Annotated in this window: 53 protein-coding genes, 1 CRISPR repeat array and 2 riboswitches (2 of these 56 cut by a window edge); of the genes, 25 read left to right on the forward strand and 28 right to left on the reverse strand. The window is 59.5% G+C overall.

Going from position 1 to position 56243, the window contains the following annotated elements; all coding sequences use genetic code 11:
• A CRISPR array of direct repeats spans nt 1-280; the repeat unit is 29 nt; unit sequence CGGTTCATCCCCACGCCTGTGGGGAACGG (it extends 1275 nt beyond the left edge of the window).
• 174 nt (nt 281-454) lie between these two features.
• On the reverse strand, nt 455-1888 hold the full coding sequence (locus MHM85_RS08310; protein ID WP_219862005.1) for a PLP-dependent aminotransferase family protein: 1434 nt from the start codon (nt 1886-1888) through the stop codon (nt 455-457).
• A gap of 174 nt (nt 1889-2062) precedes the next feature.
• On the opposite strand from MHM85_RS08310, the gene MHM85_RS08315 reads away from it, so the two are divergent.
• Nucleotides 2063-2275, forward strand: a complete 213-nt coding sequence (locus tag MHM85_RS08315) for a DUF1127 domain-containing protein (protein WP_219862007.1) — start codon at nt 2063-2065, stop codon at nt 2273-2275.
• Nucleotides 2262-3131, forward strand: a complete 870-nt coding sequence (locus MHM85_RS08320) for a PhzF family phenazine biosynthesis protein (protein ID WP_219862009.1) — start codon at nt 2262-2264, stop codon at nt 3129-3131. Before MHM85_RS08315 ends, MHM85_RS08320 begins: the two co-directional genes overlap by 14 nt.
• Nucleotides 3132-3201: 70 nt before the next feature.
• Here MHM85_RS08320 and MHM85_RS08325 read toward each other — a convergent pair whose 3' ends face one another.
• Entirely contained in the window at nt 3202-3612 is a 411-nt protein-coding gene (locus tag MHM85_RS08325; RefSeq protein ID WP_239285695.1) for an Hsp20/alpha crystallin family protein, read from the reverse strand.
• Between the two features lie 35 nt (nt 3613-3647).
• Nucleotides 3648-4109, reverse strand: a complete 462-nt coding sequence (locus tag MHM85_RS08330) for an Hsp20/alpha crystallin family protein (RefSeq protein WP_239285697.1) — start codon at nt 4107-4109, stop codon at nt 3648-3650.
• 185 nt (nt 4110-4294) lie between these two features.
• Between MHM85_RS08330 and MHM85_RS08335 the strand changes: the two genes are divergently transcribed.
• Nucleotides 4295-4447 carry a hypothetical protein gene (locus tag MHM85_RS08335; RefSeq protein WP_239285699.1) on the forward strand — a complete coding sequence of 51 codons (153 nt, stop codon included), beginning with the start codon at nt 4295-4297 and terminating at the stop codon, nt 4445-4447.
• A gap of 6 nt (nt 4448-4453) precedes the next feature.
• Here MHM85_RS08335 and MHM85_RS08340 read toward each other — a convergent pair whose 3' ends face one another.
• The 4 genes from MHM85_RS08340 to MHM85_RS08355 all read right to left on the reverse strand — a co-directional run bounded on the left by MHM85_RS08340 (nt 4454) and on the right by MHM85_RS08355 (nt 8539).
• Nucleotides 4454-4909 carry an NUDIX domain-containing protein gene (locus tag MHM85_RS08340; protein WP_239285702.1) on the reverse strand — a complete coding sequence of 152 codons (456 nt, stop codon included), beginning with the start codon at nt 4907-4909 and terminating at the stop codon, nt 4454-4456.
• Between the two features lie 40 nt (nt 4910-4949).
• Nucleotides 4950-5570, reverse strand: coding sequence for a TetR/AcrR family transcriptional regulator (locus MHM85_RS08345; protein WP_219862016.1), 621 nt, complete (start codon nt 5568-5570; stop codon nt 4950-4952).
• 113 nt (nt 5571-5683) lie between these two features.
• Entirely contained in the window at nt 5684-7180 is a 1497-nt protein-coding gene (locus MHM85_RS08350) for a CoA-acylating methylmalonate-semialdehyde dehydrogenase (RefSeq protein ID WP_219863951.1), read from the reverse strand.
• A gap of 30 nt (nt 7181-7210) precedes the next feature.
• The gene (locus tag MHM85_RS08355; protein WP_239285704.1) at nt 7211-8539 is read right to left on the reverse strand and encodes an aspartate aminotransferase family protein; all 1329 of its coding nucleotides are present in this window, start codon (nt 8537-8539) and stop codon (nt 7211-7213) included.
• A 351-nt stretch (nt 8540-8890) separates the two neighbouring features.
• Between MHM85_RS08355 and MHM85_RS08360 the strand changes: the two genes are divergently transcribed.
• Genes MHM85_RS08360 through MHM85_RS08380 form a run of 5 tightly spaced genes read left to right on the forward strand, consistent with a single transcriptional unit; the run spans nt 8891 to nt 14225 of the window.
• Nucleotides 8891-9133: a hypothetical protein gene (locus MHM85_RS08360; protein WP_239285706.1), complete on the forward strand. Its 243-nt coding sequence runs from the start codon at nt 8891-8893 to the stop codon at nt 9131-9133.
• Nucleotides 9134-9148: 15 nt separating this feature from the next.
• Nucleotides 9149-10672 (forward strand): sodium:solute symporter family protein, encoded by a 1524-nt coding sequence (locus MHM85_RS08365; protein ID WP_239285708.1) that lies wholly within the window; start codon nt 9149-9151, stop codon nt 10670-10672.
• An 11-nt stretch (nt 10673-10683) separates the two neighbouring features.
• Nucleotides 10684-11514 (forward strand): FCD domain-containing protein, encoded by an 831-nt coding sequence (locus MHM85_RS08370; RefSeq protein WP_219862022.1) that lies wholly within the window; start codon nt 10684-10686, stop codon nt 11512-11514.
• A gap of 18 nt (nt 11515-11532) precedes the next feature.
• Nucleotides 11533-12804, forward strand: a complete 1272-nt coding sequence (locus MHM85_RS08375; RefSeq protein WP_219862024.1) for a Zn-dependent hydrolase — start codon at nt 11533-11535, stop codon at nt 12802-12804.
• Between the two features lie 2 nt (nt 12805-12806).
• On the forward strand, nt 12807-14225 hold the full coding sequence (locus tag MHM85_RS08380; protein WP_219862026.1) for an amidase: 1419 nt from the start codon (nt 12807-12809) through the stop codon (nt 14223-14225).
• Here MHM85_RS08380 and MHM85_RS08385 read toward each other — a convergent pair.
• Complete coding sequence (locus tag MHM85_RS08385; RefSeq protein ID WP_219862028.1) at nt 14194-14496, reverse strand: antibiotic biosynthesis monooxygenase; 303 nt, start codon at nt 14494-14496, stop codon at nt 14194-14196. The genes MHM85_RS08380 and MHM85_RS08385 overlap by 32 nt on opposite strands.
• 111 nt (nt 14497-14607) lie before the next feature.
• Here MHM85_RS08385 and MHM85_RS08390 point away from each other — a divergent pair, with 111 nt between their 5' ends.
• Both MHM85_RS08390 and MHM85_RS08395 read left to right on the forward strand, forming a co-directional pair.
• Nucleotides 14608-16188, forward strand: coding sequence for an FAD-binding domain-containing protein (locus MHM85_RS08390; RefSeq protein ID WP_219862031.1), 1581 nt, complete (start codon nt 14608-14610; stop codon nt 16186-16188).
• A gap of 170 nt (nt 16189-16358) precedes the next feature.
• The gene (locus tag MHM85_RS08395; protein ID WP_219862034.1) at nt 16359-16751 is read left to right on the forward strand and encodes a hypothetical protein; all 393 of its coding nucleotides are present in this window, start codon (nt 16359-16361) and stop codon (nt 16749-16751) included.
• 140 nt (nt 16752-16891) lie between these two features.
• Here MHM85_RS08395 and MHM85_RS08400 read toward each other — a convergent pair whose 3' ends face one another.
• The 4 genes from MHM85_RS08400 to MHM85_RS08415 all read right to left on the reverse strand — a co-directional run bounded on the left by MHM85_RS08400 (nt 16892) and on the right by MHM85_RS08415 (nt 22118).
• On the reverse strand, nt 16892-17578 hold the full coding sequence (locus MHM85_RS08400; protein ID WP_239285710.1) for a hypothetical protein: 687 nt from the start codon (nt 17576-17578) through the stop codon (nt 16892-16894).
• Between the two features lie 359 nt (nt 17579-17937).
• Complete coding sequence (gene gabT, locus MHM85_RS08405; RefSeq protein ID WP_219863953.1) at nt 17938-19209, reverse strand: 4-aminobutyrate--2-oxoglutarate transaminase; 1272 nt, start codon at nt 19207-19209, stop codon at nt 17938-17940.
• Nucleotides 19210-19220: 11 nt separating this feature from the next.
• Nucleotides 19221-20672 carry an NAD-dependent succinate-semialdehyde dehydrogenase gene (locus MHM85_RS08410; protein WP_219862038.1) on the reverse strand — a complete coding sequence of 484 codons (1452 nt, stop codon included), beginning with the start codon at nt 20670-20672 and terminating at the stop codon, nt 19221-19223.
• Nucleotides 20673-20702: 30 nt separating this feature from the next.
• A complete protein-coding gene (locus MHM85_RS08415; protein ID WP_219862040.1) occupies nt 20703-22118 on the reverse strand; it encodes an APC family permease in 1416 nt (471 codons plus the stop codon).
• A gap of 234 nt (nt 22119-22352) precedes the next feature.
• Here MHM85_RS08415 and MHM85_RS08420 point away from each other — a divergent pair, with 234 nt between their 5' ends.
• The 8 genes from MHM85_RS08420 (at nt 22353) to MHM85_RS08455 (ending at nt 29599) form a co-directional block, all read left to right on the forward strand.
• Nucleotides 22353-23771 carry a PLP-dependent aminotransferase family protein gene (locus MHM85_RS08420; protein ID WP_219862042.1) on the forward strand — a complete coding sequence of 473 codons (1419 nt, stop codon included), beginning with the start codon at nt 22353-22355 and terminating at the stop codon, nt 23769-23771.
• A 71-nt stretch (nt 23772-23842) separates the two neighbouring features.
• Nucleotides 23843-24532, forward strand: a complete 690-nt coding sequence (locus tag MHM85_RS08425) for a lysozyme-like domain containing protein (RefSeq protein WP_219862044.1) — start codon at nt 23843-23845, stop codon at nt 24530-24532.
• An 11-nt stretch (nt 24533-24543) separates the two neighbouring features.
• Nucleotides 24544-25284: a sulfite exporter TauE/SafE family protein gene (locus MHM85_RS08430; protein WP_219862046.1), complete on the forward strand. Its 741-nt coding sequence runs from the start codon at nt 24544-24546 to the stop codon at nt 25282-25284.
• Nucleotides 25285-25354: 70 nt separating this feature from the next.
• The gene (locus MHM85_RS08435) at nt 25355-26557 is read left to right on the forward strand and encodes a Xaa-Pro peptidase family protein (RefSeq protein WP_219862049.1); all 1203 of its coding nucleotides are present in this window, start codon (nt 25355-25357) and stop codon (nt 26555-26557) included.
• A gap of 119 nt (nt 26558-26676) precedes the next feature.
• Complete coding sequence (locus MHM85_RS08440; RefSeq protein ID WP_219862051.1) at nt 26677-27048, forward strand: hypothetical protein; 372 nt, start codon at nt 26677-26679, stop codon at nt 27046-27048.
• Nucleotides 27049-27219: 171 nt separating this feature from the next.
• Nucleotides 27220-28338, forward strand: a complete 1119-nt coding sequence (locus tag MHM85_RS08445) for an alkene reductase (RefSeq protein WP_239285712.1) — start codon at nt 27220-27222, stop codon at nt 28336-28338.
• Nucleotides 28339-28512: 174 nt separating this feature from the next.
• Nucleotides 28513-28980, forward strand: coding sequence for a TspO/MBR family protein (locus tag MHM85_RS08450; RefSeq protein WP_139525860.1), 468 nt, complete (start codon nt 28513-28515; stop codon nt 28978-28980).
• A gap of 28 nt (nt 28981-29008) precedes the next feature.
• Nucleotides 29009-29599 (forward strand): cell division protein ZipA C-terminal FtsZ-binding domain-containing protein, encoded by a 591-nt coding sequence (locus tag MHM85_RS08455; RefSeq protein WP_219862055.1) that lies wholly within the window; start codon nt 29009-29011, stop codon nt 29597-29599.
• A gap of 1 nt (nt 29600) precedes the next feature.
• On the opposite strand, the gene MHM85_RS08460 is transcribed toward MHM85_RS08455, so the two are convergent.
• The 3 genes from MHM85_RS08460 to MHM85_RS08470 form a co-directional block, all read right to left on the reverse strand.
• Nucleotides 29601-31187 (reverse strand): ABC-F family ATPase, encoded by a 1587-nt coding sequence (locus MHM85_RS08460; protein WP_219862057.1) that lies wholly within the window; start codon nt 31185-31187, stop codon nt 29601-29603.
• Between the two features lie 98 nt (nt 31188-31285).
• Nucleotides 31286-32164: a CbiX/SirB N-terminal domain-containing protein gene (locus tag MHM85_RS08465; RefSeq protein ID WP_219862059.1), complete on the reverse strand. Its 879-nt coding sequence runs from the start codon at nt 32162-32164 to the stop codon at nt 31286-31288.
• A 14-nt stretch (nt 32165-32178) separates the two neighbouring features.
• Nucleotides 32179-33102 carry a histone deacetylase gene (locus tag MHM85_RS08470; RefSeq protein ID WP_219862061.1) on the reverse strand — a complete coding sequence of 308 codons (924 nt, stop codon included), beginning with the start codon at nt 33100-33102 and terminating at the stop codon, nt 32179-32181.
• A gap of 38 nt (nt 33103-33140) precedes the next feature.
• On the opposite strand from MHM85_RS08470, the gene MHM85_RS08475 reads away from it, so the two are divergent.
• A complete protein-coding gene (locus MHM85_RS08475; RefSeq protein WP_219862063.1) occupies nt 33141-33728 on the forward strand; it encodes a gamma-glutamylcyclotransferase in 588 nt (195 codons plus the stop codon).
• On the opposite strand, the gene MHM85_RS08480 is transcribed toward MHM85_RS08475, so the two are convergent.
• Together MHM85_RS08480 and MHM85_RS08485 are read right to left on the reverse strand one after the other, a co-directional pair.
• Complete coding sequence (locus MHM85_RS08480; protein ID WP_153842974.1) at nt 33719-34246, reverse strand: HPP family protein; 528 nt, start codon at nt 34244-34246, stop codon at nt 33719-33721. The two genes, MHM85_RS08475 and MHM85_RS08480, sit on opposite strands and share 10 nt — an antisense overlap.
• A 157-nt stretch (nt 34247-34403) precedes the next feature.
• Complete coding sequence (locus MHM85_RS08485) at nt 34404-34697, reverse strand: hypothetical protein (protein WP_153842973.1); 294 nt, start codon at nt 34695-34697, stop codon at nt 34404-34406.
• Nucleotides 34698-34898: 201 nt separating this feature from the next.
• Nucleotides 34899-34989, forward strand: a riboswitch (glycine riboswitch).
• Between the two features lie 8 nt (nt 34990-34997).
• Nucleotides 34998-35105: riboswitch (glycine riboswitch) on the forward strand.
• A gap of 60 nt (nt 35106-35165) precedes the next feature.
• Between MHM85_RS08485 and MHM85_RS08490 the strand changes: the two genes are divergently transcribed.
• The gene (locus MHM85_RS08490; protein WP_239285714.1) at nt 35166-36407 is read left to right on the forward strand and encodes a D-amino acid dehydrogenase; all 1242 of its coding nucleotides are present in this window, start codon (nt 35166-35168) and stop codon (nt 36405-36407) included.
• Between the two features lie 60 nt (nt 36408-36467).
• Here the strand turns inward: MHM85_RS08490 and MHM85_RS08495 are convergent, their stop codons facing one another.
• The 3 genes from MHM85_RS08495 to MHM85_RS08505 form a co-directional block, all read right to left on the reverse strand.
• Nucleotides 36468-37385, reverse strand: a complete 918-nt coding sequence (locus MHM85_RS08495; protein WP_219862068.1) for a GGDEF domain-containing protein — start codon at nt 37383-37385, stop codon at nt 36468-36470.
• Between the two features lie 189 nt (nt 37386-37574).
• The gene (locus MHM85_RS08500) at nt 37575-40628 is read right to left on the reverse strand and encodes an efflux RND transporter permease subunit (protein WP_219862070.1); all 3054 of its coding nucleotides are present in this window, start codon (nt 40626-40628) and stop codon (nt 37575-37577) included.
• Nucleotides 40618-41772 carry an efflux RND transporter periplasmic adaptor subunit gene (locus MHM85_RS08505; RefSeq protein WP_219862072.1) on the reverse strand — a complete coding sequence of 385 codons (1155 nt, stop codon included), beginning with the start codon at nt 41770-41772 and terminating at the stop codon, nt 40618-40620. The genes MHM85_RS08500 and MHM85_RS08505 overlap by 11 nt, the downstream gene beginning before the upstream one ends.
• A gap of 99 nt (nt 41773-41871) precedes the next feature.
• Between MHM85_RS08505 and MHM85_RS08510 the strand changes: the two genes are divergently transcribed.
• The gene (locus tag MHM85_RS08510; RefSeq protein ID WP_219862074.1) at nt 41872-42522 is read left to right on the forward strand and encodes a TetR/AcrR family transcriptional regulator; all 651 of its coding nucleotides are present in this window, start codon (nt 41872-41874) and stop codon (nt 42520-42522) included.
• 70 nt (nt 42523-42592) lie between these two features.
• On the opposite strand, the gene MHM85_RS08515 is transcribed toward MHM85_RS08510, so the two are convergent.
• Entirely contained in the window at nt 42593-44722 is a 2130-nt protein-coding gene (locus tag MHM85_RS08515; protein WP_239285716.1) for a PhoX family phosphatase, read from the reverse strand.
• Nucleotides 44723-44856: 134 nt separating this feature from the next.
• Complete coding sequence (locus MHM85_RS08520) at nt 44857-45336, reverse strand: Lrp/AsnC family transcriptional regulator (protein ID WP_231125584.1); 480 nt, start codon at nt 45334-45336, stop codon at nt 44857-44859.
• A gap of 234 nt (nt 45337-45570) precedes the next feature.
• On the opposite strand from MHM85_RS08520, the gene MHM85_RS08525 reads away from it, so the two are divergent.
• Complete coding sequence (locus MHM85_RS08525) at nt 45571-46587, forward strand: 1-aminocyclopropane-1-carboxylate deaminase (RefSeq protein ID WP_219862078.1); 1017 nt, start codon at nt 45571-45573, stop codon at nt 46585-46587.
• A 100-nt stretch (nt 46588-46687) separates the two neighbouring features.
• Here MHM85_RS08525 and MHM85_RS08530 read toward each other — a convergent pair whose 3' ends face one another.
• A complete protein-coding gene (locus tag MHM85_RS08530; protein WP_219862081.1) occupies nt 46688-47581 on the reverse strand; it encodes a LysR substrate-binding domain-containing protein in 894 nt (297 codons plus the stop codon).
• Nucleotides 47582-47766: 185 nt separating this feature from the next.
• Here MHM85_RS08530 and MHM85_RS08535 point away from each other — a divergent pair, with 185 nt between their 5' ends.
• From MHM85_RS08535 to mgtE, 3 genes are all read left to right on the forward strand, one after another.
• Complete coding sequence (locus MHM85_RS08535) at nt 47767-48102, forward strand: hypothetical protein (RefSeq protein ID WP_219862083.1); 336 nt, start codon at nt 47767-47769, stop codon at nt 48100-48102.
• 117 nt (nt 48103-48219) lie between these two features.
• Nucleotides 48220-48561 (forward strand): DUF6482 family protein, encoded by a 342-nt coding sequence (locus MHM85_RS08540; protein WP_239285718.1) that lies wholly within the window; start codon nt 48220-48222, stop codon nt 48559-48561.
• A 156-nt stretch (nt 48562-48717) separates the two neighbouring features.
• A complete protein-coding gene (gene mgtE / locus MHM85_RS08545; RefSeq protein ID WP_139525878.1) occupies nt 48718-50076 on the forward strand; it encodes a magnesium transporter in 1359 nt (452 codons plus the stop codon).
• Between the two features lie 78 nt (nt 50077-50154).
• Here the strand turns inward: mgtE and MHM85_RS08550 are convergent, their stop codons facing one another.
• The 5 genes from MHM85_RS08550 to iolC all read right to left on the reverse strand — a co-directional run.
• Nucleotides 50155-51297: a Gfo/Idh/MocA family oxidoreductase gene (locus tag MHM85_RS08550; protein WP_219862085.1), complete on the reverse strand. Its 1143-nt coding sequence runs from the start codon at nt 51295-51297 to the stop codon at nt 50155-50157.
• Between the two features lie 75 nt (nt 51298-51372).
• Entirely contained in the window at nt 51373-52875 is a 1503-nt protein-coding gene (locus MHM85_RS08555) for a CoA-acylating methylmalonate-semialdehyde dehydrogenase (RefSeq protein ID WP_219862087.1), read from the reverse strand.
• A gap of 27 nt (nt 52876-52902) precedes the next feature.
• A complete protein-coding gene (iolE, locus tag MHM85_RS08560; RefSeq protein WP_219862089.1) occupies nt 52903-53805 on the reverse strand; it encodes a myo-inosose-2 dehydratase in 903 nt (300 codons plus the stop codon).
• A gap of 83 nt (nt 53806-53888) precedes the next feature.
• The gene (gene iolD / locus MHM85_RS08565; protein WP_219862092.1) at nt 53889-55736 is read right to left on the reverse strand and encodes a 3D-(3,5/4)-trihydroxycyclohexane-1,2-dione acylhydrolase (decyclizing); all 1848 of its coding nucleotides are present in this window, start codon (nt 55734-55736) and stop codon (nt 53889-53891) included.
• A gap of 1 nt (nt 55737) precedes the next feature.
• Nucleotides 55738-56243: the 3' portion of a 5-dehydro-2-deoxygluconokinase gene (gene iolC / locus MHM85_RS08570; protein ID WP_219862094.1), read on the reverse strand. The gene runs 1453 nt beyond the window's last position; only the last 506 of its 1959 coding nucleotides appear in the window; the start codon falls outside the window, past its right edge; the stop codon is at nt 55738-55740.

Consider the following 56243-nt stretch of genomic DNA (forward strand, 5'->3'; position numbering starts at 1 on the left):
TGAGCAGCGGTTCATCCCCACGCCTGTGGGGAACGGCCGGCTGTCAGTGACAGGCTGGTGATTCTACGCGGTTCATCCCCACGCCTGTGGGGAACGGACGCCTGAGTAGCGAACCACGGCATAACCGCGCGGTTCATCCCCACGCCTGTGGGGAACGGATGAGCCTCACCCCGTTCCTGTGGATCATTGCCGGTTCATCCCCACGCCTGTGGGGAACGGTTACGACATGACTCCCATTGACGACGCTTTGCCGGTTCATCCCCACGCCTGTGGGGAACGGACTAATTGTAGATGACTGTTCTGCAAGATAAAAACAGGCAGCAGAATATCCACCAGCGGTTCAGGTCGATTTTTGATCAGAAGAGCATTATTAAAGAACAATAAAATCAGCAGGTTGCTAAAAACTATAAAAATCGCACCAAGCCTCGTTCGATGGTAGGAGTATGTATCGTTTTTAGACGAGCGACGCCTGCGCTTCCTCCACCATCTCGGTGGCCAGCTCACCTACCGTTCGCACGGCGGCTTCGATACTAGGCGTGAGCGTAAACGCGTAGTTCAGCCGCAGGCACTGGCGGAACTTGCCGGAGGCGGAGAACAGCGAGCCCGGTGCCACGTGGATGGCGTGCTGTGCCAGACGCTGATTGAGCTTCACGCAATCTATGGCGGCGGGTAACTCTACCCAGAGCAAAAAGCTGCCCTGGGGGTAGCTAATGCCCGTCCCTTCGGGAAAGGAGCGCTGCACCCAGCTGATCATGATGTCCCGCTGGCGCTGATATTGGCGGGCAGCGTAATGGATGTGGCGCTCGTAGTAGCCTTTGGCGACGAACTCCGCGATGGCCAACTGCGGCAGCGTCGCCGAGGCACCGGTGGAGACGTACTTCATATGCAGCGCCTGGTCGCGATAGCGCCCCGGTGCCAGCCAGCCGACTCTAAGCCCGGGGCCCACCGTTTTGGAGAAGCCGCTGCACAGCATCACGCGCCCGTCGTCGTCGAAGGATTTCACGGTGCGCGGCCTTGGCTGGCTAAAGGATAGGTCGCCGTAAATATCGTCTTCGATAATCGCCACATCGAAGCGCTGGGCAAGCTGAAACAGCGCGCGTTTACGCGCCTCCGGCATGGTGTAGCCCAACGGGTTGTTGTAAGTGGGCGTGACCTGTATCGCGCGGATCGGCCACTGCTCCAGCGCCAGCTCCAGGGCTTCCAGACTGATACCGGTTTGCGGGTCGGTGGGTATCTCCAGCGCTTTCAAGCCGTTGGCCTTGAGTATCTGCATAGTGCCATAAAAGCTGGGCGAATCCACGGCCACCACATCACCCGGCTGGGTGAGCGTGCGCAGCGCAATCGATAGCGCCTCCTGGCAGCCGGTGGTCACCATGATGTCGTCTGGGTGCAGCAAGCAGCCCGACGCAACCGCCAGCCGCGCCACCTGTTGACGAAGTTCAGGGCTACCGCTCAACTTGTCATAGTTGAACCCGTGCAGATCATTACGACGATGCAGGCCAGCCAGGATTTTAGACAGCGGTCGCAGCGTCTCATACTCAAAATTCGGTACGCCTCGCCCCAGTAACAGGCGCACATCATCACGCTGGGTCGCAACCAGCTCCAGCACTTGATCCCACTGGGAAACATCCAGCGGCCGTTGGGCAGGTCGTGAGACCGACGGCAGCACTGAAGGCACACGGCTGGGCAGCACGAAGTAGCCCGACTTGGGCCGCGACTCGATCAACGCCACATCCATCAGTTGCCGGTAGGCTTCCTGAGCCGTCGAAATACTGACCTCCATTTCCTGGCACACCGCTCGAATGGAGGGCAGGCGATCACCCACACGGTAGATGCCGTGCTCGATACGCTCGCGCAGAATAGCGGCCACTTCTTCATAGCGCGTCATGACACCCACTCCCTATAGCCCAACCCACCATACAGATGACACTTCCAGCTGCCATACAGAGGTATAGCACGACCATCTGTATCTTAAAAATAAAAAAACCTATATCTGTATCAAAGAATCGTCACCACATAATCTAATCCTACCGCCCGCTGTGATCTCTTCGGAGGATTTGCCATGCCACGCTTCAGTCTTAACCAGCTCCGCTGCCAACTACGTCTCCAACTGAATCAGTACCGCCACTACCGGCGTAGCCGCCGCCAGTTGCTCGCCCTGGATGACCGGCTACTCGACGATATTGGTATCACCCGCACTCAGGCAGCCAAAGAGGGGCATAAAGCATTCTGGAAACATACGCCCCTCAAGGAGACTCCCCATGAAAAGCGCTGACTACTACCTGCTGGACGTCTTTACCGAACAGCCGTTTACCGGTAATCCCCTCGCGGTGTTTATGGCGTCCGATGAGCTGGACACCTCCACCATGCAGGCCTTGGCCAATGAACTGAATCTGGCAGAAACGGTTTTTTTGAGTGCCGCCACGCAACCGAACCACTATCCAATGCGGATTTTCACGCCGACGAGAGAACTCCCGTTTGCAGGCCACCCGACAGTGGGTACCGCACACTTGCTGGCAGCATTGGAACTCGCCAACCCGACGCAACCGCTGGTACTTCATCCACCTATCGGGGAGCTGGCCATTACATCGACCAGCGGCAGAACGGAGTTCACAACGTCGCACGCCGTTATGCTGGCAGACAGCACGCTCGATCACCCCACTGCCGTGGCGCTGTTGGGATTGGATAGCCACCAAATAGTCGGCGACCCGATTATCGCGTCTTTCGGGCTGCCCTATCACTTGATCGAGCTATCGGATACCTCGGCCTTGGAGAGCGTCACTATTTCAGCCGCCCTCTGGGCCAGTACCGTGATGCCCAGCCGCGCGGCTCAAATCTACCTGTACGTTAGGGAGCCATCAGCAGGGCAAGCGACCGTGATTCGCAGCCGCATGTTCTGTATGCACGACAGCCTCTGCGAAGACCCCGCAACCGGCAGCGCTGCCGCAGCGTTAACCGGCTATCTAGCCTCCCTCCAGACCGAAGCGTTGCGCTGCGAGATACATCAAGGCATTGAAATGGGGCGGCCCAGCGTTATTTATACGGCGGCCAATGGTGATATGACGCCGGGGTTCGTGACGGTGGGAGGGCACGCCATCGTGGTGGGTAAGGGGACGCTTTACCTACCGTGAAGCCTTAAAAGCAAAAAGAGTGTCCACGATATCGCGGACACTCGCTCTTATCGCCATGCACTGCCTAGCGTCACGCCGCCTGGACCTCGATACGGCGCGCGCGGTGGCTCTCTTTCTTGGGAAGCGTCAACGTCAGCACGCCGTTGACGATAGTGGCCGTAATGGCCTCACTATCTACCTCCCGGCTCAGGTTGAAGCGCCGCGCGAAGCGTTGACCGCGCACTTCGGCATGCAAAGCGCTGAGTCCTTCCGGCATATTCAGCGCTATCTCCCCTTCCAGACTCAACACTTGGTCATCGACCTCTACCTTGAGCGTCTCCGGTGTCACACCGGGCATATCGGCCACTAGCTTGAGCGCGTTAGCCTCTTCGATAATATCCACCGCCGGTAGAAGCGCCTCCTTATAGTGCCGATTCTGGCCGTTCTGCTCCTGCTGCAGCGGGGAGTGATGGGAGTGGGATGAACGGACGATGTCATTCATGATTCGACCCTCCAAAACCTGGTTAAACGCATGATTTACGCCGCTTGAACATCAATACGCCGTGGCTTGAGTTCTTCGCGCTTGGGTAGCACGATCTCGAATACCCCATAGGCATGACGCGCCTCTGACCGCTCGACGTCGATTCCCTCGGGTAAGGCGATCGATCTAACGAATTCCCCGCTGGCGCGCTCACGGCGCAGAACCTGACGCGACTCACCCTCCTCATGTTGGCCCGACACGGCGTCTCGTTGACCACGCAGTGTCAGCACATTGTCCTGAACATCGATGATTAGATCCGAAGGGGCCAACCCTGCGGCAAACACGTAGACCCTAACGGCCTCGTCGCTGCGGGCGATATTGATCATGGGAAAGCTACCCCGCGGCACCGCGCGAATATCCATGGTATTGCGATCAGGAAAGAAGCCATCCAGCAACTGGTTGAGCCAGTCATACTGCTCAGACGAGCCCGTTTCAAAACGCTTGAGATCATCGAACATGTCGAATACCTCCTACGTAAAGCAGACTGTGAGACTTGCGATGAGAGGCGGCCCCTTTTTCACTCCACCGAAGCAGCCTCTACGGTACGAAAAATAGGAGCGTTCGTTCGTTTTTCAAGCGTCTGATGGCCATTTTTTTGGCGCGTTCTAAATCGCCTAACCGATGTTTATGTGTTGAGCTCAGTGTGCTGACCGTCACCGATTTAGAGGCGTATGACTGCTTCTGCGACCGCGTACTCTATGGCGATGACAACCTGCGCAAGTTCCGCACGCTACTCTCGCGTAAGCGGCATAAGTTCGATCTATCGGTGCCCATGGAGAGCTTGCTTGCGACATAGCACGATTCATGCGACTGGCGCGATAGGATAGGTGCGCCAACCGGTGGGCGGCGCTTGGCCCTGCCAGTGGGCCAACACCGCTTGGCTGGCCGGGAATAGCGGCGCGGGCAGCGCGCTGGGATGGAACCAGCGCCACTCCCTGAACACCTCAGGCTCGAGCAGCCAGGCCTCGGCCTCTTGTTTCACGTGGGCGATGACGGCTCCGGTCACCATGGAGGCGGCGCTATCGAGGTTCTGAGTGATCGCCAGCAAGGCCAAACCGTGCAGCTCGGTAATGCCCGTTTCTTCCGCGACTTCGCGAGCAGCCGACGTCTCAAAGGACTCTCCCGCATCGACATGGCCGCCGGGCAAACACCAGCACGGCGTTTCCCCCGGTTTATCGCGATACCCAAGCAGCACGCTTCCATCCGAGCGGATGACTATCGCCCCCACGCCGATGATAGGTCGGGCGGTATCGTTCATCGCTCCCCCTTTTGCAGATCGGTTAGCACACGCCGATACCCTAAGCCGTCAGCCCAATGCCTCTTAAAATCACCGACGTCACCGACTGCACGGCCTTTTCGAACTGCAGGTCGTCCAGCGGTTTGTCGTCGTTGAGCAGTGAGATTTGATAGTCGAAGTCGGCGTAGTGCTGGGTGGAGGCCCAGATCATGTAAAGCAGGTAGGAGGGCTCGACGGGATCGATTTGGCCGGCTTCGATCCACTCGCGAATTTTCGACTCTTTCAGTTTGGTCCATTCATAGAGGTGATCGCGCAGGCGCTCTTTGAGAATCGGCGCGCCCTGCATCACTTCGGCCGCCCAGATCTTGGAGCCGTGGGCGCGGTAGCGGGAGTGATTCATCTTGGCGCGAATGTAGGTCGAGAGCACCACGCGGGGGTCGTCGTACAGCTCGAAGCAGAGTGCGTCCTGCTTCCACACCGCTAACAGCGCCAGCAGCACCTCTTGATAGAGCGCCTTCTTGGTCGCGAAATAGTAGTGCACGTTGGACTTTGGCAGGTCGGCCAACTGAGCGATCTCTCCCATGGAGGCTCCGGCATAGCCTTTCTCGGCAAACAGCTGCTCCGCCGCTTGAAGGATCTTCTTGACGTTCGTTTGCCGAATTTCGTCCTGTGTTCTCGCCACGCTAATATCCCTTTGCCGCTCTGACCGCTAATCACACGCATCAAAACATACATCACCGCCCCACAAAGACGCAGGCGGTGGTGCAGTGAAGATGGCGCAGTTAGCGCATTGCGTCAACGCTGGGTGGTGGGAAACGAGAACTCCGCCCGGGTGGCTTCGCTGACGGAGGGCCAACGCTGGGAAACCGCTTTACGGCGCGTGTAGAAGCGCACCGAGTCTGGGCCGTAGGCGTGAAGGTCGCCAAACAGCGAGCGCTTCCAGCCACCAAAACTGTGGTAAGCCACCGGCACGGGCAGCGGTACGTTCACCCCCACCATGCCCACTTCGATACCGTCGGTGAAGCGGCGGGCGGCTTCGCCATCGCGGGTGAACAGGCAGGTGCCGTTGCCGTATTCGTGGTCGTTGATCAGCTGCATGGCATCGTCCAGGCTGCCGACCCGTACCACGCAAAGTACCGGCCCGAAGATCTCTTCCTGGTAAATGCGCATCTCCGCAGTGACGTGATCGAACAGGCAGCCACCGACGAAATAGCCCTCCTCATGGCCAGCCACGCTCAGGCCGCGCCCATCCGCCACGAGCGAAGCGCCAGCGTTAACGCCGTCTTCGATAAACCCAAGCACTTTATCGCGATGTTCAGCGGTGACCAGCGGGCCCATGTCCAGGCCTTTATCGGTACCGGGGCCCACCTTCAACTGGGCGATTTTGGGCAGCAAGGTGTCCACTAACCGGTCGGCGGTTTCATCGCCCACACACACCGCCACCGAGATCGCCATGCAGCGCTCACCGCAGCTACCGTAGGCGGCACCCATCAGGGTGTTGGCGGCGTTTTCCAGGTCGGCATCCGGCAGTATCACCGCGTGGTTCTTCGCCCCGCCCAGGGCCTGAACGCGCTTGCCCGCCGCCGAACCACGGGAGTAGATCGCTTCCGCCACGGGCGTGGAACCCACAAACGAAATGGCTTTCACGGCTTTGGCATCCAAGAGAGTTTCCACCGCTTCGCGACCGCCGTGAATCACGTTCATCACGCCTTTGGGCAGCCCCGCCTCTTGCAGCAGTTCAGCCACGGCCATGGCCGCCGACGGGTCCTTTTCGGAGGGCTTGAGGATAAAGGTGTTACCGCAGGCAATCGCCATCGGGTACATCCACAGCGGCACCATGGCAGGGAAGTTGAACGGGGTAATGCCCGCGACCACGCCCAACGGCTGGAAGTTGGACCACGCATCGATGCCCGGCCCCACGTTGTGGGAGTACTCGCCTTTTAACAGCTCCGGCACGCCGCAGGCGTATTCGACGTTCTCGATGCCGCGCTTCAGCTCGCCCATCGCGTCTTCCACCGTTTTGCCATGCTCTTCGCTGACCAGTTGCACGAGGCGGTCCGCGTGCTCTTCCAGCAGCTGCTTGAAGCGGTACATGACCTGGGCACGCTTGGCGGGCGGCGTATCGCGCCAGGCGGGAAACGCCGCCTGAGCCGCAGCAATCGCCCGCTCCACATCCGCTGCGCTGGCATCCGCCACGTGGCGAATCACTTTTCCGGTAGAAGGGTTGGTGACCTCCAGCGTGCGCTGGCTTTCCACCAGCTCACCATTTATCAGGTGGGAAACAACACTCATCATGAAACTCCAAAACAGGGTGGGCCAGGGTTACGCCAGTGAATCCAGGGTCGTCGCGACGGCATCGAACAAACGCTCGAGCTCGGCTTCCGTGGTGCCGAAGGGAGGGCCGAACTGCAGGGTGTCGCCGCCGTAGCGCACGTAGAAGCCCGCTTCCCACAGCGCCATATGCGCATCGCGGGGGCGAATGGTGGGGTCGCCGTTGCGCGGCGCTAGCTGCAGGGCACCGGCCAAGCCGTAGTTGCGAATATCGACAATATGATTGTGGCCTTTTAGGGCGTGCAGCTTCTGCTCGAACGCGGGAGCGATGGCGCTCACCTGGGCGGGGAAGTTTTCGCGCTCCATCATCTCCAGCGCCGCCAGCCCCGCCGCGCAGGCCACGGGGTGGGCACTGTAGGTGTAGCCGTGGGGGAATTCAATGGCGTGCTGGGCACCGCCTGCGTGCATGAATGTATCGAAAATCTCGCCTGAGGCGATCACCGCCCCCATCGGCACCGCCCCATTGGTGATCTGCTTGGCCACGTTCATGATATCCGGCGTGACGCCAAACGCTTCGGCACCGGTGTTGGCCCCACTGCGGCCAAAGGCGGTAATGACTTCATCGAAAATCAGCAGAATATCGTGGGCGGTGCAGATCTCCCGCAGCCGATCCAGATAGCCTTTTGGCGGCACGATCACCCCCGCCGAGCCCGACATCGGCTCCACAATGACCGCCGCGATGGTAGAGGCATCGTGCAGGGCGATTTGATCCAGCAGCGCATCGGCCAGCTCAGCGCCGGTGTCTGCTTGGCCACGGGTGTACGCATGGCCCGCCTGTAAGGTGTGAGGCAGGTGCGTCACATCCATCAACTGGCCGTAGTGTTTACGGTTGCCGCCAATGCCGCCCAGGCTGGTGCCGCCGATGTTCACCCCGTGATAGCCCTTGGCGCGGCCGATCATGCGGGTTTTTTCCGGCTTACCTTTTAACCGCCAATACGCCTTGGCCATCTTGACCGACGTATCGGCGGCTTCTGAACCGGAGTTGGTGAAAAACACGTGATCCAGCCCGGCTGGCGTTAAGCTGGCGACCTTTTCCGCCAGCTTGAATGCCAACGGGTGGGCAATCTGAAAACCGGGGGCAAAATCCAGCGTACCTAGCTGCGCCGCCACGGCTTTCTGAATCTCTTCACGGTTATGGCCTGCCCCGCAGGTCCATAGGCCAGAAAGCGAATCGAACAGTTTGCGCCCCTGGTCATCGATGTAATAACGCCCTTCCGCCCCGGCTATCATGCGCGGGTTGGCGCGGAAATCGCGGTTCGCGCTGAACGGCATCCAGAAGTGCTGGTTGAGGGCGGTGCCTGATACAGGCTGCTCAGCCATTTTTTCCGCTGACTGTGCGGTTGTTTTACTTTTTAAACCAAACATAGTGTCTAGCTCCGTCGCTTTGAGACATGCCCTCAGCATGCGCCACCCACTACGTTTATAAAATCATGCTTTTCTTTCGCTCACGTTAGGAAACTCATACGTAATAGAGCATCAAACAGCGCCTACCCATCTTGACGGGACGATTCAAAGCGCCTAATTCTTATATTTATACGAATAAATACAACAAATCAGTGGAACACGCCTCAGTCGCACTCACTTAGCGAATGCGCTCACTAGCGCTGTCGCTGGCTGCGTGCACTGCCATCAATGCTCACAATTTCAATATAAACAAAGGGCTACCTTGCTATGAAATACTTGACTCCCTTAAAGCTGTCTATATATGGCGGCATGCTCTTCAGCTTTATCATGCTGGAAAGCCCCCTCATTATGCTGGCTAACCGTATAGAGCCCATGGTGATTGGCCTCCCCTTTCTGCTGGTGTGGAACTTGTTCTGGTGGTTCGTATTAACGGCGCTGTTTTTGGTGGCTTATTTCACCAACTGGGGCAGCCCCGAGCCTTCCACTATCCACGCCACCCAACAGCGGTAAATGAAGGGGTATATCATGACCGGAAGCTTAATCATCATTGCAGCGTTTATGATCATTCCCTTGATGGTGGGGGTTTTATCCGCTCGTCAATCACAAGAAACCAGCGAGGATTTTTTCGTTCAGGGCCGTGCCATGGGCAGTATCGCGGTCTTCTTCACCGTCGCGGCCACCTGGTGGAGCGCGTTTGCGTTCCTCGGCTCTAATGCCACCTTTTATACCAACGGGCCGGTATTTCTGACGGCGTTAGCCTGGAACCTCCTGTTTGGCTTCATGTATTACTGGATAGGCAAACGGGTGTGGTTTTTAGGCAAACGTTTCAATTACTTGACACCTTCAGACTTGATCGGTGATTTTTATAACAGCGAAGCGCTACGTATCACCGTGGCGGCGATTACGCTGATTTTTACCGTGCCTTATCTGCAGATCCAGCTTACCGGCGGCGCCTATTTAATCGAAGTCGCCTCCGGCGGGCTGATTCCTTTCTGGCTAGCGGCCCTGCTTTTCTACTTCATCATCATTATCTACGTGTGGATTGGCGGCATTCGCGCCATTGCCTGGACCGACGTCATTTATGGCGCGCTGTTGTTCTTCGGCATGCTGTATGCCGGTTACTACATTTCCACCCAGGTAGGGGGCCCCACGGCGCTATTTAGTCAGCTGCAGCAAAGCTCTCCTGATCATCTCACCATGCCTGGGCCGAACGGCACGATGGGCTACCCCATGTGGTTCTCGCTGTTTGCCATTACCGCCATCGGTGCCTTTATGGGCCCGCAAATCTGGCTGCGCATGTACTCGGTCAAACACGGCAAACTGTTTAACCTAATGCCGTTTTTGTTGGGGTTGGCGGCCTTTGCCTATGTAGGCTCGGTGCTATCTGGCTATTCAGGCGTGCTGCTCGAACCCAACGTAGAAAACCCTGACCAGATACTGCCCATCATGCTGATGGAGTATGCGCCTTACCTGCTCGCCTCGTTGATCATGGCAGCCGGCGCCTCAGCCGCCATGTCTACCGCTAACTCGCAGATCCACGCGGTGTCTACCGTGGTGACGATGGATATCTACAAACGCTATATCGACCGCGATGCCAGCCAAGCGCGTATCGTGTATATCGGTCGTTTATCGCTAGTGGGTTTCTCATTGGCCGCTTATATCATGGCGCTCACCGTACCGGGCGTACTGGTCACGATTGGTATTGCAGCACTGGCGGGCACGGCCCAGTTGATCATCCCCACCATCGGTGCCATCACCTGGAAAAAGGCCCATCCCACTGCCGCACTGGTAGGCTTGTGGGCGGGGGTGGCGTGTGTCCTGCTCATGACCTTTGGCCCGCTAAGCGCCCCCTTGGGCTACCACGCCGGGGTCTGGGGCTTGCTGCTGAATGCAGCGCTGTTCGTGGGGCTCAGTCATGTGCTGAACCGCCGCGATACCGCCGTCGTGGAACGCTTTACCCAGGCACGCCATGACTACGATGCCGAGTACCACCCAGAGCGCTTGCCCGCCTATACACAAGAAATCACCAGTAGCGCTAACCAACAATAAGGAGTGGGTTGATGACTCAAGCCCCTGTTTCGACCTCGCCGCGCAGACCCAAGCTTGCCGAGCTGATTAGCGACGACATCAAGCGCTGGATAGCCGCAGAGTCACTGGGAGAAGGTGACCGGCTGCCCAACGAAAAGGCGCTGATGGAGCTTTACGGTAGCGCCAAGGGCACCGTGCGCGAAGCGCTCAAAATCCTAGAGGTTGAGGGGCTCATCACGTTAAAAACCGGGCCAAAAGGAGGCGCGGTCATCAATCAGCCCAGCATGGAGCCCGCCAGCCGCATGCTGCGTAACTTCCTGCATTTCCAGCAACTGGATGGTAAGCAGGTGTACCAGTTACGCAAACTGCTGGAAGTAGAACTGGCGGCCTCCGTGGTGGGTAAGCTCAGCGAGCAGGACTTCCAACAGCTGGAAGCCAATATGTCGGCCTGCGCCTGCTGTGCGAGTCATGAAGAGGATCACCGACACCAGCGTTTTCTAGAGCTGGAGTTTCACCAGCTGCTGGCCCGTGCCTGCCCGAATCCATTGCTCGCATTCATGTGCCAGTTCTTGAACGACATGCTGCGCGATTTGGTGGTGATCAAAAAAGCCTACGTCCCGGAGCGAAAGCAATTCGACCACGCCAACCAGGATTACCACCGCCAGCTAGTGGATGCCTACCGCGCTGAAGATGCCCCGCGTGTGCGACAGATCATGGCCGAGCACATGGCCGATGCGGAACATCACATGAGTGCGCTGGAAGCTGAAATGGCGATACAGATGCTGGTCAGCAACGACTCACCCACTCATCAGAATCACCGTTCCAAGCTACACGACTTACTAACGGACAACACATCCGTTTAACTTTGCGAGGAGAGTGAAATGAATACCTACGTTACCCCCATCAAAGAGTCCGACCTACTTACTGACGGCGACCGCCTTTGGGCGTCGCTCATGGAGATGGCCAAACTAGGGGCCACGCCCAAGGGCGGCGTGAACCGTCAGGCGTTGACCGATCTAGACCGCCAGGGCCGCGACCTTTTCATTCGGTGGTGCCGTGCCGAGGGCTGCACGATTCGCATTGATAATATCGGCAACATTTTTGCCCGCCGGGAAGGCAGCGACCCCAGTGCCAAAACCGTCATGGCGGGCAGCCACTTGGATACCCAACCCACCGGCGGTAAATACGATGGCTGTTTCGGCGTCATGTCGGGTCTTGAAGTCATTCGCACCCTGAACCAGCACAACATCACCACGCAATCGCCGATCGAAGTGGTCGCGTGGACGAACGAAGAAGGCTGTCGATTTCCCCCCTGTATGATGGGCTCCGGCGTATTCAGCGGCGAGCTGGCGTTCGATGCCATGATGGCGCGCACCGACGCCGATGGTGTCACGGTCAGCGATGCCTTAGACGCAATTCATTATCGCGGTAGTGATGAGGTCTCCCCCGACGAGATCAAAGCCTATTTCGAGCCACACATCGAGCAAGGCCCCATTCTCGAAGATACCGACACCACCATTGGCGTTGTCATCGGTGGGCTTGGGCAGAAGTGGTTCGACTTGACCCTCACAGGGCTTGAAGCTCATGCAGGACCGACGCCGATGAATCTTCGTCGGGATGCCATGATGGGGGCCGCAGAAGTCACTCAAGCACTCAACCGGATTGCCCATGAGCACCAACCCCACGGGCGCGGCACGGTAGGCTGTATGACGCTACACCCAGGTTCGCGCAATGTCATTCCCGGCCAAGTCAAAATGACGTTGGATATGCGCCACTGGAAACCCGACGCCCTGATCGCCATGAGCCAAGCGGTGACGACCGCCGTTGAAGACATTTGCCAACGCCACGGGCTGGAATACGAGCTCACACCCACTGCAGATTTTGCGCCTGAGCATTTCGATCAAACGTGCGTGGATAGCGTCCGACAAGCCGCTGAAAAACTTCAGCTGTCACACATGGATATCATCAGCGGAGCCGGGCACGATGCGATGTTCGTTGGCCGCGTAGCACCCGCCGCCATGATCTTCATTCCCTGCAAAGATGGCATCAGCCATAACGAGATCGAAAGCGCTACCCCGGAACATGTACACGCAGGCTGTAACGTTCTACTGCATGCCATGCTCGATGCGGCGGGTGTGAAGAGTGGGGAGTAACCATGGCGGATACCTTTGAAACCTTGACGGCAACCGATGCATTGGCGCGTTTCAGCGAGGGCTCGCTCTCGCCGGAAACGCTGGTGGAGGACTGCTTAACGCGTATTGAGCGAGATAACCCCAAGGTGAATGCCTTCACCTGTATTAACGGGGAGGAGGCACGCCGTTTAGCGGCAGAATCTGCTCGACGCTGGCAAGCAGGCACCCCCTGCGGTCCGCTAGACGGCATCCCAGTGACGATCAAAGATTTAACCCTAACCAAGGGCCTACCTACACGGCTGGGTTCCACCACCACGGCTCCGGATGGCCCTTGGGAAGTAGATGCGCCCATTAGCCGTCACCTGCGCAATGCCGGGGCCATTGTGGTCGGCAAAACCACCTCACCCGAGTTTGGCTGGAAAGGCGTCACCGATAACCCGCTGCACGGCATTACCCGCAACCCATGGAACACGGAACTAACGCCGGGAGGGTCATCCGGCGGCGCGGGAGCGGCCGCGGCGCTCAACCTGGGCCTGCTTCATCAAGGCAGCGACGCGGGCGGCTCCATTCGTATTCCGTGCAGCTTTACCGGCACCTTTGGCATTAAACCCACGTTCGGCTGGGTGCCTCAGTGGCCTGCCAGCACCATGAGTACGCTGTCTCATTTAGGGCCCATGACGCGCACTGCACGTGATAGCGCCCTCATGCTCAGCGTCATGGCACAGCCCGATGCTCGGGATGGTTACTCAGGCAATCCCAGAGGGCCAGATTGGCTCACGCCGCCACCGGCTAGCCTAAAGGGCTGGCGCATCGCCTTTAGTGCTGACCTTGGCTATGTAGACGTAGCGCCGGATATTGCCCAGCGAGTCGAGGAATCCATCGCTTATTTAGAAGCATTGGGGGCCACCGTAGAACGTATAGACCCAGGCTTTAGCGATCCGCTTAAAACGTTTAATACGCTCTGGTTTGCGGGGGCCACGCAGGCACTCGAAAAACTGAACGAACAGCAACAGGCAGCGCTCGACCCTGGCTTTCTGGAGATTGCACGACGCGGGCAAGACGTATCGCTTTCCGCCTACCTCGCCGCCCGGCGTGAGCGCAGCGAATTGACCGCCCATATGGCCGCCTTTCACGAACGCTATGACTTGCTAGTAACGCCTACGATGCCCATTGCGCCCTTTGCGGCGGGCCACAACGTACCACCGGGCAAGAACTATCGAGATTGGATGGACTGGACGCCGTTCAGCTACCCCTTCAACCTGACCCAACAGCCCGCGGCTTCCCTTCCCTGCGGGCTAGACAACCAGGGGCTGCCGGTAGGTTTGCACTTAGTGGCGGGTAAATATCAAGACCTCAAGGTACTGCATGCGGCCCAGTTACTTGAACGCTATTTGCCGCCGTTGACGCCGCCTACAACACCACCTCAAACCCCTCAAACTTAGGCGGGCCAAGGTAGATGCCTTCTGGCGCTTTGGCGTTGGCGTGGGCCTTGCGGAAGGCGTCTGACTTCGTCCAGGCACGGAAGGCCTCTTCGGATTCCCACACGCTGTGGGAAATAAACACGGTGTGGTCTTCCTGGCTTTCGCCCTGCAGCATGTGAAACTGCTTGAAGCCCGGCACTTCGTTCAGGTGGGAATCGCGGTTGCGCCATACCTCCAGAAAATCCTCTTCGCGGCCTGGGGCAATCCGGAAACGGTTCATGGCGATATACATGGTGATTCTCCTATGGGCGGGTGTGGCTCAGTTGGTTACGCAAACATTCGCTTGATGGTAACGTCATCACTGCATCACGAATAGATGAATAACGAACAGGCGTTACGGCTAATGGCTCAGGCACCCCTTCAGGTCGTTTGGTTCAAACGCGATTTACGCATTCACGATCACGCACCGCTGGCCAACGCCGCGGCGGCAGGCCCGGTGCTGCCGCTGTTTGCCATCGAGCCTGGGCAGTGGCAAGCGCCCGACAGCGCCCTGCGCCACTGGCAGTTTGCCGCCGATTCGCTGCTAGACCTTGCCCAGGCGCTCAATACGCTGGGCTTGCCGCTCTGCCTGTGGCAGGGCGATATGGTGGAGTGCCTGGCGGCGCTAAAAGCGCACTACGGCGAACTGGTGCTGCACTCCCACCAAGAGACGGGCAACGCCTGGAGTTTCGAACGCGACCAGCGCGTTCAAGCGTGGTGCCACGCCCACCAAGTGCACTGGCAGGAAGCCCGCCAGCAGGGCGTGATTCGCGGGTTGAGCAGCCGCACGGGGCATCGATCCCGCTGGGAAAGCCACTGGGAATCGCTTATGGCCGCCCCCACCTACCCCGCCCCGCCAACAGCGGTGGCCGCACCCGGTTGGGAAGCGTTTCATTACGTAGACGTAGCGCAACTGCCCTCGCTCACCTTGGGGTTCGATACCACGCCCTGCCCCCAACGCCAGCGGGGCGGGCGCAGTGAAGGCCGCTCGCTGTGGCTGAGCTTTATTACCCAGCGCGGGCGGCGCTATCGCGGCTCGCTCTCTAAACCGTTACTGGCCTGGGAGTTTGGTTCGCGGCTCTCCCCACACTTGGCCTGGGGCACACTCTCCATGCGGGAAGTGGTGCAATCCTTGCGCCGCCAGCGGCAAAAGCACGCCGACGACACCGCCTGGGCCCGCTCACTGCGTGCCTTTACCTCGCGACTCTACTGGCACTGCCACTTCATTCAGAAGTTGGAGAGCGAACCCAGCATCGAGCATCAAACGTTGCACCCGGCGCTGCGCGGCCTGCGGGAGCGCGACCCGGAACACCCGCACCTGATCGCCTGGAAACAGGGCCAAACCGGCGTGCCACTGGTGGACGCCTGCATGCGAAGCCTGACCGCCACCGGCTGGATCAACTTTCGCATGCGCGCCATGCTGCTCTCCCACGCCACCTTCGGCCTAGGGCTGCACTGGGTTGAGCCAGCCTTACATTTGGCGCGGCTATTCACCGACTTCGAACCCGGCATTCACTACCCCCAAGTACAGATGCAAGCAGGCGCTACCGGCACCAACGCCATGCGGGTCTACAACCCGATCAAGCAGGCAGAAGATAACGACCCCACCGGCGAATTCATCGCCCGCTGGGTGCCAGAGCTGTCGCCCCTGCCCATGGAATGGCGTGCCAAGCCCTGGGCACTACCGGAAAGCCTGCAAAAGCGGTTCGGCTTTCAACCGGGCGTCGACTACCCCATTCCCAACGACTTCGAAGCCGAAGCGCGCCACTGGAAGACGATGCTGTATGAACTGCGCCGCACGCCGGAAGCGAGGGATGCCAGTCAGGCGATTGTGGAGAAGCTGGCGAGTCAGCGGCGGCCATCGGCTCGGCGCGGTAAGAAAGTGAAGGCTGATAATCGGCAGCAGCTTTCGCTATTTGAGGAGGGCGGGTTGGAGGGTAGGTAGCGGTTACGACGGCGGAGGATCACCTTGAGCGCTTATTGTGCGGGTGATCGCAACTCTCAAATAGAGTTGACGACTGTTCATGCCTACGTAAAAATCACAACGACATACTTTTTGACCTCCCTCTATAGGCGCAGTGTACGCAAAATATAATGCTAAAAACCAGGAGCCATATGATGTTTAACGCGATAGGCAATAGGATGTACACAGCAAAAGTTCAGGCCGAAATTGGAGCTCAATTTGATAAGGAGATTAATGGCGTTCTAAATGTATCGCTACGAAAGCAATATTTTATTAATGCCGTTGTTGCGTCTGTACCGGTGGAAAAGTTTCAAACAGCCAAAAAACATGAAATCAAGATATTCTATGCCGCTCTAATTTCTTTTGCTGCTTATCTTGCAGAGGTAATGAAAGGAAACATCACACCAAATAGTGAGATAGAGGCCGCAGTTTGTGTTTGCCTGATAAATAGGGTAGAGCGGGTCAATTTAGACCTCGTCAGCGAGCACGAACGCGCAATGGTTTATTCAGCACTCCAGACGCTAGAAGCATTTCAAACAAAATAGGAGCATAAGAAGCACAAGAAAAACAGAGCTAGTTTACACCCGATAACCTGAACTACACCACTGACGCATAACGCCGGTAACACCCGGCTAATTTTGTGGGGGCAAAGCCGGAGCAAATTTGGCTCAGGTGATTACCTTTGTTAGAGCTGCTCGTAAAATTCATAGAGGTCATTTATTCCACCACAATTATTGCCTACTCTACTTTTGAAGTAGCGTACAATATTTTCGTATTCTCCCCACTGACCGAAATCGTACCTAGTCGCACAGGTAGCGCGAGGGTTGTCAGGACAAAGACACTGGAAGATAAAATTGAATTGCATTTCTCCAGAAATAAACCAAGCCTGATTGTCACGTCGATTCAACCTCTCCGGTGAACACAGAAGACCTCTTATACGTGTGTTGCCCTGATGATCCACTGTCGGAGGGCAATCCCTTCGCAAGCTTTCGGTTTTAAACGACTCATAAACCTCCAGTGCAAGTTTTTCAATACTTTCTTCTTGATACAATCCGGCCCAGCGAATAATTGATGCGACCCTTTCCGGTGAGTCCAAAAGAGCTTGATTAAATTGAAGAGGCTTTCCTTGGCTTTTCACTTCACAGATTACCAACTCTATCTTGCTAGGGGATAGGTTTAACAACGCATCTGGCTCAACCAACCTCTCAGGCTCACGGCTATATGGAAACCGGACACCCAAAACATCTATTTCTGTTGCAACGCGCCCATGATCTGGTGAATGAACAATAAACCCAGTAACGAAATATCCATTTAGTCGAAGATACAATGAAAGAAGATTTTCTTGTATTTGTGACTTTTGCTTGGGATCCATGTTCATTGCTCTAACAAGTATTAGACAGCGCGTTCTATGTTTGGATGAACGTGCCGATATGATCATCCGAAAAACTCAGCCCGCAAAACCATCTCAAAACTTTGATTTTAATATGAATTGATCTTATTAGACTGCACATTCAACACTCGCACTTCTACTGCATTCGCCAGTACCTCCACGTTAGGAGGTCACCTATTTTGCTATATTTCTCATCCACCCTACCAAATTCAGCTTAGCACAGGCCGCTTAGGATGGCTGACTATCTCAGCTTTGAACTTTCAACGCATAAAAAAAACCCGCCCATCGCCAACAGCTTACGCTGCCTGACGATGGGCGGGCTTGTTACTGCTTAAACGCTACTAGCTCAGCGCTTCCAACGACGACTCAATAATACTCAACCCTTCCTCCAACACCGCAGACGACACCGTCAGCGGCACCAGAATGCGGATGCTGTTGCCGTAGAAACCACAGGAGAGCAGGATCAGGCCTTTCTCGCGGGCTTTGGCGCAGAGCGCGGCGGTCATTTGCGGGTCGGGCTTGCCTTCACCGTTGAGCAGTTCGAACGCGGCCATGGCGCCGAGCTGGCGGCCGTGGGCGACGGCGGGGAAGCGCTCTTCCCAGACGGCGAAGCGTTCGGCCAGCATGTTGCCCATCTGCTCGCTGCGGGCCAGGATGTTCTCTTCTTCGATGGCTTCGATCACCGCCAGCGCCGCCGCGCAGGAGAGCGGGTTGCCGCTATAGGTGCCGCCCAGGGAGTTGGGGCCGGAGGCGTCCATCACCTTGGCGGTGCCGACCACCGCAGAGAGCGGCATGCCGTTGGCGAGGCTCTTGGCGGTGGTGAGGATGTCCGCTTCGATGCCGCTGTGTTCCAGCGCAAACAGCTTGCCGGTACGGGCGAAGCCGGACTGTACTTCGTCGGCGATCAGCAGAATGCCGTGCTCGTCACACAGCGCGCGCAGGGCTTTTAGGTAGTCCGGTGAAGCGATGTAGAAACCGCCCTCACCCTGTACCGGTTCAATCACGATGGCCGCCGTGCGGTGCGGGGCGATATCGGTTTTGAACAGCGTGCGAATGGCGTTCAGCGAGGCTTCTTCGCTGATGCCGTGCAGCGGGTTGGGGAACGGTGCGCGGAACACGTCGCCCGGCATGGGGCCGAAGTCGTTCTTGTAGGGCAGCACCTTGCCGGTCATCGCCAGGGTCATCATGGTACGGCCGTGGAAGGCACCGTCGAAGGTGATGATGCCGGTGCGGCCAGTGGCGGCGCGAGCGATCTTTACGGCGTTTTCCAGCGCTTCGGCACCGGTGTTCACCAGCATCGCTTTGCGCTCGGGGCCGCGCACCGGGGTGAGTTCGCAGAGCTTTTGGCACAGCTGCACGTAGGGCGCGTAGGAAATGACCGCCGCGCTAGTGTGCATGACTTTCTTGAGCTGCGCTTCAACCGCCGCGACGATTTTGGGATGGCGGTGGCCCAGGTTGAGCACGCCAATGCCGCCCGCAAAGTCGATCCAGCGTTTGCCGTCGGCGTCCCACAGTTCGGCGTTTTCAGCGCGCTCGGCAAACTGGGTGGTCGGCGTGGCGGCACCGTTGGCCACGAAGCGGTTTTTCAGGTCGTTCAATTCTTGGTTAGTCATCATCGTTCTCTTTACAGGCCGCCAACGCAGACGTATTTCAGTTCGGTAAATTCATCGAGGCCGTGGTGGGAGCCTTCGCGGCCCAGCCCGGACTCTTTCACGCCGCCAAACGGCGCCAGCTCGGTAGAGATCAAGCCTTCGTTCACGCCTACCATGCCGTACTCCAGCTGCTCCATGGTGCGCCAGATGCGGCGGTAATCCGTGGCGTAGAAGTAGGCGGCCAGGCCAAACGGGGTATCGTTGGCCATGGCGATGGCTTCTTCATCGCGCTGGAAGCGGAACACCGGGGCTACCGGGCCGAAGGTCTCTTCATCAGCGACGGCCATTTCGGTGGTCACATCCGCTAGCACCGTGGGGGTAAAGAAGCGATCACCCGCCGCGTGGGGCTGGCCGCCACACAGTAGGCGCGCGCCTTTGTTCACCGCGTCGTCGATGTGGCGCTGCACTTTATCCACCGCTGCCTGGTTGATCAGCGGGCCGATGATGCTGCCGTCGGCCAGGCCGTCGCCTACCTTGAGTGCGTTCACGCGTTCGGTGAGCTTGGCGACGAAGGCATCGTAAATGCCGTCCTGCACCAGGAAGCGGTTGGTGCACACGCAGGTTTGCCCGGCGTTGCGGAATTTGGAGGCGATGGCCCCGTTCACGGCGGCGTCCACGTCGGCGTCATCGAAGACGATGAACGGCGCGTTGCCGCCCAGCTCCATGGCGGTTTTCTTCACCGTGCTGGCGCACTGGGCAAGTAAGTGCTTACCCACTGGGGTAGATCCGGTAAACGACACTTTGCGCACTCGAGGGTCGGTGGTGAGTACCTCGCCCACGGCAGCGGGTTTGGAGGCAGTGACCACGTTGATGGTACCGGCGGGCAGGCCCGCTTCCAGCGCTAAATAAGCAGCGGCCAGCGCGGTGAGCGGCGTGGCTTCAGCGGGTTTGATCACCACGGTGCAGCCAGCGGCCAGGGCCGGGGCGCACTTGCGGGTAATCATCGCCAGCGGGAAGTTCCACGGGGTGATCGCGGCGACCACGCCCACCGGTTCGCGCAGTACGAGCAGGCGCTTGTCCGCGCCGTGGCTAGGCAGGGTTTCCCCGGCCATACGCTTGGCTTCTTCAGCGAAGAACTCGATGAACGATGCGCCGTAGGTCACTTCGCCTTTGGCTTCCGCCAGCGGCTTGCCCTGCTCTAGGGTCATCAGACGGGCTAGGTCGTCGGCGTGCTCATTGATCAGCTCAAACCAGCGACGCAGCAGCGCGGAGCGCTGTTTCACCGGGGTGGCGCGCCAGGCGGCACCGGCTTCGTAAGCGGCGGCCACGGCGTCGCGGGTGTCGTCGGCGCTCAAGTCCGCCACGTGGGCGATGGTTTCGCCGGTGGCGGGGTTATCGACGGCAAAGGTCTGCTGGCCTTTGCGCCATACACCGCCCACCAGGGCCGGTACGGCATCGTGCAACCACTGTTCGATAAAGCTCATAGCGTGCTCCTTTAAAGGGGTTGGAACGGCTTACAGGTCAGCCATCATGTGTTGGTCGCTGTAGGCGCGGCCGTAGGTACGCAGGGCGTGGATGTAAAGCCCCACACCGAGCAAAGACCAGCCCGCGAAGATCGACCACTCAGCGCCGCTCAGTGCCGCCGGGCTACCGGGCAGGTAAAGGCAGGCCATGCCAAAGGAGAGGACGACCGCCAAGGTGCCGCACAGCTTGCCGTGGCGAATGCGGAACGGGCGCGGCATATCCGGCTCGCGAACCCGCAGCACCACGAAGGAGATGGCCACGAACAGGTAGGCAATCACGATGCCCAGGCCACCGGCGTTGACGATCCACACCAGCGCGGGGCGGCCGAAGAACGGGGCGATACAGGAAAGAAAGCCCATCAAGAAGATGGCGTTGGTGGGCGTTTTATAGCGCGGGTGCAGCTTGGCAAACGTCGCAGGCAGCATGCCCGCTTTCGCCAGGGCGTAGATCGCCCGCGAGCCGCCAATGTAGAAGGCGTTCCAGCTGGTAATGATGCCCGCAATACCGGCTAGAACCATCAGGTTGCTGGCCCAGGGGGCGTTGAACAGGCTGCCCATGGCATCCGGCACGCTCAGGGAACTCGCGGCCAACTCGGTGCTGTTCAGGGCCAGGCTGGTGGCCAGAATGATCAGCGCGTACCACACCACCGCCAGAATGACCGACATCATCAGCACTTTGCCGATGGCTTTGTAAGGCAGGTTGATCTCTTCGGCGGCTTGGGGAATGACGTCGAACCCCACGAACAGGAACGGCACCATGACCAGCACCGCGACGATGCCCGCCATCACGCCGGAATCGGCCTGGGTGAATAGCGGCATCATGTTGATGGTCTCGCCTTCGAACAGCGCGCCCGTGACAAACAGCACGCCAACCAGCAAAATCATGCCGGTCACGACTTTCTGGAGAAGCGCGGCGGTGGTCACACCGAAGTAGTTGATGATCATCATGGCGAGCGAGCCGCCGACACCGACGGCCACCCAGGTCGCTTTTACTTCCCAGCCCGCGATGGTCCATAAGTGGCCCACCGCGTAGTTCGGTGCCAGATGCTCAATGACGGTGGGCAGCGCCACGGCTTCAAAGGCCACCACGCTTAAATAGCCTAGAATGATCGCCCAGGTGCATAAGAAAGAGGGTAAGTGACCCAGGGCGCGGTAGCTGTAGACATGCTCGCCGCCTACTTTGGGCATGGCGGAAGCCAGCTCGGCGTAGGTCAGGCCCACCATGATGATCGCTAAACCGCCGATAATGAACGCTAAAATGGCACCGATGCTGCCAGCGGATTGAATCGCGGTGCCGGTCAATACAATCCAGCCCCAGCCAATCATCGCGCCGAAGGCGAGGGCTAATACGTCGCCGCGGGCCAGTACCCGGACGAGCTTGTCCTGTTCAGAAGAGGGAGTGGTCATCGCACAGTATCCTGCAGGTTATTGGATGTTGTCGTTGGCGCTCTTTGGCGCAGTGTCCTGATTCCGGTGGCGGAATAGTGACACGCTAGCAGGCGGCGCTCAGAACGCGAATGCACCACTTTGGCGTTCGACTAGACCACTTCTTCAACGCACCAAATAAGTGCATACATGGCATCATGCTTTCGTCTAAACGCCTGATGGTAGCGGGCTTCACGCGGGAAAGGGGGCGCTGATATGGATCGCGAGCAGGTCTTGCACCAATTCAAGCAACTTTATGCACTCCAACCGGAGCGGCTGAGTAAGCAGGTGCGCATCGAGCAAGCGCTGCGCCAGGCCATTACGCAGCAGTGGCCCAGCGGGCTGCGGTTGCCCTCTCATCGTGTGTTGGCCGATGCCGTGAACGTCGCGCGCCAAACCCTGGCCTTGGCAATAGGCACACTGCTGGAAGAGGAGTTGCTGAAAACCGCCCACGGCCAGGGAACCTGGACGTGTAAACCCACCGCGCCACCGCCCCCAGCGCCGACCCACGTTCAGCTCTCCCAGCGGGCCCAGCGGGTGCTGCAAGGCCCTGGGGCCAGCATGATTCAGAGCGGGGCCTTCGTGCCCGGCATTCCGGATATCGCCCAGTTCCCCATGCGCAAGTGGCGCCAGCTCTACGCCAGCGTCACCGTGCCGCAAAATGCGCTGCTGCTCTCCTACTCCACCGGCGGCTACGGCCCACTAAAGCGGGCGATTCGTGATTTTCTGGCCCGCTGGCGGGATATCCATTGCGATACCGAGCAGATCATCATTACCGATGGCACCCATAACGGCATCGAGCTGTGCGCCGTTGCCTTGGCAGACGTGGGCGATACGGTGGCGATGGAGTCGCCCTGCTACTGGGGGGCGCGCAACGTGTTTACCGCCGCCGGGCTGAACATCGACATGCTGCCGTGGCGGCCGGAACAGGGCCATGCACTGCCTACTTCCCCCGGCCCCGTGGCGCTGGCTTACCTCACCGGCTCGCACCACTACCCGCTCAGCGTGCCGACCCGCGCCGCGCATAAACGTCAGCTATGTGAGGCGTTATCGCCTACCTACGTGGTGGAAGATGACTATGAATTTAACCGCGACGACCACCCTAACCTGCTGTTCGATGCCCACTCCGAACGCCATTTGCTGGTAGGCTCTTTCTCCAAGATGATGTTTCCCGGCCTGCGGCTGGGCTATTTGGTGGTGCCGCGCCATTTGGCAGGGCCCATGAACCGCCTGCGCAGCGAGCTGTTTCGTGAGGGCCGTATGCTGGACCAGGCCGTGCTCGCCCAGTTCATTTTCGATGGTGATTTGGATGCTTGGTGTCGGCGCATTCAGCGGGACTACTTAGGCCGCCAGCAGGTGCTGCACGACCAGCTACGTTCGCTGCCCCAGGTGCGCTCGGTGTCACCGCCCAGCAGTGCCATCAGCCTGTGCGTGGAGTTCGAGCCGGGCATCAACGATGTGGCCATCGCGCAATCGCTGCTGAAAGAGCACTTGATCGTGCGGCCGTTGAGCCCGGTGTGTGCACCGAACGACCCACGCGTGGGATTGGTAATGGGGGTGGGCATGCTGTCAGGGGAAACACTGGTGCGCGAGGCGCAGCGCCTGCGCCGCTGCCTGGAGCCGCTGCTGCGCTAAGCGGCCAACGAGCTTTATTCGTCGGTACACACAAAACGTGAGCAACACGACTTATCCACAAGGACCGTCCTATGTATCGCCCTGTTGATAGCTTTTGGGTTTCTGCTTTCTCTGCTGCTTCTTCCACCGCCTCGCTACGCGGGTGGCTGGCCGTCGCGGCCATGCTGCTACTCTCTGGGTGCGCCACCTTTGCGCCCAGCCCTCCAGAAGATCAGACCAACATCTGCGAGATTTTCCGCGAACAGCCCAGCTGGTACGACTACGCGAAAGATTCGGAGGAGAAGTGGGGAACACCCATCGCGACCCAAATGGCGTTCATTCAGCGGGAGTCCTCGTTTCGCAGCCACGTGCGCCCAGACCGCAAATACTACCTGGGCTTCATCCCCGGCCCGCGCCCGTCGTCCGCCAAAGGCTACGCCCAAGCTCAAGACCCGGTATGGGGTGAGTACGAAGACCAAGCGGGCAGCCTGTTTGCCCGGCGCACGCACATGAAGCACGCTACCGATTTCATTGGCTGGTACAACGCCCGCACTCGCGCCCAAACGGGCATCTCGCTCAACAATCCTGAACACCTCTATTACGCCTACCACGAGGGCGCAGGCGGCTATCAGCGGGGCAGCTATCGCAGCAAACCCCAGGTGCTCAACGCGGGCCGCCAAGTGGCGAGCCTCTCTAACCGCTACCAGGCCCAGCTCAACAGCTGCCAGGCAGAGTTCCAGTGCCGCAAGTTCTATCAGGTGTGGCCGTTCTGTCGTAGCTGAGGGGGTCGTTCATGACACTGTTGATGGGCGTCGCCTTTGTCGGCGTGGTGTTTTTTACCTCCTTGCTCTCCGGCGTGTTTGGCATGGCGGGCGGGCTGGTATTGCTGTGGTTCCTGCTGGTGATGTTTCCTGCCAGCACCGCCATGGCCGTGCATGGGGTCATTCAGCTAACGTCCAATGCCTCTCGGGCGTGGCTGTCGCGGCGCTTTATCGTGTGGCGCATTGTGGCGCTGATGGCCTTGGGCGTGCTCAGCGCGGCGGGGCTTCTGCTGCTGTTTAACTACACGCCCAATGCGGCCACCGTTTCCTTATTGATCGGGCTGCTGCCGATTTTGGTCTGGACGCCCAGGCACTGGTTCCAGCTAGACGCCCATCGCGCCAGCCACGCGTTTTGCTGCGGCATCGCCTCAGGCGGCCTCACGATTGCCGCCGGGGTATCCGGCCCGCTGATCGATATCTTCTTCGTGCGCTCTCAGATGGACCGCCGCCAGGTCGTCGCGACCAAGGCCATGATTCAAGTGGTCGCCCACTCCATCAAAATCCTCTTCTACTTAGGTGCCGCCCTCGCGCTCAGCGCGGGTGAGTGGAGCATCGTGCTACTGGCCGCCCCGTTTGCCATGCTGGGCACGCAAACCGGCACACGGATTCTGCACCGCCTGACCGACGCCAACTTCCGCACCTGGACCCGCTGGATCGTGACTGGCATTGGCGTGTTTTACTTCCTGCAGGGGGTGTATCTGCTAACCCGTTGACCGTTGATGGCCTTAGCGGCGCGCTTTGGATGGCGACCTATACTGACCTTACCAAACGCTGGAGGTCGCCATGGATTACCACCACTACCGCGAAGCCCTTGCCACCTCGCTTACCCAAAGCGAGCTACCCTTTGCCCCCGCCGAGTATCAAGCGCGCCTGGAAACGGTGCGCCACGCCATGGCGAAGCGCGAGTTGGATGCGCTACTGCTCACCGATCCCGCGGATATCAATTATTTGACCGGTTACCACACCTTTGAGGTGTCGGTGCATGCCTGCTTGGTCTGCACACAGGAAAAGCTCGTTCTTCAAGTGGCCTCGATTGAAACGGGTGCCGCGGTGGTCACCGCCCGCGTAGATGAGATCATTGGCTACCGATGGGAAAACCTGAATGAAATCATCGACCCGTTGGCCGACCTGTTAACCCCCTGCCCGCGCATTGGCATCGACGGCTGGAGCAGTGGGCTGCGGGTGGGCGTGATGAACGCCCTCGCCCAGGCAGTGGGCCAAGAGCGCTTTTTTGAAGCGGGCGACCTGCTGGATGCCATCAAGATCGTCAAAAGCAGTGCCGAACTCGAGATGCTTAAAGAGAGTGCGCGCATCACCGCCGCTGGCTTAGAGACGGCGATGGCCGCCATTCACCCCGGCATGACCGATAACGACATTGCCGCCATTGGCGCCAAGGCGCTGCTCGAAAACGGCAGCGAGTTCATGAGCCTACAGCCTATTGTGACCAGCGGGCACCGCATTGGGGTGATTCACGTGAACCATAAGCGCCGCGTGATTCAGCCCAACGAGCCGGTCTTTTTAGAGTTCGGCGCGGCGTATCAACGCTACACCGCACCGATGATGCGCACCGCCGTGACCGGCACGCCTAACGCCGCCCTCACCGCCACCCAAGACCTCTGCCGCTCGATCTTTGAAACCCTCTGCGAGGCCATGCGTCCCGGCCACTCCTTCGATGCCGCGGCCCTGGCTGCCGATGCGCTGCTGGCCCCTCGACGCGACGAGCTGTTTTTTTCGGGGGTGTTTGGCTACGCCGTGGGGGCACAGTTTCCACCCAGTTGGGTAGAGGGCACGGGGTACATTGCCAAAGGCCAAGCCCGCTCCTTCGAAACCAACATGGTGTTTCATTTACCGCTCTGCCTGCGGGTACCCGGCCAATGGGGCGTTGGCCTGAGCGATACCGTGGTGGTCACCGAGCAGGGGGCAAAACCGCTCACCAACAACGACTGGCAGCTTTATCAGGCCAGCGATACGTCCGTGCGCTCATAGCCTGAGATTGACACCGCGATTGAGGGAGGCTATCTTCACCAGAAATGCAAATGAGAAACACTCTCTTTTTTAGCCAGCACCTGGGTAGATAAAGAGCCGTTGAGGTAAAGGGACGTCACATGACCAGTGAACAGCGCCAGCTTCGTCAAACCCTGCTGTTTTTACGCACATCGTTTGAAGCCGTTCAGCACTCGATTGCCGGACGGCTAGAAGACCCGCTGCCCTGCTGGCTAGACACCAGCATGCTCTCGATGCTCTCCCGAGAGCTGACCCGCTGCTGCCAGCAGGCCAAGCCACTGTTCGCGCCTGCGGTCGTGGAGCAGCTCTTTATCGCCTCCCAGCAATGCGACCTGCTGCTCAAACAGTGCCCCGGCGTGCTCAGCAGTGCCGTTTGCCACCGTCAGCTCAGCGCAATCATGCTGCCGCTCGCCAGCGCCATTCGCCAAATCGATACGCCTGCCAAGCGCCGCTGGCCTTGGCAACGGCACTAAACGAACGCTCATTGACGCCCCTTAACCCCGCCCCATTTGCTCGGCGGGGTTTTGTTTTACGCGACCGTCCCCATTAACCATAGCCATCGCATCGTCGTTGGCGCTTACTAGTAAACTGGTCTATTCTATTTGCCACGATGATACCCACTACTTCAAAAGGAGTTTTGCTCTATGGCGTATGAAACGCTGTTTACCCCCATTACGCTGGGTAGCCTGACACTTCCTAACCGCGTCATCATGGCACCACTGACACGTGCTCGCACGCCGGACAGCATCCCGGGCAAGATCCAAGAGGCGTATTACGGCCAGCGCGCAGGGGCAGGCCTGATCATCAGCGAAGCCACCAACATCTCTCCCACTGCCCGTGGCTACGTGTACACACCCGGCATCTGGACCGACGAGCAGGAAGCCGGGTGGAAAGGCGTCGTGGACGCCGTTCATGCCAAAGGTGGCCGCATGGCGCTGCAGCTGTGGCACGTTGGGCGCGTTTCCCACGAAATGGTGCAACCCAACGGACAGCAGCCGGTAGCCCCCAGCGCGCTGAAAGGCGAAGGCGCTCAGTGTTTCGTCGAATTCGAAGATGGCACCGCTGGTCAGTACCCCACCAGCACGCCGCGTGCGCTGGAAACCGACGAGATTCCCGGCATTGTGGATGACTATCGCCAAGCAGCCATCCGCGCCAAGCGCGCCGGGTTCGATATGGTCGAAGTCCACGCCGCCAACGCTTACTTGCTGAACCAGTTCCTGGCCACCGGCAGCAATAAGCGCACCGACCAGTACGGCGGTTCGTTAGAAAACCGTGCCCGCTTCCCTCTGGAAGTGGTCGATGCAGTGGTAGAAGTGTTTGGTGCCGAGCGTGTTGGCATTCGTATGACGCCGTTCATCGAGCTGTTCGGTTTGACCGACGACGAGCCGGAAGCGATGGCGTTCTATATGGCCGAAGAGCTCTCCAAGCGCGGCCTCGCCTACCTACACCTGAACGAGCCGAACTGGGCGGGCGGCGATATCACCTTCCCGGCCGGTTTCCGTGAGCAGATGCGTGAGCGCTTTAGCGGCAGCCTGATCTACTGCGGCAACTACGACGCCGAGCACGCTGAAGCACGCATCAAGGAAAACACCGCCGATGCCGTGGCCTTTGGCCGCCCCTACATCGCCAACCCCGATTTGCCGGAACGCTTCCGCGTCAATTCCCCGCTGACCGAACCGAACCAGGAAACCTTCTATGGCGGCGATGAGAAGGGCTATACCGATTACCCATTCATGGATAACGGTTACGACCGCATGAGCTAAGCGACGTTGCTGACGTTGCTAAGGCATGACGAGGGTTTCCCCATAGGGGGAACCCTTATTCTTGAAAAGCATCACTTAGGTGGTGCTTTTTTTATGCCTTGAACGCGTAAAACGCTGTTAATCTGTTGATTCTATCGTTTTAACGCGATAACCCTACTGCTGGAGAGGTCGCTCATGTTCGGTTCTTTGATGGCGCTGCTCGTCTCGCTCCTGCTGGTGGGAGCTGCCGCCATGACGGGCGCGCGCTTTCGCCCCGACGGCTGGTATCGAACACTGCGCAAACCCCGCTGGACTCCGCCCGATCTGGCCTTTCCCATTGCCTGGGGTATTCTCTATCTATTGATGGCGATCGCGGCATGGCGGATCTATATGGCGGACGACTCGCCGCTACGCAGCGCGAGCTTGGCCGTCTATGGCGCCCAGCTGCTGGCCAATGCAGCGTGGTCCTGGCTGTTCTTTGGGCGCAAGCAGATCGGCGCGGCGCTGGTGGATATCGTGGTGTTGTTGGGATTGATTACACTGGCCATTGGCCTATTTGCCCAGGTGAATACCTTCGCCGCGTGGCTAATGGTGCCTTACTGGCTGTGGGTCGCCCTTGCGCTGGCACTCAACGCCACCATTTTGCGGCTCAATCGCGCCTAGGTGTTACATAACGAAAAGGTTTCACCCCATGGATACAACGTCACTTCCCGTTCTACTGGCCTTTACCTCGCTGCTACTCGGCGTGGTGGCCGTGGTGATTTTTGCTTATGTCGTGCTGCCAAAACGGCGCCGTGCCAAGGCCAAGGCCACTGAGGCTCCCGCACCGGTCGCAACGCCCACGCCGCCTCCTGCGGACGCGCCGCCGCCCGCCCCCACCAAGCGCACGGGCAAGGTCAAGCAGCACTCGCTGTTCGTCATTTTTAACCAGCCGGATGACACCACCGACGCGCGTTTGACCGAGTGGCTGCGGAGCAAAGGCGCCCATTACGACGCCATCAAGAAGGTGTTTTTGATCGACGGCCAGCAAGCGTCTAACCCCATTACCGTGGCGAATGCCTTCCCGCCGGGAGAGATGCCTGACCTATTACGCGGGGAAACCCACGAGCCGATCCGCGGCGTTAGCCTGCTGGTGAAGCCGCCGCTGCATAAACGCCGCAATCAGCAGATGCACGTGTATGTGGAACTCGCCAAGGAGATGAATGAGACCTTCAGCGGCGACATGCTGGATGCCGACAGGGAACCTGCCAGCGAATCCACCTACGCCCAGATCATCGGTTAACTCATACCACGCCTTGGCTACGCAGGTAGTCGTCGTAGCTGCCGCTGAAATCGACGATGCCCTCCGGCTGCATGTCGATGATGCGTGTGGCGAGACTGGAGACGAACTCGCGGTCATGGCTGACGAACAGCAGCGTGCCGGGGTAGTTTTCCAGCGCCAGGTTGAGCGCTTCGATGGACTCCATGTCTAGATGGTTGGTGGGTTCGTCCATCAGCAGCACGTTGGGATTGGTGAGCGTTAACTTACCGAACAGCATCCGCCCCTGCTCGCCGCCGGAAATCACCTTCACCGATTTGCCGATATCGTCGCTGGAGAACAGCATGCGGCCCAGCGCGCCGCGCACCACCTGCTCGCCCCCTTTGGTCCACTGGCTCATCCACTCGAACAGGGTGGCGTCATTGGCGAAGTCGTCGGCATGATCCTGAGCGAAGATGCCAAGCTCGGCGGCATCGGTCCACTTCACTTCGCCAGCATCAGGGCGCAGGTCACCGGCCAGGGTTTTCAGCAGCGTGGTCTTACCAATGCCGTTGGGGCCGATGATGGCAATCCGCTCGCCCGCTTCCACGGTCATGGAGAAGCGCTTGAACAGCGGCTCGCCGTCGTAGCCTTTGGTAATGGCATCGACGTTCACCGCGTTGCGGTGGATTTTCTTGTTCTGTTCGAAGCGGATGAACGGGCTGACGCGACTGGAGGGTTTGATGTCTTCCAGCTTGATCTTGTCGATCTGACGCGCCCGCGAGGTGGCCTGCTTCGCTTTCGATGCGTTTGCCGAGAAGCGGCTGACAAACTGCTGCAGTTCGGCAATTTGCGCTTTCTTCTTGGCATTGTCGGCATACTGACGCTCACGCGCAGCGGTGGCCGCCGTCATGTAGTCGTCGTAGTTACCGGGGAACAGGGTGATTTCGCCGTAATCCAGGTCGGCCATGTGGGTGCAGACGCTGTTCAGGAAGTGGCGGTCGTGGGAAATGATCACCATGGTGCTGCTGCGCGCTTTCAGAATGTCTTCCAGCCAGCGAATGGTGTTGATATCCAGGTGGTTGGTAGGTTCGTCGAGCAGCAGTACGTCCGGGTCGGAGAACAGCGCCTGGGCCAGCAACACACGCAGCTTCCAGCCGGGGGCGACTTCGCTCATGGGGCCGGTGTGCTGTTCGATGGGAATGCCCAAGCCCAACAGCAGCTCGCCCGCGCGGGACTCGGCGGTATAGCCGTCCAGCTCGGCAAAGCGCACCTCCAAGTCCGCCACGGCCATACCGTCTTCTTCGCTCATCTCGGGCAGCGAGTAGATGCGCTCGCGCTCGGCGGCCACTTTCCATAGCTCGGCGTTGCCCATGATGACGGTGTCGATCACCCGCTCGTTCTCGTAGGCAAACTGGTCCTGACGCAGCTTGCCCAGACGCGTGCTGCTGTCCAGCATCACCTGCCCGGACGTGGGCTCCAGCTCGCCACCGAGAATTTTCATGAAGGTGGACTTGCCGCAACCATTCGCGCCAATCAACCCGTAGCGATGGCCATTATTGAACTTGACGGAGACGTTTTCGAACAGGGGCTTGGCCCCAAACTGCATGGTGATATTGGCGGTGGCGATCAAGATAGAGACCCTGGTTGGCGACATAGCCCTGTTGGAGGAGCGGCATGCGTGCAAAAGCACGCGATTCTACGCGCCTTTGGGCCACGTTACATCTCCCCTCAAGGCTTCTGCTCACCGTCTTTTACTGGCTGCGCGGGCATGTCGAGCAGAAAACGTTCACCATCAATCGCTTGGCGGAGTCTCGAGTGGAGAATCTCGACAATGCCCGCGTGCTCACCTACTAGCGCGGTGGTCGCCACCGTTAATCCGCGATGGCGTTGCTCGGCGGCGGCGCAAATCTCGGCAATGTCACCGCCTTCACCGGCATGACGGCCTGGGGAGAGAAACAGCATCGCCAGCACCACGTGGCCGCTGCTGAATTCGGGAGTATCCAGCAGGTCCTCCAAGAGCGGCTCGTTGAAGCGGTACTCATCGCCGTCACGTCGCTCCATGGAAGCGGCCGCCACGCAGCTCACCTCGTCGCCCAGCAGGACGCTCAACTGCCCGGCCAGGCGGTTACGGACGGCGGTGACCTCGGGAATCGGGCTGCCGTGATCCACCAGCGCGACCTTAGCAGCGTCATTTTCGGGCAGTTGGGCGCGCACGTGATCGGCCAACAGTTTCGCCAAACGCAGGTCGTTATGACCGAGCTCATCCACCAGCGGCTGTGCGACGCGCACCGTCACATCAGGGAAGCGTGCCTGCAGCGCGGCCATCCGCTCCGGTAAATACCCCGTGAGGGCTTTGCTGGGGCCGAAGAAAAACGGCAGCACGACGATCTCGGTGGCCCCCGCTTCGGCGCTGCGTTCGGCAGCGGGGCCCAGCGTGATGGCCGGAATGCCATCGACCTCTTCGGCGGGGATTTTATTGGAGTGCAGCAGCGAGGCCGCTTGAACGGTTTCCTCGAGCTGCTCACTCAGCGCCGCCGCCACCCGACGCAGATTATGGGTCGCTTGGGGGCGTAGAGAGCCGTTATCGACAAGAAAAATAGCGCGCATCGCGTTCGTCCTTTTCAGTCAAAGCGTGGATGAGCCGCCAGCACATCCGCAGCGGCTCGGTGTAGCTGGGCGTGGCGTGCGGCGAGAGCGATGATATCGCGGTCGTAGCCACCGCCAATCACCGCCGCGACGGGAATGGCCGCCTCGCGACAGAGGTTCAACACGTAGTGATCTCGGGCATACAGCCCGTCGCTGCTTAGCGATAAATAGCCCAGGCGGTCGTCGTGATGCACATCTACCCCCGCATCGTAGAGCACCACGTCGGGTTGGTAGGCAGCAAGCACCCCAGGCAGCCAAGAGGTCAGTTCGGCCAGATACGCAGCATCGCCCATGCCGTTGGGCAGGGCGATATCCAGGTCGCTTTTTGCTTTGCGGGCGGGAAAGTTTCGCGCCGCGTGCATGGACAACGTAAACACGCCTGGCACCTTTTCAAAGAGGCGCGCGGTGCCATCGCCCTGGTGCACGTCGCAATCCACGATCAGCACCCGCTCTGCCCAGCCCTGCGCCAGCGCGTGGGCGGCGGCCACGGCTAAGTCGTTGATCAAGCAGTAGCCGCTGGCGGCATCTGCATGGGCGTGGTGCGTGCCGCCCGCCGAGTTACAGGCAAGCCCGGTGGCCAGGGCCGCTTCCAGGGTGAGCAGCGTGCCGCCGGTTTCCAGCCGCACTCGTTCCACCAAGGCCTCGGACCATACGAATCCACTGCGCCGCTGGGCGGCACGATCGAGCTGACCGTGCACAAACGCATGCACGTAGTCACGGGTATGCACGCGTTGCAGGCTTTCCAGGGTGGCCGGCTGGGGCGTGTGCCACTCGATGGGACACGCCAACGTTTGCTCGCCCAACAGCTGCCGAAGCACCCGAAACTTTTCCATTGGAAAAGGATGATTGGCTGGCAAATCAATCGTATAACCCGGATGATGAACCACCGTTAACGCCATGCGCGTGTTGCCACTTTGGTCACGAATGTAGATCGCTTATGTTGCTTGATACCACGACGTTAAACCAGCAGAGAAACTTCTTCGACGGCCATGCGGCTATTTGGCTATTTGGCTACGGTTCGCTGATTTGGAAGGCCGATTTTGAGTATCTAGAGCGGCGCCCGGCGGCCATTACCGGCTGGGCGCGGCGCTTCTGGCAGGGCTCCCACGACCACCGGGGCACGCCGGACGCGCCGGGACGTGTGGCCACCCTGATTCGTGCCGAAGGCGCGGTGTGCCACGGCATGGCCTACCGCATCACCCCAGAAGTGCTTGCCCCGCTGGATGTGCGGGAGAAAAACGGCTATCTACGGGAGAAAGTCACGCTGACCTTTCTGGATGAAGCGGGCCATCCCGACCCCGCACAAGCGCCTACCGACGGGCTGATATATCTGGCCAGCGAGGATAACCCAGCGTTTTTAGGCGATGCGCCGCTGGCCGAGATCGCCCAACAAATTGCCCAGGCCCACGGCCCCAGCGGACCCAACAGCGCCTACTTGCTCAACCTGGCCCAGGCGCTGCGCGAACTGGGCACCGAGGATGCGCATATCTTTGCCCTGGAGGAGCAGTTACAGCGCTACCAGTAGCGCGGGTAGCGGCGGTGACGGGCGAGGTTATTGACCAATATCGCGACCAACAGCATGACGATGCAGCCCGCGCCAATGGGCATCAGCGGATACCACCAGCCCAATTGATGCACGCTAGCGCCGCCTGCCACGGCAATCAGCGCTGCGGCAGCTCCTGGCGGATGCACGGTATGGGTGAGCTGCATGATCAAAATGGAGAGCGACACCGCCAGCGCCATGGAAAGGGGCGTGGCGCCCAGCCATTGATAGCAGCCTACCCCCACACAGGCAGAGAGCACGCTACCAAACAGCACGTGGCTTGGCTGGGCAAACGGACTTTCCGGGGCCGCGTAAATCAGCACCGAGGTTGCCCCGAACGAGCCCACGATCAACAGCTGCTGGGAGAGCCATTCGACGCTTAGCCAGCAAATCAGCGCCATGCCGGTAAAGGCTCCCAGCCATGACCAGCAGGCATCTTGCCAACCCACCCGAGGGCGCGGCGTCCGTTCTCCGCGCATTTTGCCAAGATACGTCTTCATCGCACTCGCCTTTGCACAAAAAGAGTGCAGATGATGACAAAATGCACCACAGAAGCAAATGACAATGCGTCATGGATAGATGAGATTCGCTCAAGCCAACGTTACCGAAGACAGCCGGACGAGCCGACGCTTTAGCGTTTGCCCTCCCGCCGCGGTGCTACATCATCAGCCACGACAGGATAAACAGTGCCACCAGCGTGCGGAAAATGCCGCCGATGATGGAACCGCGCAGAAACGCTCGCAGCCCGCCCCATAGGATCAGTAGACCGATCACCAGTATCGCGAGGCTCAAGAACGAGTCGTTGATGCCCAGCGAACGCGTCAGCCCGCCGATGAAGTCATCGAAGGCACCAAAAAAATTGGTGAAGATTCCCACCAAAAACTCCACCACCACGCGGATGGCCTCACCAATCGCTTCACCAATACCTTCAAAAAATCCGTTTGCCTGCATGCGTGTTGTCCGTTGCTCGAAGATGATCGTCTAAAAAGAATAGCGGGAAGTTAAGTGCTCAACGATAGTCGGCATTGTGTGTGAAAACACAGCTTGTGAAAACACGGTGTGTGAAAACACGCGAACTGGCAAAACCACGTCATGGGCAGCTTCCACCTTTCGCCTATTCCCTTTTTAGCACTTCCGCGTTACAACAGTAAGCATGCATGTGCGGGAGAGACTGGTGCACGACACCAGCGCCGAAGGAGCAACGACCCCGGAAACTCTCAGGCCAACGGACCGCAATCGCTAACGTTTTTACCAATACGTTCCGAAGAGTGGTTGATGACGGCGTCACTCAACCCACCGAAGGAGCAAGCGCCACCACATTGGCGTGAATCTCTCAGGTTCCATGACGGAAGGGGTACCCCTAGCAAACACCTTTGCTGAGGGTATCGCCCGACGCTCATACAATCTGTGGAGATCATCATGCAACGCATTGCAGTCATTGGCGGTGGCATTACCGGCATCACCAGCGCCTACGCCCTCGCTAAACGCGGCTTTGACGTCACCGTCTTCGAGAAACATCGCTACGCGGCAATGGAAACCTCCTTTGCCAACGGCGGTCAGCTGTCCGCCTCGAATGCCGAGGTATGGAACCACTGGCCCACGGTCATCAAAGGCCTGCGCTGGATGCTGAAAAGCGACGCCCCGCTGCTCGTCAACCCTCGCCCCACCTGGCACAAGCTGAGCTGGTTTGCCGAGTTCATCGCCGCCATTCCCCGCTATGCCGACAACACCACCGAAACAGCACGCTTGGCGATTGCTGCCCGAGAGCACTTGTTTCAGTGGGCCCGCGATGAGCAGATCGAGTTCGATGTGAAGCAAAAAGGCATTTTGCATATCTACCGCGATAAAGCAGGCTACGAGCACGCAGCCAAGGTGTCACAGTTGCTCCAAAAAGGCGGGCTCGAGCGCCGCGCCGTCACCCCAGAAGAGATGCGCGCCATCGAGCCCACCCTAGCGGGTAACTATTACGGCGGTTTCTTTACCGAAAGCGATGCCACGGGCGATATCCATAAGTACACCAACGGCTTGGCGAAAGCCGCTGCCAAACGCGGCGTGCAGCTCAACTACGGTCATCAAGTGACCGACCTGGGTGCGGATGAGAGCAGCGCCTGGATCAGCGCGGTGGTCGACGGCGAAGAGGTTCATCAGAGCTTCGATAGCGTAGTGGTGTGTGCGGGCATTGGCAGTCGCGCCATCGCCGCCAAGTTAGGCGACCGTATGAACATCTACCCGGTCAAAGGCTACTCCATCACAGTACAGTTGGATGACGCCGCCTCTCAGCAAGCAGCCCCCACGGTCAGCCTGCTGGACGACGAGACCAAACTCGTCACCAGCCGCTTGGGCAACGACCGCTTCCGCGTGGCGAGGACGGCAGAGTTCAACGGCGCCAACCGCGACATTCGTAACGACAGGATTCAGCCACTGGTGCGCTGGGTGGAGCAGTGCTTTCCAGGTGTGAGTACTCAGCGGGTGGTGCCGTGGGCGGGGCTACGCCCGATGATGCCGAACATGCTGCCCAAGGTCGGCCCCGGCAAATTGCCCACCGTTTTCTACAATACCGGTCATGGCCACCTAGGCTGGACGCTCTCGGCGATCACTGCCGAGATGCTCGCCGACGCGGTCGATCACTCACATGCCACGTCACTCGCGATCACCCGCTAGACGCGGTAACCCATAACGAAAAGGGACCACCAGGCCCCTTTGTTAACATGGCCAACATGGCTAACATGCGACCCTATCCCGTCCGCTCTCTTTGGCGTGATACAGCGCGTTATCGACCCGCTTCATCATGCTCTTGGGCGTATCGTGCGCAGCGGCCTCGGCAACCCCCAAGCTAACGGTGACACGGTCGGCCCCCGGAAAAGAGGCGCTAGCGATACGCTGACGTATCTTCTCAGCGAGCTTGGCCGCTTGCTCGCGGGGCGTTTCGGGAGCCAGAATGATGAACTCCTCGCCTCCCCAGCGGGCGCAGTAGTCGGCGCTGCGCAAATTGGTCTCCAGCAGCGTTGCCAACGCGCGCAGCACTTGATCGCCCACATCGTGACCTTGGCTATCGTTGATCGTTTTAAAATAGTCGATGTCGAGCATGATGAGCGAAAATGGTCGCACATAGCGGCTTAAGCGACCTAGCTCGTGTTTCAGCAGGTAATCGAACCTTGAGCGATTCATCAGCCCGGTCAGCATATCGGTGGTGGCGAGGCGCTTTAATTCGGCTTCTTTTTCCACCCGCCGGGTGATATCACGCTGAACTAGCACTAGAACGGTCGACGCATAGCCGGGCATCGACATCGCGGTGATACGCCACTCGATGAGCGGTCGTGGCGCTTTGGAGAGCAACGCCTCCTCTTCATGATCCAGACCGGAGAGCGAATATCCCACCTTCAGCTCACCGGCAGACAAGGCTTGGTCGAGCTGACTCAACAAGTGCTCGTTCGCCGCCGCTTGATGGACGATTTTAGGGGACGCCCCCAACCAACGGTTGCGATCGCCCCCCCAAAATTGAACGTACTCTTCGCTAACATCCAGCACCCGAATGCCACCACCATCGGGCCACCTGCCAAGCATCGCGACGGCCTGACTGCTGGGTTCGCTGATGGACAGCGGCGCTCCTTGCTCTTGATCTTGCGATGTTTCTACCATAATTCATCCAATGAAAGTCGGCGTTGGGGTCGTTTCGTCCCAGAAACGAGCCGTGATATCCAAGCGCGAAACGTCTTTCGACAATACGCACCCTCGATGCACTGGCCACGTCGCCATTACACGGAGGATACGCGCGCTTACTCAATAGCAATATAGTCCACGTTATGAATACGCGAAAAGTAGCGACCGTTACGCGGCTCTTGCGACCCAAAGCCGATAGAGCGCTGGCGTAAAGAAAAACGACACTAATGTGGCCAAGAGTAGACCAAAGCCCACCGTTTGTGCGAAGGGAGGCCATAACCCACCGGCGGCGACCATGAGCGGAATGAGCCCCGCAAAGGTCGTGATGGTCGTCGACACGATATGCCGGCTGGTTGGCCCGCTGATCACTGCCAACATTGCCTCGCTATCCCCTTGCCGAGCAGCCGGATCGTCATCGAAGGCAGCAATGATGATGATCGTGGCGTTGATCGCCACCCCCACCAACCCCATGATGCCGACGATGATCACGAACCCGAACGCGTGCCCGCTCAGCAGTAGGGCCACGATGCCCATGCCCATCGCCTGCGCCCCAGCGATAAAGACGATGGCGGCACGACGGAAAGAGTTAAAGGCCAGCACCACGGTCGCCAACATCGCAATGACGAGCAGCACCACCGACGCGAGCAGTTGGCTGACGGCTTCGTCACGCTCGGCGGCTTCACCACCGGTTTCGATCCGATAACCGGGGGGAAGACGTATCTGGCCCGAATCGATGGCCGCCTGAAGCTTGGTCTCGAGCTGTGCCATGGAGATGGCTGGCAGCGCATCGGCTACCAGATAGCCTTGCACGAGCTGGACACGCTCGGCGTTGCGGCGGGTAATGACGCTCCACGAAGGCACCAAGCCGCTGTCGGCGACGGCCGCGAGCGGTAATCCCTCGCTGGCGTGCTCACTGACGAGGCGTAACGCCGCCAGCTGCTCGGCGTCGGTACGCCAGTCGTCGGCATAGCGCACGCGCACGGGCAGCTGCTGGGTGTCTTCAAGTAATACGCCCGCGGGTTGACCAGAGAGCGCCGCCCCCACCTGCTCGGCAAGATTTTGCGGCGATAGCCCGACATTGTTCAGCGCGGTTTGGTCGATATCCAGCATCAGGCGGGGTAAATCTCGCTGCATCCCGGCGCGCACATGAGTCACCTGGGGAAGCTGGTGCATCAGGCCTGCTAGCTCGAGCCCGAGCGACGAGAGTACGTTCAAATCATTGCCATAGACGCGCAGCTCGATGGGAGCCTTGAACGGCGGCCCCTGCTCGTATTTGCGCACCACGCTTTGGGCCTGTGGAAAGCGTCTATCCAACGCCTGTTGCAAGGGGGGCACCTGCCGATTGGTGACGTCTAACGATTCTGTATCCACGATCAAGTGCAAGAAAGCAGGGTTATTATCTTCATTCGTCAGCACGTTGTAGTACATCATCGGAGCGCTTTCGCCGATGAACGCAGAGACGCGTAGCACGCCCGGCACCTCCCGCACCATGTGTTCCACCTCATGGGCCAAGGCCTGCGTTTGCGCGATGCTGCTGGCAGCGGGTAGCCGTACTTCGATATGAAACTGATCGCGATCGGCAGGCGGGAAAAATGCGACGTCTAGCGTGGGCATTAACGCGATTCCACCCACGGGCACACAGAGGGTAATGACCATGGCGGCCACAGGGTGGCGCAACGCGCTCCGCACCGTGCCACGAAAGGCACGCTTCAGCGAATGGTCGCGCGGGGCAGGCGGTTTGGCCGCCACCTTGGCCAGCAGCATGGGTGACAGCGCCGGCACCAGAAACAGTGAGACCAGGTACGAACTCACTAGCGCCACCATGACCGCCATGGCCAGCGGTCCGACGAACTCTCCCGCCGGGCCTGGCATGAGTACGATGGGCATGAACGCCAGAATGGTCGTCAGCGTACTGGCGAGCAGCGGCACCGCTAAATGGCGTAACGCATCGCGGGTCGCGGCCAGCGCAGAATCACCTTGTAAAAAGCGCTCCCGGAGGGCGTTGGTCATGACGATGGCGTTGTCCACCATTAGTCCCAGCGCGACAATGATGCCGATGATGCTCATTTGGTGAATTTCCATGCCCAACGGCCGGAATAGCGCCAGTGTCAGAAGCGCCGTGGCGGGAATGGCCAAGCCCACGGTCAAGGCAGAACGCCACCCCATGGTCAGAAATAGAATGGCGACCACCAATACCAAGCCCATTAGCAGACTGAGCGCTACATCGCTCAGCCGCTGGTTGGTGTAGCTGGCCTGCTCGAAGACCTCTTCGACGGCAAGACCGACCGGCAGCTCATCGGCGAAGTCGGCCAGTCGCTCCTGCGCCCGCGCTACCCATAGATCGATCCGCTGACCAGGCGCCATGCGTGCGCCCACATAGACGGCGCGCTCACCGTCGAGCAGCGCCACGGCGTTGGGCGGGTCTTGCACACCACGGCGCAGTTCGGCGATTTCGCCCAGTTTGACGCTCTGTCCCTGCCGGGTCGTCACGTTGATCTCCCGCAGACGATCCAGCGCGTCGAACTCGCCGCTCAGACCTACCGTGAGCCGATGTCCTTCGGTCACGACTTCGCCCGCCGTGCGTCGCCCATCGCTGGCCTCGATGGTGGCCGCCAACTGCCCCACTGATAGCCCGAGAGCATTGAGCTCCATGGGGTCCACCACTACCTCGACCTGCTCGCCGGCGACGCCAAAGCGGTGGGTATATTCGGTGCCGGCCACTTGGCGAAACGCATCTTCCAGGCGCTCGGCGTAACGCTCCATGACGGGCGGCGAGGGAGGCGTGTCTAGCGTCCAGCGCAGCGCGGCGACGAGACTGAACGCATAGCCGCGATCATCCAGCAGCTCAGGCGTTTGCACGCCCTCTGGCAACGACGGGGCGACATCGCCGAGCTTGTCGCGCACGCGGCTCCATACCGGCGTGACGTCGGTGACCTCGTCACCCAGCTCCACACTCAGCAGCGCAATGCCTTGGCGCGACGTGGATTCCAACACGTGAATTTCCGAGATGGTCCTTAATTCATCCTCGATAGGTCGCGCGACCAACGCTTCGATTTGTTCCGGCGTAGCGCCTGGAAACGGCGCGAGCACCGTGGCCATGCGTGCCACCAAATGGGGGTCTTCCGCCCTGGGCAGAGTTTGTATGGCCGACAGCCCCGAGACGACGAGCAAACCGAGTATGAGCGCCAGCAGGCGGCGATTGAACAGCCACTCAATGCGCATGGGCGACATCCTCACTGAGCGTGACCTGCTGCCCTGGCGTAATGCGGTGAGTACCACTGCGGATCAGATGCATGCCGGGCGCCAAGGTGCCGCGCACGAAGGCGCTATCTCCTTCGGTATGCAGTAGCTCGACGCTGGCTTGCGCCACCCGGTAGCGCTCGTCTTCATCCGGTTCGGCAATCAAGACGTTCCACAGGCCACGGTCGGCCGCACGCAGCGCCGCTAGCGGCACCCAGTAACCGCGCGCCGGTTCGCTGATCGAGTAATCCAGTTCGGCCAAGTCGCCTGGCACGGCGCGATGGTCGCCCGTCATCGCCACGACCAGGGTCTGTGTACGACTATCACCATCCACTTGAGGCAACCGCGCCCGTACTTGGCCCGCGATCGTTTGCCCGTTCACCTGCAGCGTCACGGACTCGCCTACGGTAAACGTCGCCGCGAGACGCGCGGGTAGCCCGAGATGAGCCTCTAACTGACGCGTGTCAATCAAATCGAACGCCGTCGTACCGCTACTCACAAGGCTACCAACATCGATGTAGCGCTCGACCACCCGGCCAGTAAACGGCGCTTTGAGCGTGCTGTCTTCTAGATCGGCCGTCAGACTATCGCGCTCGGCGGCCAGGGCAGAGAGGCGCGCCTGCAGGGTCAAACGGTCAGTGCGGGCCTGATCGAGCGCCGTGCGACTCGCAAAGTTGCTCTGGTTCAATTGCGCTTCTCGCTCTTCCTGACGCTGGGCTAGCGCGAGACTGGCACGGGCCTCTTCGCTTCGCGCCGCTACTTCGGCCAGGCGGCTCTCCAGTCGCCGGGTATCGAGACTCGCCAGCACGTCGCCCTGCTCCACGGCATCTCCTCGGTCGGCTAACAGGGATTCCACCCGCCCGGCCGGTTCGAAGGCCAACGACACCGACTGGCGCGCCACCACACGCCCGGTCAATCGCACCTCACGGGTAAGCGTTTCGGCTTGTTCGAGCGGCAGCGTGGCGACTTGGAGCAAGGCGTTATCCGCCCCCTGCTGCCGAGCCTGCTGGGCGCTGCTGTGCTGGCTGCTTACCAGGGCCACCACGACCAGCGTCGCACCGATCATCGACAGGGCTGCCAGCGCCCCCCGCAGCCGGTGTCCCCAAGAAGTCTTTGACGTGCCCATGTTGGCCTCGAAATGGTTTATTCTTGAACGGTAGCGTTTACTATAATATGTGTACGCTTCCGTTCAATAACTATTTTTTAATAGGCATGGGTTTATTGCATGACAGACGCTCAACCGCCGTTATCCGACCCCAAACGCAGCGTCGGCCGCCCGAAGGACATGGCCAAACGCAATGCGATGATGGACGCCGCGGCGTGCCTATTTTTTCGTAACGGTTTAGAAGCCGTGACCATGGAGGCAGTGGCCCGCGAGGCAGGCGTTTCCAAAGTGACGGTGTATGGGCACTTTGCGTCGAAAGAAGCCCTATTTGGCAGTGTCATTCGTCGCGAAACCGCGACGATTCGGCAGGGATTATCACAGCTTCCCGATACCCACAACGCGGTGCGCCAATCGCTGATCGATGTGGGGGTGAGCATGGTCCGCTTCTTACTAGAACCCCATGTGCTGGCGGTCGAGCGTGTGATGAGCCATCAGGGAGAGCAACACCCCAAGCTGCTGCTGGCGTTTTTCGAGGCAGGCCCCTGGGCCATGCTCCAGTGGCTGCAAGAGAAGCTGGAAGGGTTGGCCAGCGCAGGCCACCTGAGCCTCCCCGCCCCAGAGCGCGCCGCCGACCAGTTATGCAGTATGTGGCAAGGCATGCTGACCAAGGAGGTGCGCATGGGCGTACGCCCACCGCCTACCGAAGAGGAACTACAGTGCCAGATCACCAGCGCTGTGGATGTGTTTTTGGCGGCGTATGGACGACGCTGATGGTGACTAAAAAGCCCTGCAGTTGCAGGGCTTGAAATACTGTTTCAAGTGCCGTTACCACGTTAACGACTTACACCCCCACCGGCCCTCCATCGCGCTTCTGGATGACCACGGTGGCCGCACGCGGGCGCACCTGGCCACTCGCTGACGCAGTGGCGTCTTGCACTAAGGCATTGCCATCTGCTGGCCAATTACCGGGGTGTTGGATGTTGATAAACAGCGCGGTTTTATCCGGCGTGGCAAAGATACCGGTGACTTCGCAGCCGTTCGGACCCACCGCAAAGCGCTTGAGCTGCTGCTGGTTGCTGCTGTTGATGACCGGGCCCGTGCCGCGAATGTCGTCCAGCCCATTGGGTACCACGGCCAAAAGCTGATCGTTGGTATGCTCGGTAACACCTTCGTAGCCGTTGTCGGTTTGAATCCACAGAATACCTTGGCCACCGTCGCGCTCATCGAACCACAGGCCATCGGGGCTGGCAAACTGGTTCATCTCGTTCAAACCTGAGTGATTGTCCGCATCGTCAGCCGCCGCGCCGAACACGAAGACCTCCCAGGTAAAGGCGTTGGGCAACCGGCTCTCCCGCCAACGGATCACGTGCCCGGCTTCGTTATTGGCACGGGGGTTCGCGGCGTTCACGGGCGCCGTTGCGAAACCTACTCCCGGCTCGGCCAGCTCGCTGCCATCGTTGGTGAGGGTCGCATCGCTGCCCTCTTCGCTGCGCTGGGAGTTATTGGTGAGCGTCAGGTACACCTCGCCGGAGGCCGGATCCACCGTCGCCCATTCGGGACGGTCCATTGGCGTTGCGCCCATGAGGTCGGCCGCATCGCAGGTATTGATGATGATGCCCGCCAGGTCGTTCTCGGCTAGGCCCAGTGCGGCAGCTAGCGTGCGACCATCCTGAGTTTTGGCACTCGGTGTGAGCGGCAGCCACTCGCCGCTACCATCGGCATGGAAGCGCGCCACGTACAGCGTGCCGTTATCCATATATTTGCTGCCAATGGCGAGACGGTCGAACTCCGCGCCGGGACGGTTGGCATCGGCGGGATCCCAGGCGGCATCAGAGACGTATTTGTAGACGTATTCGTTGCGGGCATCGTGGCCTGAATAGTAAACGATCGGCTTGCCCGCTTCTAACTTGCCCAACCAGCATCCTTCATGACGAAAACGCCCCAGCGCCGTGCGTTTCACCGCGCGAGCACCGCTATAGGGGTCGACTTCGACCTGGTAGCCGAAGGTACGCGCTTCGTTGCGGTAGTCATCTTCGGCACGCTCACCGCGCGGAGTGATATCAAAGCGCGCGAACTCGCCGTTCTGCTCTGTCGCGTCGCCTGCCGAGGTATCCCAACCGTAGCGGCTTTTATCAGTAGGAATACCGATGCGTGCATCGTCTGGGAAGCGCTCGCCACGGTTGACGAAGATATCGGGCCAGTTCTCTTCACAGGCGATATAGGTGCCCCAGGGGGTCACGCCGTTACCACAGTTGTTGTTAGTACCTCGGGTTTGGGTGCCGTCAGGGGAGAATTGGGTTTTCACATAGTCGCTACCGGCCACGGGGCCGGCAAGGTCCATCACCGTGGCGCTGGTGAAGCGGCGGTTATAGGGAGAGTCGGTCACGTGCGACCACTGCCCGCTGGCGTTTTTTTCAACCTCCACGAGGGTGACGCCATGGGCGTTGATTTCGGTGCGCGACTCTTCCGCCGGGCGTTTGCCTCCCGCATTGGTAGGGCCACCCTGGGGCGCCCATAGCGCATCCTGCTCGATATACTCATTGTTGAGCGCTAGCACGAAACGCCGCGACGCGCTGTCGACATCCAAGGCGAATCCGGCCATACCATCGTGGTTCATGCCAACGCTATCGGCCTGGCGCTCGGCGGTCATGTGTAGATCGGGCTGCCACTCTGCGGATGGGGTGAGCGGCGTGCCCCAGGGCACCAGCACCTGGGCCACATAGCCTTCCGGTACCACCACCGCATCGGTGCGAGAACCACGCACCGCTTCAAATGCGAGAGTCAGCGGCGTCTTGGCCTGCTCGCCTGCTAGCGCTTGGGCTGCGCCGCCAAACCCCAACATCGACGACGCCGCCAGCCCCAGGCCGCCCCGCATCACATCGCGCCGAGAGACGTGCTTTGCCAGTACCTCGGCAAATGGCTGGTTATGGCTGTGGTTAAACAGGCGGTGATCTTCGATTGCCTTGCTCATGGTACTCCCCTCGTCATCATTAGCCCGTACGAACTACGTGTTGTTTTCGAGGGAGAGTATTAGGTAAAGATGAAAGATGTATGACGCAATCACGACGGTTTATTGACGACCGAGCATGCCGTGGGCCATTAGGACTAAATCGGTACCTTGTGGGTCGACACCACCTCCCGCAGCCCCATGAACGAACGAATCTGACGCACGCCTGGCAGGTAGAGCAACTGCTCGGCGTGTAGCCGGTTGAAGCTTTGGCTGTCTCTGGTGCGCACCAGCATGAAGTAGTCGAACTCCCCCGTGACCACGTGGCACTCCATGCAGCCCGACACTTTTTGAGCCGCCGCCTCGAACGCCGCAAAAGATTCTGGCGTCGAGCGGTCCAGCACCACGCCAATCAACACCACCATGCCTGCCTGCAGGGGCTCCGGGTTCAGGTGGGCCACGATCCGGCTGATCACCCCGTCCCGCTTCAGCTTTTCGACACGCCGCAAACAGGCCGCAGGGCTGAGGTTCACCTGCTCGGCCAGCGCCACATTGGAAAGCGTCGCATCCTCCTGAAGCAGCTTGAGAATACGCTTGTCGATACGATCCAGCTCACCGCCCATGGCATGGGGCTCCAAGGCCCCTCCCGCTCGTTTGGCACACATTATTATTTACTCAAAGAATAAATTTACGAATTAATCAAACCTATAAACGCAATCAGACAATCCATTGTTGTTTATAACCCCCTTATTTCGCAACCCGCCTGGACACACATACGCCTACTATAAACCTCAGTGAGCACGCCAACGTTCCAACCACCGTTACCCAGCGATCCTTGTCTATCGCATTGACTGTCACCGCAGGAGCTTGCCATGAACCTTGAACGCTACCCCCGTTATCCACTGACGTTCGGCCCCTCCCCGATCACTCCCCTCAAACGGCTGAGCGCCCATCTGGGCGGCAAGGTCGAGCTGTATGCCAAGCGCGAGGACTGCAACAGCGGCCTGGCTTTCGGCGGCAACAAGACCCGCAAACTGGAGTACCTCATCCCCGAAGCGCTGGAGCAGGGCTGCGATACGCTGGTGTCGATTGGCGGAATCCAGTCCAACCAGACGCGTCAGGTGGCTGCCGTCGCGGCGCACCTGGGCATGAAGTGCGTCCTCGTGCAGGAGAACTGGGTGAACTACTCCGATGCGGTGTATGACCGGGTCGGCAATATCGAGATGTCGCGCATCATGGGGGCCGACGTTCGCCTGGACGCAGCCGGTTTCGATATCGGCATTCGCCCTAGCTGGGAGCAGGCCATGGAGGATGTGCGCCAGCAGGGCGGCAAACCATTCCCCATTCCCGCGGGCTGTTCCGAACACCCCTACGGCGGTTTGGGCTTCGTCGGCTTTGCCGAAGAGGTGCGCCAGCAGGAGAAAGAGCTGGGCTTCACCTTCGACTACATCGTGGTGTGCTCGGTGACCGGCAGCACCCAGGCCGGGATGGTGGTCGGCTTTGCCGCCGATGGCCGCGCCCAGCGGGTGATTGGCATCGACGCCTCGGCCAAGCCCGAGCAAACCCGTGCGCAGATCCTGCGGATTGCTCGCCACACCGCCGAGCTAGTCGAACTGGAAGGCGGCATTGCCGATGACGACGTGATCCTGGACACCCGCTACGGCGGCCCCGAATACGGCCTGCCCAATGACGGCACGCTAGAGGCCATTCGCCTCTGCGCTCGCCTGGAAGGCGTGCTCACCGACCCGGTATACGAGGGAAAATCCATGCACGGGATGATTGATAAAGTACGCAACGGGGAGTTTCCGGCGGGCTCCAAAGTGCTGTATGCCCACTTGGGCGGCGTGCCCGCCCTCAATGCCTACAGCTTCCTGTTCCGCAACGGCTGACCAGACCAAGCGTCGCTGATCCGTGCCACGGCCCGAGCAGCCGACTGCTCGGGCCATTGGGCTTGACGCTACTGCCCCCTCTGGATGCAAAGAACAAGACTTACCCTTCTCGGAAGGCTTCGGTCACCCGTTCGGCTAAAACCTCACTGGCACTACCACCGCCTGGACGCTTCACCAGCGCTACCTGGTAATCGCCTAGTGGGGGCAGCGATTCGTTGTGGAGACGCTTGAGCGGCGAGCGAACCAGGCTTTTGGGGAAAGCCGTCACGGCCAAGTCAGCCAGCATGGCGGCCTCCTGCCCAGCACAATGGTCGCAGGAGTAAGCAATTCGGTACGCGATACCCGCTTGATCGAGGGCATCGAGGGTAATTCTTCGCCACGCACACCCCTGTTGCGCTAGCGTCACCGGCAGTGGCGAGCGCTGTACGGCAACGCCATCCTCACGGCCCGCCCACACCAGCGGTTCGCTATGGACGATCTCTCCTCGTCCAGCCTGGCCAGGCCCCCCAGCCATCACGAGGGCGAGATCAAGTTCGCCCTCGTCCAGCCTGACGAGCAGGTCTTTGCTGCGTCCCACCTCGACATCGACCTGCACCGCTGGGTGCGAGCGAGCAAACTGAGCCAATACAGTCGGCAGGATACGACCTACCACGTCGTCGGTGAGCCCCAACCCTACACGCCCCTCGATGGTAGGGGCTAAAAACTGGGTCACGGCCTCTGCATTCAGTTTAAGTAGCCGTCGACCATAGCCCAGCAGCACTGCTCCCTCGGTCGTCAAGCGTACGTGCCGCGCTTCGCGTACAAAGAGCGTCTGGCCAAGCGTCTCCTCCAAGCGTTTAATTTGCATACTCAAGGCGGAAGGTGTGCGACATAGCTGTTGGGCGGCACGGGTAAAGCTGCCACTTTCCGCAATCGTTACAAAGGTGCGCAACACTTCGCTATCCAATAGCGGCAAGGCGACCCGACTGGGTGGCAGGGTAGAGAGTTGGCTCATCACGCTCACCTTTCAAAAAAACTTAACCCTCAGTGTAAATCTTTTCGTTTGATTGATCCAAGGCAAAGCACCAAGCTGCTAGTCAGAGGTCGCGACCCTCCTACTTACTCATCACAGTTCACACCTGCCCAGTCGCTGGGGAGGTACCGCCTTGGATAAAGCGGAAGCAACGATGGAGGTGCGCGATGACGTTTGAAACCCCTTGCCAACATGCCCAGCACGCTTGGGAGAAAGCCAGCCGCTTGGCACCACCCCCCAAGCCACCCCAGTTGCCGTTTTACATGCCGGCCATGCCATCAATGCGACTGATCCGTGTCATCGATATGGCTTGGTGGCGCTGTCGGCGGCGCTGGCTGTTCCGCAGGCATATAGTGTCACTACTGAAATACGACGATCAGATACTGCGCGATATTGGCCATCGCCGAGAAGACATCCTCTGGGCCAACCAGCTGCCATTAAGGGTCGATGCCCTACAGGCGTTAAAGGCTCGGCAGAAAAAGTGTCATATCCTGCACCGCTAACCTCAGAAAGGCGTCGCCCTTAGGACGGCAGAGGAGTTTCTTCTTATCTCCAAAAACTATGCAAAACCATCACAATCATTAGACTCTACATAAACACCGTTGAGCCAATGAGGTGCCATGATGGTTTTGCCCCTTCCTCCTCGTATAACCCTGGATGCGCTTGCCCAACTGGCCAAGCCGCTGCCCGACGTTGAGCTGCATGGGATTGATATGGGCTGGTATATCGTGCGACTGCACCGCGATGAATCGGTCAGCCTATTAGTCGATTCTCAGGGCGACACGAAGCGTTTTAGTGGTACCCAGTGGGTAAGCCGCACGCTGGCACCGCTGGGTTTCACCCACGGAATTCTTACTTGGGCCGATGCAGCCGATGAGATGATCGGCCATCCTACGCCACCTGTTTCTGCCCAACAGCGGCTTCAGCATGGCGTACGCGTGGCCTTTGTAACTCGGCACTGACACGTTCCCGTTTCACCTGGGCGACTAGAGGGACCTGGTCATGAGGGTAAAAAAGCCTGCATGGCTTTCAACTGCGGCTGCCGATAAGATTCATAGTGAGCCATCGAGCGCTTTCAAGTAGTTGTGTTAAAAATTAATGACCAAAGGATGGACTCTATGCGCGATGAAGAGAAATACACCAACACCGAGGAGCAGCTTCTCTATCTTCAAAAATTGCTCGACGAGGAAGATACGGTTGCCCTGAACGAGCTGTTCAATGAGCTCGATATTTTAGCGATTGCGCGCACCCTTGAGTCTTTTCCTGCCAAAACCCGTGACCGGCTGTGGGAGTACATTCCAGAAGCGATGCTCGGCGAAGTACTTGCCGAAGTCGACGAGGACATTCGCGCCGATTACATCGAAGACCTGACCGCCAGCGACGTCGAGCAAATCGTTAAAGGCTTGGATGCTCAGGAAGTCGCCGAAGTCCTCGATGTCGCCGATGAAGAAATCAAAACCACCGTCTACGCCAGCCTGGACCAGGAGATTCGCGCTCAGGTCGAGAACCTCTATACCTATGAAGAGGACATGGTCGGCCGTTACATGGACCCAGAGACGGTCAACGTAAAGCAGGGCGTGTCGTTGGAAGCCGTGCAGCGCTACATCCGGATTCACCATCTGCTAGACGACGACTCGCAGCAGATCATGATCACCGACAAGGACAAGCGCCTACTGGGCACCCTGACGCTGATCGACTTGGTCAAACAGCCCCAGGAGAGTACCGTCGACGCGTTTATGGACGATGCGCCCTACTCGCTGAATGACCAAATGAAGGTCAGCGACGCCGCCGCCCTGTTGCGCTCCAAAGAGCTGCCCTTCGTGCCGGTGTGCAACAGCGACGGACTGCTGGTCGGCCAGCTGAACGCCGCCGACGTACTGGAAATCACCCAGGACGACGCCGACATGACCTTGAAGCACATGTCGGGTGTGAGCGACGAAGAAGAGGTGTTCACCCCCATTCTACGCAGTGCCAAGAGCCGCGGCATTTGGCTGGGCATCAACCTGCTCACCGCCTTCCTCGCCGCCTTCGTCATCGGCCAGTTCGAAGCGGTGCTGGATCAAATCGTCGCCCTGGCCATCCTTATGCCTGTCGTCGCCAGCATGGGCGGCATTGCCGGTAGCCAAACCCTGACCGTGGTCATACGCGGCTTGGCGCTCGGCCAAATCGCGGGTAACAACAAACAGTGGCTCTATAACAAAGAGCTGTGGGTGGGCATGAGCAACGGCCTGGTATGGGCCCTGGTGGTAGGCGGCATTTCCTATCTGTGGTTTAGCGACCCGCTGATTACCCTGGTCATCACGTTAGCCATCTTCATTAACATGAGCCTCGCCAACCTCTCCGGCGTGCTCATTCCGCTGGTGCTGAAACGCTTACAAATCGACCCCGCCCTCTCCGGCGCGGTGATTCTGACGACGGTCACGGATGTGGTGGGTTTTCTGTCATTCTTAGGGCTGGCGACGGTGATTATTTTGTGATCATTGGCACGCCCACTGGCACTGAAGAGCTGACGTCAGTGTCAGTGGACTGCCTAACGACTCGCCAATCATCTCGGTCTACGCGGGAGCGCTCAGGCTCTCCACCACCACCCAGCCACCTTGCCGATGAGACGCTTCGATGGCATCGATCAGGCGGTTCACTCGCGCGGCTTCGCGAAACTCCGGATAAAGAGGACGATCGTCGATAATGCCTTCCACTAGATCGCGCACTTCGATGATCTTCTGATCGTTATAGCCCAATCCATGACCCGGTGCCGGGCTGAAAGCGGCATAGTCTGGGTGTTCGGGCCCCGCCAACAAGGTAGTGAAACCGCGCCTCCCCGGTACATCGCCATGGCGATAGAGCTGCAGCTCGCTCATGCGTTCTTGATCGAACACGATAGCGCCTTTGGTGCCCGTTAGCGTATAAGCCAAGCCCATTTTGCGTCCAGCCGCCACCCGTGACGTTTCGATATTGCCGATTAACCCCTGGTCAAACCGCAGCATGGCTTGGGCTTGATCGTCATTTTCCACTGTGGCCATACCACTACCGTCAGCCTTCGGTCGCATTGGGATTACCGTCTGAAGCTGGCCGCATACCTCGGTAATACGTTGCCCGGTCAAAAACTCGGCCATATTGAGAATATGCGACCCCACATCGCCTAGCGCTCCGGCGCCAGCAGTCGCCCGCTGCGTATGCCAATCGTGGGGCTTTCGCGGGTCGAGCAGATAATCCTCGTTGTGTCGGCCACGAAAGTGAATCAGCTCGCCAATTTCACCGCTGGCAACCATTTGGCGGGCTAGCTGGGTGGTGGAATTACGAATGTAGTTAAAACCCACCAGAGTTTTGACACCCGCCTTCTCCGCCGCGGTGACCATCTCATCGGCATCGACGCTGTTTAGCGCCAGCGGCTTTTCAGCGTAAACATGCTTGCCTGCGGCAATGGCGGCCAGGGCCATCTCTTTATGCAGAAAATTGGGCGCGTAGATATCCACCAAGTCCACGTTACCGTCTGCCACCAAGGCACGCCAGTCGTCGGTGGCGCGGGCAAAGCCCCAGGCACGTGCACGGCGCTCTGCAGTGGCGAGATCAGCATCCGCCAACAGTTCGCATACCGGTTTGGCAGGCAGTTCAAACACGCTGGGCGCCGCATTAAACGCAATGGCGTGGGCTTTGCCCATAAAACCGGTGCCAATGAGGCCAATCTTGAGGGTTTTCATTGTGATTATCCCTATGTCGAAACAATGACGCCGGGCAGAGCCCGGCGCTGAAGGGTGTCGTGCCCCGTAGACTGCTTACATGGTCGGCATGGTGAAGTGGTTGGTCTCTTCACGAATACCGCTGGGCCAGCGCTGGGTGATGGTTTTCATGCGGGTGTAGAAACGCACGCCGTCGGGGCCGTGCATGTGCAGCGGGCCAAACAGCGAACGCTTCCAGCCGCCGAAACTGTGGAAAGCCATGGGCACCGGAATCGGCACGTTAACGCCGACCATGCCGACCTGGATCTGTTCGCAGTACTGACGCGCCGCATCGCCATCCCGGGTAAAGATCGCCGTGCCGTTGCCATATTCATGGGCGTTGATCATGCTGACCGCTTCGTCGAAGCTCGCCACGCGGGCCATCGCCAGTACCGGACCGAAAATTTCTTCAGAGTGGATACGCATGTCTGGCGTTACATGATCGAACAGCGTGCCGCCGATAAAGTAGCCATCGCCTGCGCCCTCTATCGTGGTCTGGCGGCCGTCCACCACCAGCTCGGCGCCTTCATCCACACCAACCTGAATATAGTCCGCCACCTTGTCGCGATGCTCGCGGGTGATGAGCGGCCCCATATCATTATCAGGACCATCAACCAGGCCAGGCCCGACCGTCAATTTATCCAATTCAGCCACCAGCTTTTCACGCAGGCGGTTGGCGGTATCTTCGCCCACGGGTACAGCAACGGAAATTGCCATACAGCGCTCGCCTGCTGAGCCATAGGCCGCGCCCATCAGGGCACCCACGGCTTGGTCGAGATCCGCATCGGGCATAATCACCATATGGTTTTTAGCCCCGCCCAGCGCCTGAACACGCTTGCCATGCGCTGATGCGGTAGCGTAGATGTACTCGGCGATGGGGGTGGAACCCACAAAACTTACCGCCTGAACACGCTCATCGGTGAGCAGCACATCGACAGCTTCTTTATCGCCATTGACGACGTTAAAGACACCATCCGGCAGGCCCGCCTCTTTAAGCAGCTCCGCTAGGCGCAGCGGCGTGGAGGGATCTTTTTCCGAAGGCTTCATGACGAAAGTGTTGCCGCAGGCCAAAGCGATGGGGAACATCCACATAGGCACCATCGCGGGGAAGTTGAACGGTGAGATACCTGCACACACGCCCAGCGGCTGCATCATCGAGTAACTATCAACGCCACTGCCGACGTTCATGGAGTGCTCGCCCTTCTGCAGGTGGGGAATGCCGCAGGCAAACTCAACCACTTCCAGGCCGCGGGTCACTTCGCCTTTGGCGTCAGAAAACACCTTGCCGTGCTCACTGGAGATGAGGCGTGCCAGCTCATCGGTGTGCTCCTCAACCAGCGCTTTAAACTTAAACAGAATACGCGCGCGCTTTAGCGGCGAGCCTTTTGACCAAACGGCGAAGGCTTCGTCGGCGATACGCACGGCTTCACGAGTTTCATCGGCGGTGGCTAGCGCTACCTGGGCGCTTTGTTCGCCGGTGGCCGGATTATAGACCGTTGCAGTACGCTGGCTTTGACCAGCGATATGTTGGCCGCTGAGGTAGTGGGATAGCGTCTTCATACAAGCTCCTGATTAAAAGCGGGCTGTTTAGCGGGCAACGTCGAAACCTGCCTGCTCGGCCAGTTGGCGTAAGTTGCGATACCCCAGGCGGGCGTACGTCAGCGGATGAGCGACTTCCGGGTCTTGCTCGGCTTCTACGACTAACCAACCCTGGTAGCCCTGCTCGCACAGGTGGGTCAAGGCGGGCAGAAACTCCACATTGCCATCCCCCGGCACCGTAAACAGGCCGTCCAGCACGCCGTTCAAAAAGCTTTTGTCGCGATTGCGCACGGCGTCCAGCACCGGGAAGCGCAGGTCTTTGCAGTGCACATGGTGGATACGCTGGCTGTAGCGTTTGGCAATGGCGAGCGGGTCACCGCCAGCCCCGCGCAAATGGCCAAAATCGAGCAGCAACCCCACGCCTTCGCCGGTGTTGTCCATTAAGCGCTCGACGTCGGCCTGGCTTTCGATCACCGTGCCCAAGTGGTGGTGATACACCAACTGAATGCCCTGGGATGTCAGGTAGTCGCCGACCACATCCAGGCCATGCAGCAGGCGCTGCCACTCCTCCTCCGAAAGATGCGGACGCTGGGAGAGCGGGCGCTGCTGATCGCCGTGTACACAGTGGGTCACTTCACACAGCACCATCACCTTGGCACCGCACTGCTTGAGCAGGTTCATGTGGTCTTGAATGGCGTCAATCTCTTCTTCCGGGCTACGCTCCAGCAAGCGTGCGGAGTACCAGCCCGACACGAGCGCCAGGTCATGAGCACCCAGCACCTGGCTCAAGGCGTCGGGCGTACGCGGAAACTTGTTACCTAATTCAAAGCCGCTAAAGCCCGCCTCGCGCCCCTCTTTCAAACAGGTGTCCAGTGGCGTGGCCGCCCCTAAGCTAGGCAAGTCATCGTTCGTCCAGGTGAGGGGATTGATGCCTAAAGTCACCGTTGGCATAGCACATTCCTTATGAGTGTTTGAGCATTCTCGGCGTTAGGGCGCTTTACCCTATCGCCGACTCTCTGCTGTATGGCATTCGATTAGCGGGCTTGGCGCTGCTTGGCCTCGCGATAGCCCTGATAGGCGTCATTGACCTGCTCACGCTCGGAAACCTCGGGCACGGCCACTTCCCACCAGGCCCCGCCTTCCTCGGTGCTGGGTAACGGATCGGTATCCAGCGCAATCACATAAGTCGTGGTGGCGCTGCGGGCGCGCACCAGCGCCTGCTCCAGTTCGGCAATGCCGCTCACTGACTCACCCTCACAGCCCAGGGCTTTGGCGTGGGCGGCAAAGTCGGTTTTGGGGGCGCCCGCCTCGACAGTGCGGCAATCCTGAAGCAGGTTGTTGAATCCGGCGCCGCCGGTGGCGTGCTGTAAGCGGTTGATACAGCCATAGCCACGGTTATCCAACACCACGACGGTCAGCTTGTGGCCCAGCATCACCGAGGTAGCCAGCTCGGAGTTGTGCATCAGGTAGCTGCCATCGCCGACCATCACCACCACCTCCCGCTCCGGCTTGGCCATCTTGACGCCTAGCCCTCCGGCAATCTCGTAGCCCATACAGGAGAAGCCGTACTCCACGTGATAGCTTCCAGGCCCTGAACATTGCCAGAGCTTATGCAGCTCGCCGGGCAAGCCACCCGCCGCGCATACCACGGTGGTGTCATCAGCGGCCTGGCGGTTGACCGCGCCGATTACCTGAGCGTCGGTGGGCAGCGCTAGCCCTTGATCTGCGGTTACACGGCGTACTATTTCGGCCCATTCGCGTTTGAGCGTGCCGGTTTGTTCGCGCCATTCATCGCTGCCGCGCCATTCGCCCAGCGCCGCGTCGAGCTGGCCTATCCCAACCAACGCATCGCAGCTCAGCGGCAGCGCTTGATGCTTGAGGCTGTCGAAGCGGCCAACGTTGAGGGAAATCAGCGTTTTATCGCGGCTTTCAAACAGCGCCCTAGAGCCGGTAGTGAAGTCCTGCAGCCGTGTGCCTACCGCCACAATCACATCTGCCTGCTCCGCCAGTTGGTTAGCCGCTGCGCTGCCGGTGACGCCAATGGCCCCCACCGCGCAGGGGTGGCTATCGGCCAGCGCGCCCTTCCCGGCCTGGGTTTCGGCGACGGGTATACCCCGTGCTTTGGCAAACGCCGCCAGGGCGTCGCAGGCAGCGGCGTAGTGCACGCCGCCCCCGGCAATGATCAGCGGGCGCTTGGCCTGCTGAAGCGCGGCGATGGCCTGGCGAAGCTCGTCGGCATCCGGCGGCGGGCGGCGAATGCGGTGCACTTTGGGGGCAAAAAAGGCCTCTGGGTAGTCGTAGGCAAAGGTTTGCACATCCTGGGGCAGCGCCAGAGTCGCGGGACCGCAGTGCTCAGGGTCAAGCAAGGTGGCAATCGCCTGGGGCAGGCTGGTCAGCAACTGCTCGGGGCGGTTAATGCGGTCGAAATAGCGCGATACCGGGCGAAAACAGTCGTTGACGCTAATCGTCGGGTCGCCGAAATGCTCCACTTGTTGCAGTACCGGATCGGGTTCGCGGGTGGCGAAGGTGTCCCCCGGCAGCAGTAGGATCGGCAAACGGTTGGCATGAGCGAGCGCCGCAGCGGTGACCATATTGGTCGCCCCAGGGCCGATGGAGCTGGTCGCCGCCATTAAGCGCTGGCGACCATTGGCTTTGGCAAAGGCAATCGCCGCGTGGGCCATGGACTGCTCGTTATGGGCACGAAAGGTCGGCAATTCGTCTTGCACGTGGTACAGCGCTTCGCCTAAGCCCGCCACGTTGCCATGACCAAAAATCGCAAACACTCCCTCAAAAAGCGCCACTTCTTGGCCATTGATATCAATACGCTGAGCGGCAAGGTACTTGACCAGTGCTTGAGCCATGGTGAGTCGAATGGTGCTCATCTTACGCCTCCTCGGTATGGGCCAGCGTGTGCGGCTGCGCCTGCCTTAATTGCCGCCACGCCGTTATCAGTTCGGCATAGTTCTGGGCGACGCGCTCTACCAAGCTAGCGTCGTCGATACGTCCGGCCAGCCAATCACGACTCGCACTGGCAAATAGTGTGCGGCCAACGGTAAAACCCTTACAGCAGGCATGATTGGCGGCTGCTTCAAAGCCGCGTTTCATGTCGTCCATAGGGGCGTCGAGCCCGAGCAGTACAACCCCACGGCAGTAAGCATCCTCACGCTCAATGGTCTCGCCCACCGCTTTCCAAGCTGCATCTGACATGGCAGGTAGCTTCCACCAGTCTGGGCGAATGCCTAGGTTGTAGAGCCGCTGAAGGCTGCGCGGTAGCGTCGTGTTATCACTTGGCATATCAGCGGGTGGGATTATCTCAATCAGCAACTCTAGCCCATAAGCACAGGCCGCCTGATAGAGCTGGCGCAGACTCTCCTCCTGCTCTAGGCGTA

The sequence above is a fragment of the Halomonas sp. McD50-4 genome (genome assembly GCF_022348135.1).
GTDB classification, from domain to species: Bacteria; Pseudomonadota; Gammaproteobacteria; order Pseudomonadales; family Halomonadaceae; genus Vreelandella; species Vreelandella piezotolerans.

What these genes read in the sequence shown, in the direction of transcription:
- MHM85_RS08310 (WP_219862005.1), bottom strand. Translation starts at nt 1,888, where the DNA reads ATGACGCGCTATGAAGAAGTGGCCGCTATTCTGCGCGAGCGTATCGAG.
- MHM85_RS08315 (WP_219862007.1), top strand. Translation starts at nt 2,063, where the DNA reads ATGCCACGCTTCAGTCTTAACCAGCTCCGCTGCCAACTACGTCTCCAA.
- MHM85_RS08320 (WP_219862009.1), top strand. Translation starts at nt 2,262, where the DNA reads ATGAAAAGCGCTGACTACTACCTGCTGGACGTCTTTACCGAACAGCCG.
- MHM85_RS08325 (WP_239285695.1), bottom strand. Translation starts at nt 3,612, where the DNA reads ATGAATGACATCGTCCGTTCATCCCACTCCCATCACTCCCCGCTGCAG.
- MHM85_RS08330 (WP_239285697.1), bottom strand. Translation starts at nt 4,109, where the DNA reads ATGTTCGATGATCTCAAGCGTTTTGAAACGGGCTCGTCTGAGCAGTAT.
- MHM85_RS08340 (WP_239285702.1), bottom strand. Translation starts at nt 4,909, where the DNA reads ATGAACGATACCGCCCGACCTATCATCGGCGTGGGGGCGATAGTCATC.
- MHM85_RS08350 (WP_219863951.1), bottom strand. Translation starts at nt 7,180, where the DNA reads ATGAGTGTTGTTTCCCACCTGATAAATGGTGAGCTGGTGGAAAGCCAG.
- MHM85_RS08355 (WP_239285704.1), bottom strand. Translation starts at nt 8,539, where the DNA reads ATGGCTGAGCAGCCTGTATCAGGCACCGCCCTCAACCAGCACTTCTGG.
- MHM85_RS08360 (WP_239285706.1), top strand. Translation starts at nt 8,891, where the DNA reads ATGAAATACTTGACTCCCTTAAAGCTGTCTATATATGGCGGCATGCTC.
- MHM85_RS08365 (WP_239285708.1), top strand. Translation starts at nt 9,149, where the DNA reads ATGACCGGAAGCTTAATCATCATTGCAGCGTTTATGATCATTCCCTTG.
- MHM85_RS08370 (WP_219862022.1), top strand. Translation starts at nt 10,684, where the DNA reads ATGACTCAAGCCCCTGTTTCGACCTCGCCGCGCAGACCCAAGCTTGCC.
- MHM85_RS08375 (WP_219862024.1), top strand. Translation starts at nt 11,533, where the DNA reads ATGAATACCTACGTTACCCCCATCAAAGAGTCCGACCTACTTACTGAC.
- MHM85_RS08380 (WP_219862026.1), top strand. Translation starts at nt 12,807, where the DNA reads ATGGCGGATACCTTTGAAACCTTGACGGCAACCGATGCATTGGCGCGT.
- MHM85_RS08385 (WP_219862028.1), bottom strand. Translation starts at nt 14,496, where the DNA reads ATGTATATCGCCATGAACCGTTTCCGGATTGCCCCAGGCCGCGAAGAG.
- MHM85_RS08390 (WP_219862031.1), top strand. Translation starts at nt 14,608, where the DNA reads ATGGCTCAGGCACCCCTTCAGGTCGTTTGGTTCAAACGCGATTTACGC.
- MHM85_RS08395 (WP_219862034.1), top strand. Translation starts at nt 16,359, where the DNA reads ATGATGTTTAACGCGATAGGCAATAGGATGTACACAGCAAAAGTTCAG.
- MHM85_RS08400 (WP_239285710.1), bottom strand. Translation starts at nt 17,578, where the DNA reads ATGGATCCCAAGCAAAAGTCACAAATACAAGAAAATCTTCTTTCATTG.
- gabT (WP_219863953.1), bottom strand. Translation starts at nt 19,209, where the DNA reads ATGACTAACCAAGAATTGAACGACCTGAAAAACCGCTTCGTGGCCAAC.
- MHM85_RS08410 (WP_219862038.1), bottom strand. Translation starts at nt 20,672, where the DNA reads ATGAGCTTTATCGAACAGTGGTTGCACGATGCCGTACCGGCCCTGGTG.
- MHM85_RS08415 (WP_219862040.1), bottom strand. Translation starts at nt 22,118, where the DNA reads ATGACCACTCCCTCTTCTGAACAGGACAAGCTCGTCCGGGTACTGGCC.
- MHM85_RS08420 (WP_219862042.1), top strand. Translation starts at nt 22,353, where the DNA reads ATGGATCGCGAGCAGGTCTTGCACCAATTCAAGCAACTTTATGCACTC.
- MHM85_RS08425 (WP_219862044.1), top strand. Translation starts at nt 23,843, where the DNA reads ATGTATCGCCCTGTTGATAGCTTTTGGGTTTCTGCTTTCTCTGCTGCT.
- MHM85_RS08430 (WP_219862046.1), top strand. Translation starts at nt 24,544, where the DNA reads ATGACACTGTTGATGGGCGTCGCCTTTGTCGGCGTGGTGTTTTTTACC.
- MHM85_RS08435 (WP_219862049.1), top strand. Translation starts at nt 25,355, where the DNA reads ATGGATTACCACCACTACCGCGAAGCCCTTGCCACCTCGCTTACCCAA.
- MHM85_RS08440 (WP_219862051.1), top strand. Translation starts at nt 26,677, where the DNA reads ATGACCAGTGAACAGCGCCAGCTTCGTCAAACCCTGCTGTTTTTACGC.
- MHM85_RS08445 (WP_239285712.1), top strand. Translation starts at nt 27,220, where the DNA reads ATGGCGTATGAAACGCTGTTTACCCCCATTACGCTGGGTAGCCTGACA.
- MHM85_RS08450 (WP_139525860.1), top strand. Translation starts at nt 28,513, where the DNA reads ATGTTCGGTTCTTTGATGGCGCTGCTCGTCTCGCTCCTGCTGGTGGGA.
- MHM85_RS08455 (WP_219862055.1), top strand. Translation starts at nt 29,009, where the DNA reads ATGGATACAACGTCACTTCCCGTTCTACTGGCCTTTACCTCGCTGCTA.
- MHM85_RS08465 (WP_219862059.1), bottom strand. Translation starts at nt 32,164, where the DNA reads ATGCGCGCTATTTTTCTTGTCGATAACGGCTCTCTACGCCCCCAAGCG.
- MHM85_RS08470 (WP_219862061.1), bottom strand. Translation starts at nt 33,102, where the DNA reads ATGGCGTTAACGGTGGTTCATCATCCGGGTTATACGATTGATTTGCCA.
- MHM85_RS08475 (WP_219862063.1), top strand. Translation starts at nt 33,141, where the DNA reads ATGTTGCTTGATACCACGACGTTAAACCAGCAGAGAAACTTCTTCGAC.
- MHM85_RS08480 (WP_153842974.1), bottom strand. Translation starts at nt 34,246, where the DNA reads ATGAAGACGTATCTTGGCAAAATGCGCGGAGAACGGACGCCGCGCCCT.
- MHM85_RS08485 (WP_153842973.1), bottom strand. Translation starts at nt 34,697, where the DNA reads ATGCAGGCAAACGGATTTTTTGAAGGTATTGGTGAAGCGATTGGTGAG.
- MHM85_RS08490 (WP_239285714.1), top strand. Translation starts at nt 35,166, where the DNA reads ATGCAACGCATTGCAGTCATTGGCGGTGGCATTACCGGCATCACCAGC.
- MHM85_RS08495 (WP_219862068.1), bottom strand. Translation starts at nt 37,385, where the DNA reads ATGGTAGAAACATCGCAAGATCAAGAGCAAGGAGCGCCGCTGTCCATC.
- MHM85_RS08500 (WP_219862070.1), bottom strand. Translation starts at nt 40,628, where the DNA reads ATGCGCATTGAGTGGCTGTTCAATCGCCGCCTGCTGGCGCTCATACTC.
- MHM85_RS08505 (WP_219862072.1), bottom strand. Translation starts at nt 41,772, where the DNA reads ATGGGCACGTCAAAGACTTCTTGGGGACACCGGCTGCGGGGGGCGCTG.
- MHM85_RS08510 (WP_219862074.1), top strand. Translation starts at nt 41,872, where the DNA reads ATGACAGACGCTCAACCGCCGTTATCCGACCCCAAACGCAGCGTCGGC.
- MHM85_RS08515 (WP_239285716.1), bottom strand. Translation starts at nt 44,722, where the DNA reads ATGAGCAAGGCAATCGAAGATCACCGCCTGTTTAACCACAGCCATAAC.
- MHM85_RS08525 (WP_219862078.1), top strand. Translation starts at nt 45,571, where the DNA reads ATGAACCTTGAACGCTACCCCCGTTATCCACTGACGTTCGGCCCCTCC.
- MHM85_RS08530 (WP_219862081.1), bottom strand. Translation starts at nt 47,581, where the DNA reads ATGAGCCAACTCTCTACCCTGCCACCCAGTCGGGTCGCCTTGCCGCTA.
- MHM85_RS08535 (WP_219862083.1), top strand. Translation starts at nt 47,767, where the DNA reads ATGACGTTTGAAACCCCTTGCCAACATGCCCAGCACGCTTGGGAGAAA.
- MHM85_RS08540 (WP_239285718.1), top strand. Translation starts at nt 48,220, where the DNA reads ATGATGGTTTTGCCCCTTCCTCCTCGTATAACCCTGGATGCGCTTGCC.
- mgtE (WP_139525878.1), top strand. Translation starts at nt 48,718, where the DNA reads ATGCGCGATGAAGAGAAATACACCAACACCGAGGAGCAGCTTCTCTAT.
- MHM85_RS08550 (WP_219862085.1), bottom strand. Translation starts at nt 51,297, where the DNA reads ATGAAAACCCTCAAGATTGGCCTCATTGGCACCGGTTTTATGGGCAAA.
- MHM85_RS08555 (WP_219862087.1), bottom strand. Translation starts at nt 52,875, where the DNA reads ATGAAGACGCTATCCCACTACCTCAGCGGCCAACATATCGCTGGTCAA.
- iolE (WP_219862089.1), bottom strand. Translation starts at nt 53,805, where the DNA reads ATGCCAACGGTGACTTTAGGCATCAATCCCCTCACCTGGACGAACGAT.
- iolD (WP_219862092.1), bottom strand. Translation starts at nt 55,736, where the DNA reads ATGAGCACCATTCGACTCACCATGGCTCAAGCACTGGTCAAGTACCTT.